61 protein-coding genes, 1 pseudogene and 1 other annotated feature (2 of these 63 running past the window's edge) are annotated in these 56,304 nt (G+C 41.9%); of the genes and pseudogenes, 3 read left to right on the top strand and 59 right to left on the bottom strand.

The window, feature by feature from the left end; genetic code table 11:
* From ftsW to ybeY, 17 genes are all read right to left on the bottom strand, one after another.
* A protein-coding gene (gene ftsW, locus ACIY19_RS01950) for a cell division peptidoglycan polymerase FtsW (protein WP_409002558.1) crosses the window boundary here: on the bottom strand, window positions 1-929 show its 5' portion. The gene continues 295 nt to the left of window position 1, outside the view; 929 of the gene's 1,224 nt are visible here — the first part of the coding sequence; it begins with the start codon at window positions 927-929; the stop codon falls past the left edge of the window.
* Between the two features lie 160 nt (window positions 930-1,089).
* Window positions 1,090-2,028, bottom strand: coding sequence for a peptidylprolyl isomerase PrsA (gene prsA, locus ACIY19_RS01945; protein ID WP_409002557.1), 939 nt, complete (start codon window positions 2,026-2,028; stop codon window positions 1,090-1,092).
* Window positions 2,029-2,095: 67 nt separating this feature from the next.
* Window positions 2,096-2,809 carry an O-methyltransferase gene (locus ACIY19_RS01940; RefSeq protein ID WP_083312825.1) on the bottom strand — a complete coding sequence of 238 codons (714 nt, stop codon included), beginning with the start codon at window positions 2,807-2,809 and terminating at the stop codon, window positions 2,096-2,098.
* Window position 2,810: 1 nt separating this feature from the next.
* Window positions 2,811-4,613 (bottom strand): oligoendopeptidase F, encoded by a 1,803-nt coding sequence (pepF, locus tag ACIY19_RS01935; RefSeq protein ID WP_409002556.1) that lies wholly within the window; start codon window positions 4,611-4,613, stop codon window positions 2,811-2,813.
* Between the two features lie 18 nt (window positions 4,614-4,631).
* Window positions 4,632-5,588 (bottom strand): competence protein CoiA, encoded by a 957-nt coding sequence (locus ACIY19_RS01930; protein WP_409002555.1) that lies wholly within the window; start codon window positions 5,586-5,588, stop codon window positions 4,632-4,634.
* A 74-nt stretch (window positions 5,589-5,662) separates the two neighbouring features.
* Window positions 5,663-6,811 carry a hypothetical protein gene (locus tag ACIY19_RS01925; protein WP_409002554.1) on the bottom strand — a complete coding sequence of 383 codons (1,149 nt, stop codon included), beginning with the start codon at window positions 6,809-6,811 and terminating at the stop codon, window positions 5,663-5,665.
* A gap of 177 nt (window positions 6,812-6,988) precedes the next feature.
* Complete coding sequence (tehB, locus tag ACIY19_RS01920) at window positions 6,989-7,849, bottom strand: SAM-dependent methyltransferase TehB (RefSeq protein ID WP_084878083.1); 861 nt, start codon at window positions 7,847-7,849, stop codon at window positions 6,989-6,991.
* 14 nt (window positions 7,850-7,863) lie between these two features.
* Window positions 7,864-8,331 carry an SsrA-binding protein SmpB gene (gene smpB / locus ACIY19_RS01915; RefSeq protein WP_409002553.1) on the bottom strand — a complete coding sequence of 156 codons (468 nt, stop codon included), beginning with the start codon at window positions 8,329-8,331 and terminating at the stop codon, window positions 7,864-7,866.
* Complete coding sequence (rnr, locus tag ACIY19_RS01910; protein WP_409002552.1) at window positions 8,294-10,648, bottom strand: ribonuclease R; 2,355 nt, start codon at window positions 10,646-10,648, stop codon at window positions 8,294-8,296. Before rnr ends, smpB begins: the two co-directional genes overlap by 38 nt.
* 249 nt (window positions 10,649-10,897) lie before the next feature.
* Window positions 10,898-11,131, bottom strand: coding sequence for a preprotein translocase subunit SecG (gene secG / locus ACIY19_RS01905; RefSeq protein WP_000282517.1), 234 nt, complete (start codon window positions 11,129-11,131; stop codon window positions 10,898-10,900).
* 39 nt (window positions 11,132-11,170) lie between these two features.
* Window positions 11,171-11,320: a 50S ribosomal protein L33 gene (gene rpmG / locus ACIY19_RS01900; protein WP_007519517.1), complete on the bottom strand. Its 150-nt coding sequence runs from the start codon at window positions 11,318-11,320 to the stop codon at window positions 11,171-11,173.
* Complete coding sequence (locus ACIY19_RS01895) at window positions 11,320-12,519, bottom strand: multidrug efflux MFS transporter (protein ID WP_409002551.1); 1,200 nt, start codon at window positions 12,517-12,519, stop codon at window positions 11,320-11,322. Before ACIY19_RS01895 ends, rpmG begins: the two co-directional genes overlap by 1 nt.
* Window positions 12,506-13,111 (bottom strand): dephospho-CoA kinase, encoded by a 606-nt coding sequence (gene coaE, locus ACIY19_RS01890; protein ID WP_409002550.1) that lies wholly within the window; start codon window positions 13,109-13,111, stop codon window positions 12,506-12,508. The genes ACIY19_RS01895 and coaE overlap by 14 nt, the downstream gene beginning before the upstream one ends.
* Window positions 13,111-13,935: a DNA-formamidopyrimidine glycosylase gene (mutM, locus tag ACIY19_RS01885; RefSeq protein ID WP_001114611.1), complete on the bottom strand. Its 825-nt coding sequence runs from the start codon at window positions 13,933-13,935 to the stop codon at window positions 13,111-13,113. The genes coaE and mutM overlap by 1 nt, the downstream gene beginning before the upstream one ends.
* 48 nt (window positions 13,936-13,983) lie before the next feature.
* On the bottom strand, window positions 13,984-14,883 hold the full coding sequence (gene era, locus ACIY19_RS01880; RefSeq protein WP_000143280.1) for a GTPase Era: 900 nt from the start codon (window positions 14,881-14,883) through the stop codon (window positions 13,984-13,986).
* A gap of 16 nt (window positions 14,884-14,899) precedes the next feature.
* Complete coding sequence (locus ACIY19_RS01875; RefSeq protein ID WP_000378187.1) at window positions 14,900-15,295, bottom strand: diacylglycerol kinase family protein; 396 nt, start codon at window positions 15,293-15,295, stop codon at window positions 14,900-14,902.
* The gene (ybeY, locus tag ACIY19_RS01870; RefSeq protein ID WP_000275169.1) at window positions 15,276-15,773 is read right to left on the bottom strand and encodes an rRNA maturation RNase YbeY; all 498 of its coding nucleotides are present in this window, start codon (window positions 15,771-15,773) and stop codon (window positions 15,276-15,278) included. Before ybeY ends, ACIY19_RS01875 begins: the two co-directional genes overlap by 20 nt.
* Before the next feature lie 104 nt (window positions 15,774-15,877).
* On the opposite strand from ybeY, the gene pavA reads away from it, so the two are divergent.
* Window positions 15,878-17,533, top strand: a complete 1,656-nt coding sequence (pavA, locus tag ACIY19_RS01865; RefSeq protein ID WP_409002549.1) for an Rqc2 family fibronectin-binding protein PavA — start codon at window positions 15,878-15,880, stop codon at window positions 17,531-17,533.
* 32 nt (window positions 17,534-17,565) lie between these two features.
* Here the strand turns inward: pavA and deoD are convergent, their stop codons facing one another.
* The 9 genes from deoD to ACIY19_RS01820 all read right to left on the bottom strand — a co-directional run bounded on the left by deoD (window position 17,566) and on the right by ACIY19_RS01820 (window position 25,394).
* Entirely contained in the window at window positions 17,566-18,276 is a 711-nt protein-coding gene (gene deoD, locus ACIY19_RS01860; protein WP_000022080.1) for a purine-nucleoside phosphorylase, read from the bottom strand.
* Window positions 18,277-18,480: 204 nt separating this feature from the next.
* Window positions 18,481-19,191, bottom strand: coding sequence for a type 1 glutamine amidotransferase (locus ACIY19_RS01855; protein ID WP_409002548.1), 711 nt, complete (start codon window positions 19,189-19,191; stop codon window positions 18,481-18,483).
* 4 nt (window positions 19,192-19,195) lie between these two features.
* The gene (locus ACIY19_RS01850; protein ID WP_125847259.1) at window positions 19,196-20,005 is read right to left on the bottom strand and encodes a purine-nucleoside phosphorylase; all 810 of its coding nucleotides are present in this window, start codon (window positions 20,003-20,005) and stop codon (window positions 19,196-19,198) included.
* The gene (locus tag ACIY19_RS01845; RefSeq protein WP_409002547.1) at window positions 20,002-20,562 is read right to left on the bottom strand and encodes a DUF1697 domain-containing protein; all 561 of its coding nucleotides are present in this window, start codon (window positions 20,560-20,562) and stop codon (window positions 20,002-20,004) included. Before ACIY19_RS01845 ends, ACIY19_RS01850 begins: the two co-directional genes overlap by 4 nt.
* Before the next feature lies 1 nt (window position 20,563).
* A complete protein-coding gene (locus ACIY19_RS01840) occupies window positions 20,564-21,775 on the bottom strand; it encodes a phosphopentomutase (RefSeq protein WP_000033119.1) in 1,212 nt (403 codons plus the stop codon).
* Between the two features lie 23 nt (window positions 21,776-21,798).
* Window positions 21,799-22,482 (bottom strand): ribose-5-phosphate isomerase RpiA, encoded by a 684-nt coding sequence (gene rpiA / locus ACIY19_RS01835; protein WP_268702496.1) that lies wholly within the window; start codon window positions 22,480-22,482, stop codon window positions 21,799-21,801.
* Window positions 22,483-22,587: 105 nt separating this feature from the next.
* Window positions 22,588-23,517: a peptidase U32 family protein gene (locus ACIY19_RS01830; protein WP_049518552.1), complete on the bottom strand. Its 930-nt coding sequence runs from the start codon at window positions 23,515-23,517 to the stop codon at window positions 22,588-22,590.
* 127 nt (window positions 23,518-23,644) lie between these two features.
* Window positions 23,645-24,325: an ABC transporter ATP-binding protein gene (locus ACIY19_RS01825; RefSeq protein ID WP_409002546.1), complete on the bottom strand. Its 681-nt coding sequence runs from the start codon at window positions 24,323-24,325 to the stop codon at window positions 23,645-23,647.
* Between the two features lie 13 nt (window positions 24,326-24,338).
* Entirely contained in the window at window positions 24,339-25,394 is a 1,056-nt protein-coding gene (locus ACIY19_RS01820; RefSeq protein WP_049479725.1) for an ABC transporter permease, read from the bottom strand.
* Window positions 25,395-25,780: 386 nt separating this feature from the next.
* Here ACIY19_RS01820 and ACIY19_RS01815 point away from each other — a divergent pair, with 386 nt between their 5' ends.
* Complete coding sequence (locus ACIY19_RS01815) at window positions 25,781-26,065, top strand: DUF3270 domain-containing protein (RefSeq protein WP_049479726.1); 285 nt, start codon at window positions 25,781-25,783, stop codon at window positions 26,063-26,065.
* 63 nt (window positions 26,066-26,128) lie between these two features.
* Here ACIY19_RS01815 and ACIY19_RS01810 read toward each other — a convergent pair whose 3' ends face one another.
* The 22 genes from ACIY19_RS01810 to ACIY19_RS01705 all read right to left on the bottom strand — a co-directional run bounded on the left by ACIY19_RS01810 (window position 26,129) and on the right by ACIY19_RS01705 (window position 46,665).
* Window positions 26,129-27,466, bottom strand: a complete 1,338-nt coding sequence (locus ACIY19_RS01810; protein ID WP_409002545.1) for a sensor histidine kinase — start codon at window positions 27,464-27,466, stop codon at window positions 26,129-26,131.
* Entirely contained in the window at window positions 27,456-28,130 is a 675-nt protein-coding gene (gene ciaR / locus ACIY19_RS01805; protein WP_000590630.1) for a two-component system response regulator CiaR, read from the bottom strand. Before ciaR ends, ACIY19_RS01810 begins: the two co-directional genes overlap by 11 nt.
* A gap of 108 nt (window positions 28,131-28,238) precedes the next feature.
* Window positions 28,239-30,785 (bottom strand): M1 family metallopeptidase, encoded by a 2,547-nt coding sequence (locus ACIY19_RS01800; protein WP_409002544.1) that lies wholly within the window; start codon window positions 30,783-30,785, stop codon window positions 28,239-28,241.
* Between the two features lie 120 nt (window positions 30,786-30,905).
* Entirely contained in the window at window positions 30,906-31,346 is a 441-nt protein-coding gene (locus ACIY19_RS01795; protein ID WP_409002543.1) for an ASCH domain-containing protein, read from the bottom strand.
* Window positions 31,343-32,191, bottom strand: a complete 849-nt coding sequence (locus tag ACIY19_RS01790) for a putative PEP-binding protein (protein ID WP_409002542.1) — start codon at window positions 32,189-32,191, stop codon at window positions 31,343-31,345. The genes ACIY19_RS01795 and ACIY19_RS01790 overlap by 4 nt, the downstream gene beginning before the upstream one ends.
* Window positions 32,169-32,669: an NUDIX hydrolase gene (locus ACIY19_RS01785; RefSeq protein WP_409002541.1), complete on the bottom strand. Its 501-nt coding sequence runs from the start codon at window positions 32,667-32,669 to the stop codon at window positions 32,169-32,171. Before ACIY19_RS01785 ends, ACIY19_RS01790 begins: the two co-directional genes overlap by 23 nt.
* A 9-nt stretch (window positions 32,670-32,678) precedes the next feature.
* Window positions 32,679-33,377 carry a 3-oxoacyl-ACP reductase gene (locus ACIY19_RS01780; protein WP_409002540.1) on the bottom strand — a complete coding sequence of 233 codons (699 nt, stop codon included), beginning with the start codon at window positions 33,375-33,377 and terminating at the stop codon, window positions 32,679-32,681.
* The gene (locus ACIY19_RS01775; RefSeq protein WP_000141913.1) at window positions 33,370-33,606 is read right to left on the bottom strand and encodes a DUF2829 domain-containing protein; all 237 of its coding nucleotides are present in this window, start codon (window positions 33,604-33,606) and stop codon (window positions 33,370-33,372) included. Before ACIY19_RS01775 ends, ACIY19_RS01780 begins: the two co-directional genes overlap by 8 nt.
* Window positions 33,607-33,719: 113 nt before the next feature.
* Window positions 33,720-34,535 carry a hypothetical protein gene (locus ACIY19_RS01770; protein ID WP_000749425.1) on the bottom strand — a complete coding sequence of 272 codons (816 nt, stop codon included), beginning with the start codon at window positions 34,533-34,535 and terminating at the stop codon, window positions 33,720-33,722.
* A 148-nt stretch (window positions 34,536-34,683) separates the two neighbouring features.
* Window positions 34,684-36,936, bottom strand: coding sequence for a glucosaminidase domain-containing protein (locus ACIY19_RS01765; protein ID WP_409002539.1), 2,253 nt, complete (start codon window positions 36,934-36,936; stop codon window positions 34,684-34,686).
* Between the two features lie 110 nt (window positions 36,937-37,046).
* Window positions 37,047-38,033: a dihydroorotate dehydrogenase gene (locus tag ACIY19_RS01760; protein ID WP_409002538.1), complete on the bottom strand. Its 987-nt coding sequence runs from the start codon at window positions 38,031-38,033 to the stop codon at window positions 37,047-37,049.
* Window positions 37,996-38,796, bottom strand: a complete 801-nt coding sequence (locus tag ACIY19_RS01755) for a dihydroorotate dehydrogenase electron transfer subunit (RefSeq protein WP_409002537.1) — start codon at window positions 38,794-38,796, stop codon at window positions 37,996-37,998. The genes ACIY19_RS01760 and ACIY19_RS01755 overlap by 38 nt, the downstream gene beginning before the upstream one ends.
* 246 nt (window positions 38,797-39,042) lie before the next feature.
* Window positions 39,043-39,423 carry a VOC family protein gene (locus ACIY19_RS01750; protein ID WP_409002536.1) on the bottom strand — a complete coding sequence of 127 codons (381 nt, stop codon included), beginning with the start codon at window positions 39,421-39,423 and terminating at the stop codon, window positions 39,043-39,045.
* 57 nt (window positions 39,424-39,480) lie between these two features.
* Window positions 39,481-39,840: a 50S ribosomal protein L20 gene (gene rplT / locus ACIY19_RS01745; RefSeq protein ID WP_000124834.1), complete on the bottom strand. Its 360-nt coding sequence runs from the start codon at window positions 39,838-39,840 to the stop codon at window positions 39,481-39,483.
* Window positions 39,841-39,891: 51 nt separating this feature from the next.
* On the bottom strand, window positions 39,892-40,092 hold the full coding sequence (rpmI, locus tag ACIY19_RS01740; protein WP_001125943.1) for a 50S ribosomal protein L35: 201 nt from the start codon (window positions 40,090-40,092) through the stop codon (window positions 39,892-39,894).
* A 32-nt stretch (window positions 40,093-40,124) separates the two neighbouring features.
* On the bottom strand, window positions 40,125-40,655 hold the full coding sequence (gene infC, locus ACIY19_RS01735; protein WP_000848180.1) for a translation initiation factor IF-3: 531 nt from the start codon (window positions 40,653-40,655) through the stop codon (window positions 40,125-40,127).
* A 15-nt stretch (window positions 40,656-40,670) separates the two neighbouring features.
* Window positions 40,671-40,802, bottom strand: a sequence feature (ribosomal protein L20 leader region).
* A gap of 160 nt (window positions 40,803-40,962) precedes the next feature.
* Window positions 40,963-42,144: a hypothetical protein gene (locus tag ACIY19_RS01730; protein WP_409002535.1), complete on the bottom strand. Its 1,182-nt coding sequence runs from the start codon at window positions 42,142-42,144 to the stop codon at window positions 40,963-40,965.
* A 3-nt stretch (window positions 42,145-42,147) separates the two neighbouring features.
* Window positions 42,148-42,735, bottom strand: coding sequence for an ABC transporter ATP-binding protein (locus ACIY19_RS01725; RefSeq protein ID WP_164226012.1), 588 nt, complete (start codon window positions 42,733-42,735; stop codon window positions 42,148-42,150).
* A 32-nt stretch (window positions 42,736-42,767) separates the two neighbouring features.
* Entirely contained in the window at window positions 42,768-43,031 is a 264-nt protein-coding gene (locus ACIY19_RS01720; RefSeq protein ID WP_409002534.1) for a hypothetical protein, read from the bottom strand.
* 123 nt (window positions 43,032-43,154) lie between these two features.
* Window positions 43,155-45,395, bottom strand: coding sequence for a DNA internalization-related competence protein ComEC/Rec2 (locus ACIY19_RS01715; protein WP_409002533.1), 2,241 nt, complete (start codon window positions 45,393-45,395; stop codon window positions 43,155-43,157).
* Window positions 45,379-46,029 (bottom strand): helix-hairpin-helix domain-containing protein, encoded by a 651-nt coding sequence (locus tag ACIY19_RS01710; protein ID WP_409002532.1) that lies wholly within the window; start codon window positions 46,027-46,029, stop codon window positions 45,379-45,381. Before ACIY19_RS01710 ends, ACIY19_RS01715 begins: the two co-directional genes overlap by 17 nt.
* Before the next feature lie 66 nt (window positions 46,030-46,095).
* Window positions 46,096-46,665, bottom strand: coding sequence for a GNAT family N-acetyltransferase (locus ACIY19_RS01705; RefSeq protein ID WP_409002531.1), 570 nt, complete (start codon window positions 46,663-46,665; stop codon window positions 46,096-46,098).
* 171 nt (window positions 46,666-46,836) lie between these two features.
* Between ACIY19_RS01705 and ald the strand changes: the two are divergent.
* Window positions 46,837-47,932 (top strand): annotated as a pseudogene (gene ald / locus ACIY19_RS01700) (alanine dehydrogenase).
* 56 nt (window positions 47,933-47,988) lie between these two features.
* Here the strand turns inward: ald and ACIY19_RS01695 are convergent.
* The 11 genes from ACIY19_RS01695 to tmk form a co-directional block, all read right to left on the bottom strand.
* On the bottom strand, window positions 47,989-48,984 hold the full coding sequence (locus ACIY19_RS01695; protein ID WP_409002530.1) for a PhoH family protein: 996 nt from the start codon (window positions 48,982-48,984) through the stop codon (window positions 47,989-47,991).
* A gap of 84 nt (window positions 48,985-49,068) precedes the next feature.
* On the bottom strand, window positions 49,069-49,284 hold the full coding sequence (locus ACIY19_RS01690) for a YozE family protein (protein WP_001232084.1): 216 nt from the start codon (window positions 49,282-49,284) through the stop codon (window positions 49,069-49,071).
* Between the two features lie 45 nt (window positions 49,285-49,329).
* Window positions 49,330-49,887: a GrpB family protein gene (locus ACIY19_RS01685; protein ID WP_125442782.1), complete on the bottom strand. Its 558-nt coding sequence runs from the start codon at window positions 49,885-49,887 to the stop codon at window positions 49,330-49,332.
* A gap of 11 nt (window positions 49,888-49,898) precedes the next feature.
* Window positions 49,899-50,753, bottom strand: coding sequence for an RNA-binding virulence regulatory protein CvfB (gene cvfB / locus ACIY19_RS01680; protein WP_033584032.1), 855 nt, complete (start codon window positions 50,751-50,753; stop codon window positions 49,899-49,901).
* A 59-nt stretch (window positions 50,754-50,812) separates the two neighbouring features.
* A complete protein-coding gene (gene frr, locus ACIY19_RS01675) occupies window positions 50,813-51,370 on the bottom strand; it encodes a ribosome recycling factor (protein WP_001262235.1) in 558 nt (185 codons plus the stop codon).
* A 7-nt stretch (window positions 51,371-51,377) separates the two neighbouring features.
* Window positions 51,378-52,115: a UMP kinase gene (gene pyrH, locus ACIY19_RS01670; RefSeq protein WP_000002996.1), complete on the bottom strand. Its 738-nt coding sequence runs from the start codon at window positions 52,113-52,115 to the stop codon at window positions 51,378-51,380.
* A gap of 83 nt (window positions 52,116-52,198) precedes the next feature.
* Entirely contained in the window at window positions 52,199-53,533 is a 1,335-nt protein-coding gene (trmFO, locus tag ACIY19_RS01665; protein WP_409002529.1) for a methylenetetrahydrofolate--tRNA-(uracil(54)-C(5))-methyltransferase (FADH(2)-oxidizing) TrmFO, read from the bottom strand.
* 133 nt (window positions 53,534-53,666) lie between these two features.
* Window positions 53,667-54,545, bottom strand: coding sequence for a 16S rRNA (cytidine(1402)-2'-O)-methyltransferase (gene rsmI, locus ACIY19_RS01660; protein ID WP_001166866.1), 879 nt, complete (start codon window positions 54,543-54,545; stop codon window positions 53,667-53,669).
* A 2-nt stretch (window positions 54,546-54,547) separates the two neighbouring features.
* Window positions 54,548-54,865, bottom strand: coding sequence for a DNA replication initiation control protein YabA (yabA, locus tag ACIY19_RS01655; protein WP_000358229.1), 318 nt, complete (start codon window positions 54,863-54,865; stop codon window positions 54,548-54,550).
* 145 nt (window positions 54,866-55,010) lie between these two features.
* A complete protein-coding gene (locus ACIY19_RS01650; protein ID WP_261051912.1) occupies window positions 55,011-55,901 on the bottom strand; it encodes a DNA polymerase III subunit delta' in 891 nt (296 codons plus the stop codon).
* Window positions 55,898-56,304 carry the 3' portion of a dTMP kinase gene (gene tmk / locus ACIY19_RS01645; RefSeq protein ID WP_409002528.1) on the bottom strand. The gene runs 232 nt beyond the window's last position, so 407 of the gene's 639 nt are visible here — the last part of the coding sequence; its start codon lies beyond the right edge, outside the window; it ends in the stop codon at window positions 55,898-55,900. The genes ACIY19_RS01650 and tmk overlap by 4 nt, the downstream gene beginning before the upstream one ends.

Genomic DNA, 56,304 nt, shown 5'->3' with positions numbered 1-56,304 from the left:
AGAGCCAAAATCATACTGGCTCCTACGAATCCAAACTCCTCAATGACAATCGAAAAGACGAAATCCGTATGGGCTTCTGGCAGATAACCACGCTTCTCGATAGAATTCCCCAGTCCCAGTCCGAACCAGCCACCATTTACCATTGCATAGTAGGAATTTGCGAGCTGGTGCCCTGCACCCGCCAAGTCATTAAAGGGATTAAAGAAGGCACTAAAACGTTTAGCAACGTAACCAAATACAGGAATTTGAGAGAACTTTTCAACCCCAACAAAGCGAATAACAGACAAGACTAACATTGAGCTCCCTGCCAAGAGAGCCAAAATGGTCGAGAACCAACGATAGGCGATCCCACTAACCGTATACATGATGAGCGCCACCAAGACCAAGATGGTCGCATTTCCCAAGTCTGGGAAAATTCCCAAGCTACCAATCAGAACCAGCAGAACAAAACGCCAATCATTAAAAGCTCGAGGAATCCATTGATTTTGAGTTAAAACTTGAAAATCGTAAATACCAATTTCATCCTGTTGTTTTGAAAAACGTTGGGCCAAGTACCAGACGATGATAATCTTCAAATACTCCGCTGGCTGAATGGTCAAAGGTCCTACTGAAATCCAACCATAGGCTCCATTGACTGGCGTACCAATTAAGCGAGCCAGAGCTAAGAGAATCAGCTCAACAAACATAACAATAAATAAAAGTCGTTCTTTTCTTAAAAAATTCAGTTTCAGCTTATATATCAAGACAATCAATATTAAACTAAATATCCAAAACATTCCCTGACTTCGAACCAATTGGAGGGCACTTTTACCTTCTTCGATAAGAATGGCACTGGTTGTAGAATAGACTACAATCAAACCCAAAATAGATAAAAGGAAGTAAGGAACTAGAATAGAATAGTTTAACAGGTGCCTCTTACTAATCTTCATAGTATCACCAATCTAATGAGAACAAAAGAAATTATTCCCAAATTCCGTTTATTTTCTAGTTTTGATTGCTATTATACCATTTTTTCCGAAAGAAAAAAACTCTTACCCTTAAGATAGAAGATTTTCTCATAAGAAAAAGAGCACTTGGCTCTTTTCTGTTTTATTCTTTTGAAGAACTGCTTGAGCTTGAATCTCCACCACCGATGTATTGGGTGAAGATATTTTGGAATGATTGGTCTTTAACCTTGATGTTTGCTGCTTGCAATTCTTTACCAATTACTCCTTGAACAAAGGCTGAATCATTTTGTTTTTGAGTCAAGATGATGGTCTTCAATTTTTCTTTGTAATCCTCTATATTAGAAGATTTTTCTGTTTTTTTCGTTACTTTGATGATGTAGAACTGACTACTGTAGGCTTGTGTTCCAGTAGCTGTAATCACATCAGAAACCCCGTTCACATCCAAGGCAAAGGCTGCTTTCTTGACTTGTTCTGGAAGTTCTGTAGAAGCAGAGTCAAAAGTGATTTCTCCACCATTTTCTTTTGTTTTATCGTCGTTAGAGTTGTCTTTTGCCAACTGAGCAAAATCCGCACCTTCTGCTTTAGCTTTCTCAAGTACTTCTTTTGCCTTGTCTTCATTATCCAAACGGATGATTTGAGCTGTTACATCTGGTGTGTAAGACTCAAAAGCTTTTTGGTAGGCTTCGTCTGTCAACTCGCTCTCTGCAGCCTTCTTAACCGCTAATTCAACCAATTTGCTGGTACGGATTTGAGCTTTACGAGTCTCAGGTGTCATACCTGCACGTTGAAGCACGCTGTTGTAGCTATCGCCGTATTTCTTTTGTTCTTCAGCAACGGCATCATCCACATCTTTATCCGTTACCTCCGACCCATATTGTTGTTCAAATACTTTTTGGATGGTCATATTGAGCAAGACTTGTTGTGCAGTTGGATTGTTCTTTACTTCTTCAAAGAATTGATGCTCTGTAATCACATCGCCCTTCATGCTGATCAAATCTTTTCCTTCAGAACTGTTTGAACAAGCTGCAAGTGTTGCTACTGATAAAAGTGTGATGGCTCCTGCCATAAGTTTTTTCTTCATGTTTACTCCTTTTACGGTAAGTGTTACCTTATCTATTTTACTATAATTTCTTAAATTTTTCTGAAAATCATTCACTCTCAGGAAGCTCTACTTCTGCTAGATTCTTTCGTAGCATGAGAATGCCGTCTCCAAGCGGAACTAGAGTTGCTGTTAGACCTGGATTGTCCAAAGTTGCATCGAAAAGTCTTTGCAAACCACGGTAAATGGTTCGTTGACCTCGGCGGACTTCCATGATGTCCTTGGCAACATCTCCTCCTTGAAAAATATCATCCAAGACCACTACTCCACCGACTTCCAAATGTTTAAGGATTTCAGGCAGAAAGACGATATACTTGGACTTGGCCGAATCCATAAAGACAAAGTCATAAGTTTCTGTCAGAGTAGATAAAACATCTACTGCATCTCCCTCTAAAAGAGTGATTTGCTTACGACTGTCAAACTTGGCAAAGTTCTCCTTGGCAAAACCGATCATCTCAGGATTACGGTCAATGGTTGTAATCTTTGCATCTGGCGCATGTTCTGCCATCAAGAGGGCAGAAAAGCCAATAGCTGTCCCAATTTCCAAAATGTTCTTGGGCTGTATGGTCTCCATGAGAAATCGAAAATACGCGACCGTTTCATGGGGAATGATGGGAATATTTTCCTTGCGAGCGAAGGTCTCCAATTCTTTCAAGGAACCTGTCACCTGCTTTTGACGCTGGCGCATGAGTTCTACGATTTCTTCCTTGACGACGGGACGTCGCATATTGTGATTGGCATTTTTACTGTAAGACTCTACCATCTTAAGCTAGTCCCAATTTTTCAACAAGGGCTTCAAACTCATTCAAACGGCGTTCAAAGACTGCAAAGGCATCGTTGAGGTAGTCTTCCTTCTCCATATCGACGCCCGCTTTTCTCATGACATTGAGCGGATAGTCTGACTTACCTGCTTTGAGATAGTCGATATAGCGGTCACGATCTTCTGGACTACCATGGACAATCTTTTCAGCCAAGGCTGAAGCAGCTGCAAAACCTGTTGAATACTGATAAACATAGTAGTTATAGTAGAAGTGTGGAATGCGCGCCCACTCGTATTGGATCTGAGGATTGTCTTCCTTGCTGAGTCCGTAGTACTCTTGGTTCAAGTCAGCGTAGAGTTTATTGAGGAAATCACTTGTCAAGACTTCTCCATTTTGGTCTGCTTGGTGGATAGCATGTTCAAACTCAGCGAATTGAGTTTGACGGAAAACTGTTCCACGGAAACCATCTAGGAAGTTATTGAGAATAGCAAAGCGAGTTGCATCGTCTTCCACTTCTTCCAACAATTTCTCTGTCAAGATATTTTCGTTAGTCGTTGAGGCAATCTCAGCCAAGAAGATAGAATAATCTCCGTAAACATAAGGTTGGGTTTCACGAGTATAGCTAGAGTGCATACTGTGACCTGTTTCATGGACAAGGGTAAAGAGATTATCTAGATTGTCCTGCCAGTTGAGAAGCATAAAGGCATTGGTATCGTAAGAACCACCAGAGTAGGCACCAGAACGCTTGCCTTGGTTTTCATAGACATCAATCCAACGCTCACTGAAGGCACGTTTAACACGGCTCAAGTAGTCGTCACCTAAAACCGCCAAAGCTTCTTCTGCCTTTTTCAAGGCTTCCTCATAAGTAAAGCTGTATTCTACTGAAGATAGCGGTGTGTAGACATCGTACATCTTGAGATCTGAAATCCCCAAGATTTTAGAACGAAGGTTAAGGTAACGATGCAAGAGTGGCAAATGCTTGCGAACTGCTGCTACTAGATTGTCATAGACACTTTCTGGAACAAAGTTTGCTGCGAGGGCTGCATGGCGAGCACTCTTATAGTTGCGAACTTTTGCTCGATAGTTTTGCACCTTAACATTTGTCTGCAAGGTCTTAGCATAAGTGTGTTGGAATTGCTCATATGTCGCATAAAGGGCTTCATAGGCACCACGACGCACTTCACGGTTTTTAGACTCCATCAAACGGATGTAAGTACCGTGTGAAAGTTGCACTTCCTTGCCTTCGTCATCAAGCACGTATGGGAAGCTAATATCCGCATTGTCCAAAATAGCGAAGGTTTCACTAGCAGAACCAAAGATTTCTCCTGCTCCAGCAAGCAATTCTTCCTCACGTTGCGAAAGAACATGGTCTTTCTTTTGCAAGAGCTTGTCAAAAAAGTGTTTGTAAACTTGGAGTTTTGGTTGAGCTTCTAGGAAGGCCGCATACTGCTCTTCGCTAATCTCCATAAACTCAGGTTCATAGAATGAAAAGGCTTGTTCTAACTGACTGTATAGGGTCATTGCCTTAGCATAGTACTCTTGATACTTGGATTCACGCGTGTCCTGGTCATTTTTCATATGTGCATAGACATAAAGCTTTTCAACTTGGCGTTCCAAATCAAGTGAAAATTCTGTGATCTCAAGCAAACTGTCTGCGCTGTCTAAGAGATGTCCCTCATACTGAGATGCTGTTTGTACTTTTTCAGTTAAATCTTTCAAGGTTTCTTCCCAAGCCTGGTCTGTTGGGTAGATTGTTGAAAGATCCCATGTATCTTTTTCACTTATTTCATGTCGTTGTAATACCATAAGATTCCTCCATCCTTTCTATTTTACCACATTTTTTGAGAAATATAAGTGATAAAAGGCTGGTGGATAGAGCTTTTGGCGATTATTTTTCGGATTTATTTGATAGTAAGCCTGAAAATTTCTATAATAGCTAGTCAAATCCGTTTCAATCTGCAAAAAATCACCTGATTCAATTGGTCTGACTTGGGGATACCAGTCGTCCAGTTGATGGTTTAATAGATTGTCTCCTTGATGATATGCTGCCTCCTGCTTCTTCATCCAGTAGGACGTTTGGTAGTACAACTGTTGGCGAATGTAGTGACAGATAGTTGAATCTTGAGAAACTGTAAGACTAGCTAGCTTTTGTTTCTGATAAGGAAATCGTAGAATTTCCAAGAGATTTCCTTGACCAAAGGGAAATTCCTTGACCTGAAAATGAAGCTTGCCACGTAGGTCCTGATGCAGAAGATATTTGAGTCTCAAAACTTGTTTTTTGAAATCTAGTTCCCAAACATAGAAACCCATATTTTGACTAAAATAGAGAAATCCCCTTTGCAGTTGTGTTAATCGCTCCTTTAACCAGAGTTTTTCTCCCAGTAGCCAAATAACTTTGTAGCCCTGACTACGGTAGCCTTGACTTCTGTCGCCTAAAAGCTTTTGAGACAAGGGACTGCACTGAACCTCCAGAGCTAGTTTCCCATTGACGAGAACATCCGCAATCTGCTGGATCTCAGGCAGACTATATTCTAAGGCAACCTGACAGTCTTTCTTGGCCCAGTGATAAAGGGCCTCTTTGTTGCCCAAGTGTTCTGGACTTTCATTCTCGAATATAGCGATGCAATCTCTTAACCTTTCATGGGCAAAGTGCGTCCGAATACTCTGTCCTTGGCGTAACCGTAGTCCGCCTCCACAGGCTGGACAAGTATAAGCTTGCTTGGTCACATCTTTTTCGAGGGCATTTACCAAATTCCCCTTGGCATCTCTGGCTACAAACATGGTCTACCTCCTTTTCTCATTTATTCGAAAAAGAACTAAAAAAGACTGGAATTCCAGCCTTTCATATTACTTTTCTACCTTTTAAACCTCTTAGAGTATTTTTTTAGCATGGGAATGAGATTGGGGATTTGTTCGCTCCTAATGACGAGCACACCGTATTCCTGGCAACGATTGGCATAAACGGGATTGATTTTTCCCGTACAAACAATCAACTTGAGGCAGCTCTCCCCAGCAAAATGATTGGCATAGACTTCTAGCTCATTGATGGCTTCAACTGATAAATCTGTCATCTTGCAGGAGATAAAGGTAATCGAGCGACCCTTTCTTAGAATGACATCAATCTCATTTTGAACATTGTCTGCCTCCGGAAAGATACCATTCCAATCAATCTCACCACCAATCATGCACTCATCAAACAGCTGAGATTCAAGCGCTAAGATATAGAGATATACCTCTAAAATATGCCCCTTGTTGCGGCAAAAAACTTGGGCTTCTTGACTTGGAAAGCTGTAGCTTACTCGCCACTTGTCCTCGCTTTCAATACGAAGCATGCCCGCTTCTACTAGTAAAGGGATAAGGGATTCTGGATAGAGGTAGTACTTGCCGTTGTTTTCCAGTATCTTTTCGGTTTCAGTATGCAGGTCATTGGTCTTAGCTAGAGAGAAAAATTGGGTTACTTGATACCAGTGGGCAGGATTGGCAATGGCAGAGCTGGCTAGTTTTTTAATAGCCGCAATTTGCTGAGCTGAGTGGATAGGGCGTTTTGATTTGAGCATTTTTCCACCACGCAAGGCTATCAACTGTTGGATGCTTAGGGTTGGAATGTCCAAATCTTCTTTTTCTAACTGACCAGCCACCCACTTGTATTGTTTTCCTCGTTCGACATCCATGGCAACAATCGGGAGGTCCCGATTCAAGCCATATTGATAGAGAGATAAGGCTAGTAGTGAATCCCCGCCAAAAACATCGAGAATAACTTGGTCATAGCCTGCAAGGCAATAATCTAACTGGTCTGTTAATTGTTCTAAAGATAGCTGACGAAAGGCCACTCGTTGGATATGGGGGACTTCTTCTAGGATAAACTGACGGAGAGAAACTTTCTCTTCATTGCTTATTTTCGTCAAAGAAAGGAAGAGAATCTCGTCACAATCACTGATAAAGGCTTGGTAGACATTCTTTTCCAATACATGCCGATCATACAATTCCACCAAAAGACTCGCCATTTGATCACCTCCATCATCTACACTTTCTTGCGCCGAGAGTGTCAGCAACACAGTTCTACTACTCTGATTTCCTACTTCTAGTATAGCATAAAATCCTGCTCGTCCCAATCAACCAACGCAAACAAAAACGAATAGAAACCTTGCAAAGTGGTTTCTATTCGCTGGGTTAAGTTTGATTTACTTGACTTTTTTGGCTAACATGGTCGCAAAGCGTAGTTGAATGCGATTGCCATTTTCATCACGACGGTGCAGATGTCCTGGATTTTCATTGTACTTGACCAATTCCCAATCCTTGTAGTAGTCCGCCAATTCCCCTTCTTTAAAGGTGAATGGGAAGTTGACTGAGCAAGGATAATCCTCCGTGTCCATGGCACAGACGATAAGATTATAGCCACCGACCGTGGTATGCTCCTGCATATTTTGGATGATAGCTGGAATGCGGTCCGCTTGTAGGAACATGAGAACAACTGTTGAAACGATGAAATCATAGTCTTGGCTAATGCTGGCTGAATTGATATCATAAAGTCCGACAGGCATGTCTAGATCCTCTTGCTCTACAATGCTTTGCAAGATTTCAAGGGACAATTCATTTTGATCCACAGCTGTCACATCAAAACCATTCTGTGCAAGAAAGAGAGAGTTACGTCCTTGACCACAACCCAAATCCAAGGCTCTTCCTGGTTTCACCGTCTGCATAGCCTCTAGGACCTCTGAATGGACTGGATTGGTATTGTATTTCTTAGGGAAATAATCCTCAGGTTTACAATAAAATTCCAAGTACCATTCTACATCATCAGTGGCAGCTTCCACTCGGTGCCAGGCTTGTGGTTGCGCCATGGGATTGTCAGCCCCTGCCTCAAAGAGGTGCTCAGCTAGAACCTCACCATCTTCAGTCAATTCAATAAACTTGAGTGCCCCCTTCAAGACAGTAATTTTTCCCCAAGTGCCGACCTTGGTATTGTGCTTTTGCTGAACTGCTTCAGGCATGGTCTGTTTATTCCACAAGGGCATCCGTTTATAGGCAATTAATTTTTCCATTTTACTTCCTCTTCTTAACGCTGGTTGACAGCTTTCATCACACGCGCGATGTCGCGGTTTTGTTCACGACGCTTGATCGACTCCCGTTTGTCATAGTCATGCTTCCCTTTAGCAAGTCCTAAAAGAAGCTTGGCATAGCCATCTTTGAGATAGACTTTGAGGGGAACAAGGGTCATTCCTGTCCCTTTGGTCTCTTGTTCCAATTTTTGAATTTGCTTCTTATGGAGCAGGAGTTTACGACGGCGTTCTGGTTCCTGGTTCCAGATATTACCCTCTTCGTAAGGAGCGATATGAACATTGCTCAGCCAGACTTCCCCATTTTTTACTTGGGCAAAGCCGTCCTTGAGATTGATTCGAGCAGCTCGAACGCTCTTAATTTCAGTTCCGGTCAGGACCATTCCTGTCTCTAGCGTATCTACGATTGTATAGTCGTGGTGCGCCTTTTTATTTTGTGCGACGACCTTTCCCTCGCCCTTTGCCATGCTTGGCTCCTTTCTTAGCTACTTCTTTGTAAAAAGGTTTCTTGCCTTTTTTCTTTTTATCTTTTTGTGAATGCTTGTGCTTATCATTTGAGCGCCCTGATTTTCTCTTGTCTTCCTTCTTATCTGAACGACGACTTGAGCCACGACCTCTATCTTTGCGCCCAGCTTGTTTCAAACCTTTTTCGATGACATCAAACTCACTTGGGATATAAGAGAAGTCAATTTCACCTGTCATCTTATCGGCTCTTTCAACTCGAATGCGAATCTGCTGACCTACACTGAAAGTTATGCCCGATTTCTCCCCACGGAGAGTCAAATCCCGTTCGTTGAAATGATAAAATTCAGGTAGATTGGTAATGTGAATCAAGCCTTCAACTGTATTTGGCAATTCGACAAAGAGACCGAACTTGACAATGCTGGATACAACTGCATCGTACTCTTCTCCCACGTATTCTTCCATGTACTCAGCCTTTTTCATGGCTTCGACTTCACGCTCCGCCTCGATGGCACGACGTTCACGGTTGGAAGACTGGGTTGCAATCTCTGGAATCACTTGCTCAAAATGCTCTGCTATTTCCTTAGAACGGCCGTAATCCCGAATCATACGGTGGACAAGGAGATCTGGATAACGGCGAATAGGACTGGTAAAGTGAGTGTAATAGTCGGCAGCAAGACCATAGTGACCGTGATTGTGCTCTGAATAGCGAGCTTGTTGCATGGATCGGAGAAGCATCATGGACAATACATCCGCATAGGGTTCTCCCTCAACAGCACGCATGATGTCTTGAAGCGCCTCCTGGCTAATCTCACTGGCAGTCCCATAAATCCGCAAACCAAAGCTTGAAGCATAGTCAATAAACTTCTGAACTTTTTCAGCTTTGGGCTCCTCGTGAATTCGATAGATGAAAGGTAGATCCAACTTGCTAAAGTGCTCGGCAACCGTTTCATTAGCAATTAACATGAAGGACTCAATCATCCGCTCAGCAATACCACGTTGGCGAAGAACGATATCCACAGGCTTACCTTTTTTATCCACTAGAATCTTTGCTTCGCTGGTATCAAAGTTAAGGTCGCCACGCTTCTCACGCATACTTTCTAGCCTTTCATGAAGCTTGGCCATGAGCTCGATACTAGGAACAATTTTCTTAAACTCTTGTCTTTTTTCCTCGTCACCTGCTAGGATATCATTAACAGCGCTATAGGTCATACGAAAACTAGTCTTGATGACTGTTTGGGTAATGGTGTAATGAACCACACGACCGTGTTTATCAATTTCCATAATGGCAGACTGGGTCAAGCGATCTACTTGAGGATTGAGAGAGCAGATACCATTTGACAGTCGTTCTGGGAGCATTGGAACTACACGGTCTGTCACATAAACAGAAGTCGCACGGTTAAGGGCTTCCTTGTCAAGTGCAGAACCCTCTGTCACATAGTAGGAAACATCCGCGATGTGAACTCCGAGTTCTAGATTGCCATTTTTCAAAGGCTTGATGTGTACTGCGTCGTCCAAGTCCTTGGCATCCGCACCGTCAATGGTAAAGGTAAGCTCATCTCTTAAATCAAGACGCCCTTCCATATCCTTTTGAGATGGAGCTTCTGGTACACTTTCTGCCTCCTTGAGAACAGCTTCTGGAAATTCTGAAACAATATCCATGGATTCCAAGACTTCAAGAACGTCAATCCCAGCATCAGTCGAGTGCCCCACCACGTCGAGCACACTAGCGACAAAGAAATCATGTTTCTTACTTGGGTATTTGTCTATGAAGACCTTAAGAACCTCTGTCCCTTCCAACTTGATAGCTGGTTTCTTCACATAAATCGGTTGGCTGATTTTCTGATTCTTTGAACGAATGTAGCCCGCATACTTGGGCTTTTCCTGATCCAGAACAATTTGTCCGACAACTGTCGTCAGGCTATGCTCTAGGATATCGATAATTTTGGCTTCTGCAGCAGTTCCCTTGTTACGGTCAGCGACTTTCTTGATGACCACCTCTACGGTATCACCATCAATGGCATAGTTGACATCGTTTTTTCCTACAAAAAGGTCGTCCTCTTCGCCTTCTAGACTGACAAAGCCAAAGCCATTCTTATGGGCATGAAAAATCCCTTTGAGGGTAATTTCATGTTTCTTCTTTTGGTCCAGACATAAACTACCATCATCTTCAAAACGGATCTGGTGCTTTCTTTCCATCAGAGACAGGGTTTTAATCAACTCACGGAAATCCTTGGACCCATCCTTTCCGAGAGACTGAGCCAGGTCATTTACCGTCACTCGCCCCTTCTCTTGCAAATATTCTTTAATTTTATCTTTCATGTTTTCTTTCTAGATTTTTTAATTTTCTTTTACTGTAAGACCTTCTCAAACATCATTTAATACTCAATAAAAATCAAAGAGCAAACTAGAAAGCTAGTCGCAGGTTGCTCAAAATACCGTTTTGAGGTTGTGGATAGAACTGACGAAGTCAGTAACACATATACGATAAGCCGACGCTGACGTGGTTTGAATTTGATTTTTGAAGAGTATAAAAATAAAAATAGGCAAAGACCTAGTCCTGCCCATTTCTTATCTACTTGATAATACCGTCAATGCTAAGGCAATGGCTAGCCAGAAAAAGACTAAAATACCTGTCAAACGTTGCATCACAGCTTCAAAACCACGCGCTTTACTACGTTCAAACAAATCACCTGAGCTGGCATCAAATACATTGCTGGATTGGTTCTTAGTTGGTTGCATGAAAATCGCAATCACAATCACAACAGATAATACTAATAAAATGGTTAATAATAGGTTATACATATCAAACTCCTTAAAATCCCTATTATTTTACCATAAATTCTACTTAGATTCAAGATGTAAAGTTACTTTTCTTTCCTTTGGACAATATTTTAACACCTCAATCTTGTCTGGATGGGTTTTGGAGTTCTTACTGGTTAGATAATTCATGCTGCCACAAGAGGAGCACTTGAGATTGATTTTTACTCGCACTAGATTTCCTTTACTTTTAATAATGATCTAAATTGCACTAAGTTACATAAACAACTGAAAGCTACACAGGCTGCTGTCGCATAAAAGACAGCATGGTAGCCCAAATATCCTGCAACTGCGGATCCCGCCATAGGTCCGATCACTCCACCAAGGTAAAAAAAGACTTGGTTGAAGGCGAAAATCCTTGAAATACCTGATTTTGGAGTCATTTTGCTGAGAAGGGCATTGACTCCTGGTATGAGAGCACCTGTTCCCAAACCAAAGAGAAAACGATACAAGCCAAGTTGAAGGGGGCTGGTTGCATGGGCACAAAGTAGGTAAATGATGACGGAATAAATCTGCGCTGCAACTAACAATCTATGATTCCCTACCTTATCGCCAAGTCTTCCTAGAATTCCAGCACTCATCATGCTAGAAAAGCCCATGCTGGATACGATTAATCCTGATACAAAGAGGAGATTCTCAGTCTGCCCTAAGTCCCGCACATAGAGAGCTAGAATGGGACCAATTGATTGAGCTGAAAATTGAATGACGAAGCTCGTCAAAAATAGATTCACTAAAAGCCTAGGATACTTGAAAGAAGAAAATACTTCTTTCGTTGGGATAGCCTTCTCCTTAGCCACTGGTTGAAAATCTTCCTTGATAAAGAAAATGGTTAGGATTGCAGCTAAAAATAAGAAAGCACCTACCAATAAAAAGACATTACGAATGCCAAAAATTTCAGCAATAAAGCCTCCAACAAAGGGGCCCGTCAGTGTTCCCGCAACTACACCTGTAGATAGAGTCCCCAGAGCCGCTCCAGACTTATCTTTCGGTACCTGACTAGCAATCAAGGCTGTTGCATTGGGGACAAAACCAGTAAATACACCATTGAGCAAGCGCAAAAAGAGTAGCCAATAGATATTTGGCACGAAGGCCAAACCTCCCATCGTAATGGTCATGGCAAGACCTGCTCGAATCATCATGGGTTTTCGACCGTACTTGTCAGCAAGAATACCCCAGATGGGAGAAACTAGAGCTGCTGAAACAGCCGAAACTGAGATGGCTAATCCAGCATAAAAAGCAACTTGGTCTCCTTCAATTCCCAACTGCTCCACAAAGATAGGCATGAAAGGAACGACCAAGGAAATGCTGGCGCCCGTTAGAAAACTACCGAACCAGGCGACACGAAGATTCTCTTTCCAACTAATCTCTTGCACAGCTATCGCCTCCTTCAAGTAACTTCACTACTTGAGCCACAAGCTGATCACGACTGCCATTATTATCTAGTATATGACTCGCTAATTTTTTCTTTTCTTCTAAAGACCATTGGGCGGCCAAACGGGACTCTGCTACTTCCTTAGAAAGATGATCCCGTTTCATGAAACGTTCTATTTGGATATCACGATCCACATAGACCAGCCACGTTTCATCAAACCAGTTGGCGTAGTCCTGTTCAAAAAGTAGGGGAATATCCATGAAAAAAACTGTTTCTGTCTGAGCTAACTGGTCTCTCAGTGCAGCCAATTCCTCACGAATAATCTCCCCTTGGGTTTGTTTAGACCATTCCCGCTCCTCAGGATTTGAGAAGATGAGACTAGCTAGGAGAGGGCGATTGAGTTCTCCATTTTCTAAGATAATTTCCTGCCCAAAGTGCTGAACTAAGAGCTGATAAAGACGACCACCAGGTTTTTGTAGCTGGTGGACGACTGCGTCAGCATCCACCACTTGAAAACCTTTCTCTCTTAGGAAATTTGTTACAGTTGACTTACCAGAGGCAATTCCTCCTGTGATTCCAATGATTTTTCCCATCAGTCCCTCCTTTGACACTGAGGACAAAAATGAGTTCCTCGTCCACCGAGCTGGAATTTCTCAATCACTGCCCCACAGCGGGAACACGCTTGTCCAGTCTTATCATAGACCTGATGGAAGTCCTGCATGGTTCCGTCTTCCCCAAAGGCATTGGTATAGGTACGAATGGTGGAGCCGCCTTTTTCAACAGCCTGCCCCAAAACAGCAATGGTCTGGTCATGAATAGCTGTCGCTTCTTCTGCTGTCAAAGTCTGGGAAGGTCTTGCTGGATGAACCTGAGCTCGCCAGAGAACCTCATCCACATAGATATTGCCAAGGCCAGCTACCAAGGTCTGGTCTAGGAGATGGGATTTGATAGGCTTTTTAGACTTGGATAGAGCAGCTTGAAAGACCTGCAAATCAAAGTCCTGCTCTCTTGGCTCAGGCCCTAGTTTTTTAGATACAAAGTAGGCATCCAAAAGGTCGGGTGCCAGCAGTTCCATAGTACCAAACTTGCGTACGTCCTCATATACAAGAGTGCCGCCATCCTCAAAATGGAAGAAAACATGGGCGTGTTTACGTTCTGGAACTTGGTCCGGATAGTAAAAATACTTTCCCTCCATCCGCAGATGGGAAATCAAGACCTTGTCTGTCAAGTAGAAAAGCAAATATTTTCCACGACGCCCCATGGACTCAATTACTTGACCAGGCACTTCCTTTTGAAACTCTTTCAAATCCGTCTTGATCATCTTGGGATAAGTAATCTCTATATTAGAAATCTTCTTTCCCAAGATCAATTTTTCTAAGCCACGACGAACCGTTTCAACCTCAGGTAATTCAGGCATAAATCCTCCTTCTGTAAAAACAAGAAGCAGGCATGAGCCCACCTCTACTTAGTATTCTTTTTCATTATAGCCAAAGTCAGCCAAATCTAGCTTTTTATCACGCCAGTTTTTCTTGACCTTGACCCAAGTTTCTAGGAAAACCTTGTCCCCTAGCATGAGTTCGATATCACGACGGGCCATGGTCCCTATTTTCTTGAGCATAGCGCCACCTTTTCCGATGATAATTCCTTTTTGGCTATCACGCTCGACCATGATAGTTGCACGAATGTGAACCTTGTCTGTCTCTTCATCCCGTTTCATAGAGTCAACCACTACGGCAACTGAGTGTGGAATCTCTTCACGTGTCAAATGAAGAACCTTCTCACGAATCATTTCTGAAACCAAGAAACGCTCAGGATGATCTGTGATTTGATCAGCTGGGAAATACTGGAACCCTTCCTCTAGATTTTCACTCAAAATATCGATTAGACGAGAAACGTTATTTCCCTGAAGAGCTGAGATAGGAACGATTTCCTTGAAGTCCATCTGGTTACGGAAGTCATCAATCTGAGACAAAAGCTGGTCTGGATGAACCTTGTCAATCTTATTCACCACCAGAATCACAGGAACCTTGGCAGCTTTCAGACGCTCGATAATCATGTCGTCGCCCTTACCACGTGGCTCATCAGCTGGCACCATGAATAGAACCGTATCCACTTCACGCAGAGTACTATATGCAGATTCCACCATGAAATCTCCAAGAGCCGTCTTAGGCTTGTGAATTCCTGGTGTGTCAATAAAGACGATTTGCTCCTTATCCGTTGTGTAAATCCCCATGATTTTATTGCGCGTTGTTTGCGCTTTGTCACTCATAATGGCAATCTTTTGCCCCATGACGTGATTCAAAAAGGTTGACTTCCCAACATTGGGACGTCCCAAAATAGCTACAAAGCCTGATTTAAATGTCATAATTTCCTCTTATTGTTTAAAATAATAAATCCCAAATGCGTGGGAGAAAGATAAGTGCACCAATCACTGCAGCAAGAAGGGAAACCACAAGTACGGCACCTGCTGCCATGTCCTTGGCTTTCTTTGCCAACATAGAAAAGTGATAGTGACTGGCTAGATCCACCACATTTTCAATAGCAGAGTTAATAATTTCAAAGGCTACTACCAAGAAAATGCTCATTAGGAGAAAGAGCCATTCAATGCGTGACACCTGAAAAACAAAACCTGCAAGGATGACTACTAGAGCCGTCACTGCATGTTTTCGCATATTGCGTTCTTCCTTGAAAGCAGTCAGAATTCCTGTAAGAGAAAATTCTAAACTGGATACCAGGTCACGATTTTTCCATTTTCGTTTATTGTCTTGTGAGTCCATAGGCTGTCAAAATTTCTTCTTGTAAACCGAACATCTCCGCTTCTTCTTCCGGAGTGTAGTGATCATAGCCGTTAATGTGTAAAAAGCCGTGTACTGCCAAGAAGCCCATCTCACGCTCAAAGCTGTGACCGTATTCCTCAGCCTGCTCATGCGCTTTATCGATAGAGATGAACAGTTCCCCAATATAAGCATCAAACTCAGACATCATCTCTGCCAATTCAGGATTTTCAAGCAAATCTTCTTCATCAAAGGCAATGTCCAACTCTGGTTTATACTCAAGGCTGATGACATCTGTCGGACGATCTGTATCACGGTACTCCAGATTGAGTTCGTGGCTACGCTCGTTGGTCACAAAAGTGACTGCCATCTCCTTGTCTTCTTTTCCTATTTTTTGGGCTGCAAATTCCAAAATTTCTTGGGTTTGTTGCAAGATTTCTTGTGAAACTTGACCAGTTTCATCTACCATTTCAATATACATGTACTTCTCGATTCTCTTTACTTGGCTTTATTATACCATATTTCCATGATTTTATTCTACCTTTTTGATATAATACTATGGAATACAATCACAAGGAGAGAACGATGTCATTTGACGGATTTTTTTTACACCACATGGTTGAGGAATTGAGAAGCGAGTTGGTCAATGGTCGCATCCAGAAAATCAATCAACCTTTTGAACAAGAGTTGGTCTTGCAAATCCGCAGCAATCGCCAAAGCCATCGCCTGCTCCTCTCTGCCCATCCTGTTTTTGGGCGCATCCAGCTAACCCAAACGACTTTTGAAAATCCAGCCCAACCTTCGACTTTTATCATGGTTTTGAGAAAGTATTTGCAGGGTGCCCTGATTGAGTCAATTGAGCAAATCGAAAATGACCGTATTGTGGAAATCACGGTTTCCAATAAAAACGAGATTGGAGACCATATTCAGGCGACTCTCATTATCGAAATCATGGGTAAACACAGCAATATTCTCCTCGTGGATAAAAGTAGCCATAAAATCCTCGAAGTCATCAAACACGTCGGCTTTTCACAAAATAGCTACCGCACCTTACTTCCAGGATCGACCTATATCGCTCCGCCAAGTACCGAGTCTCTCAATCCTTTTACTATCAAGGATGAAAAGCTCTTTGAAATCCTACAAACCCAAGAACTAACAGCAAAAAATCTTCAAAGCCTCTTTCAAGGTTTAGGACGCGATACAGCAAATGAATTGGAAAACATTCTTGTCAGTGATAAACTGTCTACTTTCCGTAACTTTTTCAATCAAAAAACCAAGCCATGCTTAACAGAGACTTCCTTCAGTCCAGTTCCTTTTGCGAATCGTGTAGGAGAGCCTTTTGCCAGTCTTTCGGATCTCTTAGATACCTATTATAAGGATAAAGCCGAGCGCGACCGCGTTAAACAGCAAGCCAGTGAACTCATTCGTCGTGTTGAAAATGAGCTTCAAAAAAATCGCCATAAGCTTAAAAAACAAGAAAAAGAGTTACTAGCGACAGACAATGCTGAAGAATTTCGCCAAAAAGGAGAATTGTTGACAACCTTCCTCCACCAAGTGCCTAATGACCAAGATCAGGTTACCTTGGACAACTACTACACCAATCAACCTATCACCATCGCGCTTGATAAGGCCTTGAGTCCCAGCCAAAATGCCCAACGCTATTTTAAACGTTACCAGAAACTCAAAGAAGCTGTCAAATACCTGACTGAGTTGATCGAAGAAACCAATGCGACCATTCTTTATCTGGAAAGTGTCGAGATTGTGCTCAACCAAGCTGGACTGGAAGAAATCGCTGAAATCCGTGAAGAACTGATCCAAACAGGCTTTATCCGTAGAAGACAGCGAGAGAAAATCCACAAGCGCAAAAAACCAGAACAGTATCTGGCTAGTGATGGCAAGACCATCATCTATGTTGGACGAAACAATCTGCAAAACGAGGAATTGACCTTTAAAATGGCCCGCAAGGAAGAACTCTGGTTCCATGCCAAGGACATCCCTGGAAGCCACGTCGTCATCTCAGGAAATCTCAATCCTTCTGACGAAGTCAAGACAGATGCGGCTGAATTAGCTGCCTACTTCTCCAAAGGTCGCTTGTCAAATCTCGTGCAAGTGGATATGATTGAAGTCAAGAAACTCAATAAACCAACTGGTGGCAAACCTGGCTTTGTAACCTACACAGGACAAAAGACCCTCCGCGTTACACCAGACCCAGAAAAAATCGCATCTATGAAAAAATCCTGATTTCAATTGAAATCAGGATTTTCTTTTACATTTTACTCTGCAATCAAGGTTTCCAAACCAACCTTCATCATATCGGTGAAGGTATTTTGGCGTTCTTCTGCAGTGGTGTCTTCATCTGGATTGACCAAACTATCAGAAATGGTCATGATAGCAAGTGCATCAACGTGATGTTGGGCTGCTAAGTAGTAAAGAGCTGCTGCTTCCATTTCCACAGCCTTGACTCCCCATTTACCAAGTTCGATGTTCTTTTCAAAGTAGTTTGAATAAAAGACATCTGATGACAAAACGTTTCCAACGTGGGTGGTCATACCAAGTTCTTTAGCGATATGGTAGGCCTTGTCAAGCAAATCAAAGCTAGCGATTTGTGGGAAATCATACTGTGGCCAGTCGTTACGGATGATGTTTGAGTTGGTTGCAGCTGCTTGCGCCAAAACCAATTCACGGACGTGGACATCTTCATTCAAAGAACCAGCAGTTCCCACACGGATTAATTTTTTCACACCGTAGTCTACAATCAACTCACGCGCATAAATCGAAATGGATGGCATTCCCATCCCAGTTCCCATGACCGATACACGGTGACCCTTGTACGTACCAGTGTAGCCAAACATGTTACGCACTTCGTTAAAACAAACAGCATCTTCAAGGAAATTCTCAGCGATAAATTTCGCACGAAGAGGATCCCCCGGAAGAAGAATTTTATCAGCAATTTCACCCTGCTTAGCAGCAATATGGATAGACATAATATAAGATACCAAACCCGTCAAAAAGCGAAGGGAAAATAGGAGTTGGGTGCAGTGAGCGATGCTCGCTAGACCAACTATCTTTTTCCCACCGCTTTTAGGGTGGGTTCAATTCCTTTCTTTCTTGATTTTAAATTTAAATATTTCACAGAACAATTAGCCCGAGTTTGACTATAACTCAGATACTCTGCCTTTCTGTAGTTCCTAGTTTACCAATGAATCTAAAAATGCATACAGTTTTGCATTCATTTCAGAATAATCGTTTCCACGTAATTCTTCTGGTGTTTGAACAAAAGGCAACTTTTCACTTTGCTCTCTTAATTTCTCCTCACCATCCGCAGCAATCAATAATTCTACTGCGTCTGGATCAAATTCCAAATGAGCCTGAAAGGCATAATGTTTTGGACTGAAGCGAATAATTTGGCGTGGACAACCTTGACTGGTCGCCAAGACGACAGCTTCATCTGTCAGCCCTGGCATATCACCGTGCCAGTGGCCGGTTTCTATGGTTTCTCCGAACAAGCTGACATGAGGATCTGTTAGACCTTGCATCGTCAATGTCACAGGATAAACGCCGATCTCGCGCTCAGGACTGTGCTCATACTCCGCACCATAGGCAACAGACAGGAGTTGCGCACCAAGACAGACACCAACAATATAAATATCTGCTGCAATCGCTTCTTTCATAAAAGCAAGCTCAGCCTTTGGATCATAGTATGGGAAGTTTTCTCTATCCTCATCAGGTGATTGAGGACCACCCATGACAATCAGAAAATCAATCCCGTCAATTGTTTCAGGAAGAGGTTCTTTTTCATAAACCTTTGTTGATGTAATTTGATGACCTCGTTCTATAGCCCATTTTAGATATGCGCCTGGAACCTCAAATGTCTCATGTAAAATAAAGTGAACTCTCATGACATTACAATTCAGCAAGAATCGCTTTAAGCAAGCCTTTGAAATCACCTTTGACACGTTCAGTCACTTCTACAACTTCCTCGTGGTTGAGTTCTTCTTGGAAACCAGCAGCATGGTTCGTAATACATGAAATACCGAGAACTTTCAAGCCTGAGTGGGCGGCCACAATAACTTCAGGAACAGTGGACATACCAACTGCATCTGCTCCCAATGTCTTATAGGCACGAATCTCTGCTGGGGTTTCATAAGTCGGACCTGTTACACCAATATAGACACCTTCATCAAGCTTGATACCGAGTTTTTTAGCCACTTCATGGGCAGTAGCACGGTATTCTGGAGTGTAGGCTTTAGACATATCTGGGAAACGTGGACCAAAATCATCCAAGTTTTCACCCATCAATGGGTTTTGCCCCGTCATATTAATATGGTCTGAGATAGCCATCAAGGTACCAGGACCAAATCCAATACCTCCAGCTGCATTGGTTACAATGACACCTTCACATCCGAGAACTTTCATCACACGTACTGGGAAAGTCACGACTTCCAGAGGATTTCCCTCGTAGAAATGGAAACGACCTTGAAGAGCCAAGACTTTTCGACCTGCAAGGTCACCATATACCAATTTACCAGCGTGACCAACTACTGTAGAGCGACCCCAGTTTGGAATCTCAGCATAGTCTACTACAACTGGATTTTCGATTTCTTCTGCCAATTCTCCAAGTCCTGATCCAAGGATTAGACCGAACTCAGGCGCTTGGATTCCCTTGTCTTTCAGGAAAGCAGCTGTTTCCTTGATCTTATCTAAAAATGTCATTCTGTGTCTCCTTTATTATTTTTTAGCATTTGACCGATTTTGTCAAAGGTTTTTGCATTGCGAATGGTGATGTTGCGATAAAAAGGCATCTTGAGCAAGTACTTGTGATAGGCAGTTGCATAGTAGGATTCTTCAGAAAATTTCCCCCAGAAAATCCCATGTTTTCCAAAATGAACCACTTCATCTTTCAGTTCCAAACTGTTCACTTTCTCGATGACTTGATCCACATCCAAGCTCTCCGTGTAGAAGAGGACATCTTTTCGAGCCAGGTCTTTGGTCCACCAATCTGGCAGATTCTCCAGCTCTGCTTCATAATCTTCCTGACTCAGCAAAGAAAAGCTCTGAATAAATGGATAATGGACTTCAAAGAAAGCCTCTAACTTTTCAACCAATCGGGCTTTGGGGTCTGTCGAAGTAAAGAAAATATTGCCACTGTTGATGTAGGTCTCAAGCTTTTCCAGTCCCAACTCTGTCAGTTCTTGACGAAGTTGCGCCATGACAACCTTATTTTTCCCACCGACATTAATGCCCCGAACAAGTAAAGCATATTGCGTCATCTTATACCAATTTATCTAAGAAACTTTCACCAATCATGGCAGTTTCAACACCAAAGTTATCCGCAACTGTTGCTGAGATATCTGCAAAATGTCCAACTGGAATGACACCATTTCCCTTAAAGCTAGGGCTGTAAGCTAAAAGTGGGATATATTCACGAGTATGGTCTGTTCCTGCATAAGTTGGGTCATTTCCATGGTCCGCAGTAATCAAGAGAAGGTCGTTCTCTCTCATGGCAGCGATAATTTCAGGCAAGCGCTCATCGAACTCATGCAAGCAATCACGGTAACCATGAGCATTGCGGCGGTGGCCGTAAAGGGCATCAAAGTCAACTAAGTTTGTGAAGGAGAATCCTTTTTCAAACTCAGCAAGTCCCATAGTCTTCAATAATGTATCAATTCCGTGGCTGTTTGACTTGTTGTGGCCCATGTCATGATTGATACCAGCACCGTTAAAGATATCGTTGATTTTACCAACAGCGTAAGTATCGATACCAGCTTCGTTCAATTTATCCAAAACAGTTGGAGCAAATGGAGAAACGGCCAAGTCACGACGATTTGCTGTACGAGTGAAGTTACCTGGCTCACCAACATATGGACGGGCAATGATACGACCTAAAAGGGCAGGACGCTCAAGGGTAATCGAACGAGCGTATTCACAGATACGGTACAATTCATCCAAAGGAATGATGTCTTCGTGGGCAGCAATTTGCAAAACAGGGTCAGCTGAAGTATAGATAATCAACTCTCCAGTTTCCATTTGACGTGGTCCGAAATCATCGATAACAGCCGTACCTGAGTAAGGTTTGTTGGCTTCACGAATGACCTTACGTCCTGAAAATTCTTCGATTTTTGTCAGGATTTCTTCTGGGAATCCGTTCCAGAAAGTATCGAAAGGCTCGGTAATGTTGAGTCCCATGATTTCCCAGTGACCAGTCATGGTATCTTTACCAAGGGAAACTTCTTCCAATTTTGTTGCATAACCTGTTGGATTGCTTTCAGCTGGTACAGTCTTTAGAGGAGTTTCACGAGGAATATTTCCTAGACCGATTTTAGCCATGTTTGGCACATTCAAACCAACTGTTTTAGAAATATGTCCCAGCGTGTCAGAAGCACCGTCTGGAACCCCTGCATTGACAAAGTTATTGGCATCTGGTGCAGCACCGATTCCCACAGAATCCAGTACCACCAAGTGAATCCGATTAAATTTTGACATAGTCTGTCTCCTTATTATGTTGATTAGTTTGCTTTTGTTGAAGTTAAAATCTGAACACCATCTCGTCCCGCTACGATGACCTTATCCACCATTTGGTTAAACAAGCCGTGCTCTACGACACCAACGACATGGTCCAATTCTTGTCCGAAAGTAATCGGATCTTCAATGACATCCAAGGCTAGGTCAATGATAAAGTTCTGCATATCGGTCACAAAACGTTGGCCGTCTTTTTCACGGAAACTTGGTTTGTAGCCAGCTCGCTTAAACCGACGAAAGACCTGTTCTGCACCATACTGAACCACTTCTACAGGCAATTTAAAAGCACCTAGTTTCTTGACCAGTTTGCTTTCATCGACCACCCAAATGTATTCTTTTGAGGGCGTTGCGACAACCTTCTCCATCAGAAGGGCACCACCACCGCCTTTGATTCCGTTAAACTGGCTATCTACTTCATCCGCCCCGTCAACTGTCACATCGACAAAGTCTACTTGATCAATCGACTTGAGCGGGATGTTTAGTCCTTCAGCCTGTTTACTGGTCACACTGGAAGTCGTTACAGCAGTAATCTGCAAACCTTCTTCCTTGATCCGACGACCTACTTCCTCTACGAAATAGTAGGCAGTTGATCCAGTACCGAGTCCAACAACCATACCATCCTTGACAAACTCAGCAGCCTTGATACCTGCCATCTTTTTCAGATTCTCCACTTAAACACCTCCATTAAAGAGCTATTTTTATTATAACATGTATCCGTTTTTATTTCATGGATACACTGGAAAAACCCGAACATTTTTATTTCGGGTTTTGGTGTCCTATTTAACCATATCAGGATCGTAATCATAGAATCCTGTGTCGAGGAAACGGTTTTTAGGGTGTAACTTGCGTACTTCCTCGTCTAACAAGAAGGCTTGGTCATGACTGAAATTCCCCTCTTGAATCAAGCTACGCGCTTGGATAAAGAGCTTAGCAATTTCTACAAAATTCTGACCAGGGGTGTAAAGTCCTTCAAGTTTCCAATGAGTAAAACCATGCTCCACCAATTCTGTCAATTTGGTCATCAAATCAAGGTCATTGTTGGCAAAGATGTGAGTCCCATGATTGTCTTCAAAGATAGAGTAATGGCTCTCAGGGTCACTCGGTTCTGCCAAGAAGAGGTCCCGCTTACGCGTCTTTTCATCATCGATATGCGTAAAGTTATAGTAGTTTTGTAAGAGCGGACGCTTAGAATGGTGAATGACACTAGCACCATAAACCAAGACTTCAGCAGGAATTTCCAAAATCTCTGGCATCTTGAAGAGTTCAGCAGATGGAATTTCTCGCGCCAAAACAGCTTCTGATGCTCCTGCCTTTTGACCCCAGAAGTTAATCTGACGACTGCTTGTCACCATAGTTGAAGCATCGTAAATGGTTTTAAAGGAATAGCCATCACGGTTGACCACATAAAAGACACCTGCATCCCCAACAGTAATATAGTCTGTCTTGATTTCTTCCAAGAAGTCTAGGAAGGGCTTGATACGGTCCATCATGTCTTGGTGCATGAGGGCGTTGACTGCAACGATCAATTCCTTACCCGCATCATGAACGAGCTTAGCGATGGTGCGCAACTCTTCATAACTAAAGGTCGTTGGCAGACGAAGTCCAAAATCTTTCTCACCAACGTAGATACGATCTACGCCGGCTTCGAGTAGTTGTTCAACTTGTTCAATACTTTCAGCAGTTGCTGTAATGATAATCTTTTCCATAAGAAAAATTATACCACATTTCTCAAAAATCAGCTATGGTTACTGAGAGTTTCAGAAAAAGTTAAACTTGTTTCTATCTTTCCCAATCAAAAAAGTGAACGCTAACCTGTACCGTCCACTCTCTTTATTATACTTGTGTTTTTTCAACTAGGTGGCCATCATTCATAACATAAATACGATCAACCTTATCAAGAAGACGAGTATCATGCGTAATCATAACAACTCCTCTACCTTGTTCGTGGGCAATGGCAGCCAACATCTCTGTTACTTGATAGGCACGCTCAGTGTCAAGACTGGCTGTCGGCTCATCTGCAAGCACGATGCTTGGATTGTTATAGAGCGCTCTAGCTATCGCCGCACGTTGACGTTCACCACCCGATAGAGCTTTGGGATAATGATTTTGAACTTTTTCCAAATCCAACAAGTCAAACAGCTCTTTTCGGTCACTTTTACTATTTTTTCCCTTATCTAGTCTGTCTATCAAATCCAGCTGTTCCTTGACCGTTAGAAAAGGAATTAAGTTTGAAGCCTGGAGAATGAAACCAAACTCTCTAAAACGGAGATCTGTTTTTTCCTTCTCCGTCAAACTGCCTGTTTCCTTCCCTTTGACTAGAATCTTTCCACTCGATGCTTCCTGAAGTTGTCCTAGAGTTGTTAGAAAGGTCGTCTTTCCAGAGCCAGAGGGCCCAACGATAGCTACGAACTCTCCCGCATTTAGCTGAAAATTCGTCTCATGCAGGGCTACGACTTTCATCTTTCCTTCCCCGTAAGTTTTTGTCACTTGATTCATTTCTATCAATGTTGTCATACTATTCTCCTTATCACTCTGCAATCGCAGTAATCGGGTCCACCTTTAGCAAGCGTGGAAGTGAAATGACACCACCTAGAAGGGCCATCAAGGAAATTACCAAACTTAGGACAGAATAGGCTATCCAACTTGGATAGAAAAAGAAGGTAGCTGGTAAGACTAAAATCACTCCTCCGATTGCCAGCAAGGCTAAAGCAATCCCCATACCAGCTAGGAGGAAGATTTGACAGAACAGAGACCATACAATGGTTTTGATCTGTATCCCTTGAGCTCGCATTATTCCATAAAGACCTAGTTTTTGGATGGTAATGATATAAACAAAAATCCCCACAATCAAGCCTGTGATAACAATCATAGCGAGAATCATTCCTGAAAATACATTAACCTGAGGTGTGTAACCAGGAATTTTCGAAATCATTTTTGGAATGGAAATCTGTTTCAGTCCGTCGCCAGTCACTTCTATGTCATTTTTCAATACCAAGGCAGAGATGGAACGATTGGCTTTCAAGGTTCCTTGTAAGGTCCAATAAGTTGTCAGGCTCGTAAAGACAACAGGCTCGGTGAAAAATTTATTTCCTTGAGTCAGGCCTACAATCTTGTAACTTGAATCGCTTCCATTGAGCTGAATGGCATCGCCTAGCTTCATCCCATAGTTCTCAAAAGACTGGTCCACGACAACCTCATCATCTCCTTCAGGATAACGACCTTCCGTCAAACTAGGAGAGATAAAAGCGTCCCAGTCTTGAGCAAAAATGGAAACATTGACCTTTTCACTACCATCGACTAGATTGGTTACAGCGAACATATAGCCCAGGGGAGCAGCCTCTTCAGAACTCTTATCCTTGTAGTCCTTTTCAGGAATAAAGGATGCTGTCAAATTATCATTTGCGTAGTCGGATAAAACGACACCCGTTGCTTGCCAATTATCAATAGCGGCCCGGTTGTTTCGCACAAGACCGAGAGCTAGACTGGTCATAAAAAAGACCATAAAAGCGATAAGAAAAATGGTAGTTAGAATCAAACTATATCGAAGTTTGTTTCGTAATATCTCTTTGATAGCAAGATACATGCTTATCTCCTTTAACATTTCCCAGAGGTAGCAAGAATGCCACCCAGTCCAATAGACAGAATCTCTGTCTTATCATCCATTCAAAACAACTCCTATCAATACTCTTCAAAAGTATTCAGGTAGCAACTTAACAAATCATCTTAGGAAAAAGCCTCAGCTTGCTATCAATTTATATAAGTTATCCTTACCTTTCTCAGTATATTTATAATATAGAAAGTTAGGTCATCTGTTTTTAAGTGTAACATCCATGCTATCATTTTCTCTAGTGGGTGTCAAGAAGAGCGACTTAGAGGATGATAAGAGACTTTAGTGTTTTTGTAACAATCCTGTAATAATTCTCTGCATAAAAAATGATAAAATAGTTATGTACTGTTAAGGAGAGAATCATGTCCGCAAGAAAACTAGAAGCTTATGAGTTTGAACAAGCTCCCGAATCGAAACAAACTCCGCTTTACCAAGATTACACACCAGAAGCCCCAGTCGGCCCTAACCTAAAAGAGATTTTATTTTTTGTAAATATCGCTTGTTTCTGTATTTTTATGGCACTTTTTAGTTTTATCTTTTTAGCCTTAAAATTGAACACAGCTTTATCATTTGTTGCTGCAATGGGTCTTAGTTTCGCCCTTTTACAACTTCAAAGAAAGATAATCAAACGAAAATTTTCAAAATAAAGGTTGGTACTACTACCAGCCTCTTTTCTAGTTATCAAAAAAGACAGTTATCTAACTGTCTTTTTATTTATTCTTACGTTTTGAAGGAGATTGGATAGCGATTTTAACTTCAAAAATTGTTCCTCTAGGTTTGTTATCTTTGACGCTAATCGTTCCTCGTAAGGCATCTACGATCTGCTTGGCCAAAGATAATCCAAGACCAAAGCCACCTTTCTGGCGGGTTCTCGCCTTGTCTACACGGTAAAATCGATCAAAGATTTTCTTCTTATCAGTAGCTGAGATTCCAATTCCATTATCCGTTACTGTTAGATAGAGGTGACGATCTGTAGCATGAACTACAAACTCAATTTTCCCATCTTCTTCAGTATACTTGATGGCATTGTCAAATAAGATGGTCATGAGCTGTTTTAGGAGTAACTGATCTGTCATGAAGGGACGATAAATCCGATTTTCATAGTCAAAAATACGATCATTTTCAGAAGCAATCAACTCATAGTTAGCAAAGGTCGTCTTAAAGAACTGTGGTGATACTTCTGCTATTTCTGGTTTAATTCCATCATCGCGACGTGCAAGGTTGAGAAGATTGGTCGTGAGGAAGCGCATGTTGCGAACTTCTTCAAGACTGGAAGCGATACTTTCGCTGGATTCCATAATCGTTGCCTCTGGTTTTCGAAAGAGATTTTCTAAACGATTTTGTAAAACAGCCAAAGGCGTTCTCAGTTCGTGACTGGCATTTTCAACAAAGGACTTCTGCTTTTGCATACTTTCCAGCAGCGGTTTGACACTGACACGTGCCAAGTAAACACTGGCAATTAAAGACAGGAGCCAGAAACTAGCCATCACTACAACAATTAAATGCTCGTGGTTTTGGCTGATTTGCTCGAGCTGACTAGTATTGATTAAAACCGTCGCATATTTGACATTGCTTGATACGGAGGAAGAATTGGTTTCCATCAAGATCATCCGATAGGTTTCTTCCTGACCGTAGCTATTGACAACTTGGATTTGGCGAATGTGATTCAACTCCTTTTTGTCCAGCTTGATCTTGTCCAAACCTAAAAAACGATTGCCCAGTAAGAGTTGGTTAAAATCCTTGTCAAAGAGCAAGACTTCCGTATTGGAGCTGACATTGGGCTTGATTTCAGCCTTGTTGGCATCCGCTGTTGCTGGTTGAATATCCTTGACCTCTTCAGTTGCCCGATTCAGGGCTAACTGGATAACAGCTTGGGGACTGCTACTAAGAGCTTGGAGTTTTTCATCTACAGAAGTGTAGAGACTCGAGTGCATGACCTGGAGGATAATCAAGGTCATAGCAGAGAAGATCAGTGTGAACACTCCAAAGTTTCGAATGAAATAGCTGAAATCATCTGCATACCATGTTTTTTTTAGTTTATTGAACATCTTTTAAAATATACCCGACACTACGCAAGGTTTGAAGATTTTCAGCAAAGGCTGTTCCCTTCAATTTCTTACGAACTTTTGAGACATAGACTTCTACAACGGAAATCGTCGTATCGCTATCAAATCCCCATAGACGGTCAAAAATTTGCGTCTTGGGAAGAATAACATTTTGATTTTGAAGGAAGTAAACCAATAACTCAAACTCTTTTCCGAGTAGTTCCACAGGCGTGTCTTCCACCTTCACTTCATTCGTTGAAAGGTTGACGACAATATCCCCATAGGTCAAGGTGTTTTCGTTAAACTTACCTGAACGTTTGAGAAGGGCTTGAATCCGCATTTTGAGTTCTTCTAGATAGAAAGGTTTGGTGAGGTAGTCATCCGCTCCCAACTCAAAACCATGACCCTTGTCATCCAAACTTTCCTTAGCGGTCATGATAAGGACAGGGGTTGTAATTCCTTTTTCACGCAATTCTTTCAAAACTTGGAAGCCATTTTTTTCAGGCAACATCAGGTCAAGCAGAATCAAGTCATAAACACCACTCTCTGCTTCGTAGAGCCCCTCTTCTCCATCAAAGACCTGCATGACATCTGCAAAATCATCTAAAAAGTCAAATACTGAGTTTGACAGACCTAGGTCATCTTCTACTAATAAGATTTTTATCATCAGAAACTCCTCCTTGTTATGATTATTATACCAAAATTGCCTTAAAAAAACTCAACTCTCTCTTCTTTTCAGATAGAAAGTTGAGTTTTTGTTTACATTTTGAACGAATTAAGCTTTGGCATATTGGGCTACAACAGTTTCGACTGCTGCTTTCTCACGCTTAATCAAGTCAACACGCGCTGCAATTTCCTTGATTCCCATACCGATATTACGGCTAAGAGCAAGGTCAGAAAGTTGCGGTTCAAAGAATTCCTTGTACTCTGCCAAGCGTTGCTGAGTCTTAAATACGTGAGCAGGAAGGATAACAAAGCTATCAAAGCTCATATCTCCACCAAGAGCTGCCTTAATCCAAGCCCAATTTTCACGAGCCCAAGACCATGCTGTTTCCTGAGTTGCCTGATGGCTTAAGAACTGGAAGTACCAAGCAGACAAGTCCTGTGGTTTAACCACAAATTTGTCCTTCCAAGAAGTAATCAAGTTTTGGATATTATCCGCATCTGTACTGTATGCAAGAGCTGCTGCCAACTGACGTTTGAAGACCGCATCCGTCGCATGAGTGTAGAGGTCCAGATAAGTTGCGACCAAGTCCTTGGTCTCATAGTGTTTCATTTCATTGATAAGAACTTGTGCACGGATGGCTGCTGGAAGTCCTGCAAGGTTCTCCTTGTGAGCTGCAAAGATTTGGCTAGCGACTTGACTAGCTTCTGCATCATTGGAGCGAATCATCATAGAAACGGCCAACTGACGAACCAATTCATCCTCATCTGATTCTCCGTCTTTGGCTTCAAAGCCAAGACGGTCATAGTTATGACGAGCCAATTTAGCAACCAGACTGTTAAAGGCTTTCTCAGCTTCTGTACCTTCATCGATAAAGCGCTCAAGGGCAGAAATCACTTGAGAAACAGCTGAAACCACCAGATAAGACTCTTCCTTAGCAAGTTTATCAAGGACTGGAAGCAAGTCTGCATAAGAAATGTGCCCTGCTTCAGCCAACAAACGACGTTCTTGAACGATTTGCAGTTTGCTTGTGTTATCAAGTGTCTCTAACTCAGCAAGAACAGCATCTAACAAGTCTCCTTGATAGTCTGTAATGTAGTGGGCAGTATTTTCAGTATTGAGGCGAAGTGCTCCTTTGTTTTCAGCAAGAAGAGCGGCATAGCCAGGGATTTCGATACTTTCAGTTTCAAGTGTGTCTGGCAAACCTTTCCAGTTGCTGTTGAGTGGCACTACCCAGAGGCGGTTCTTGTCTTCGTGCTCACCGATAAAGAATTGTTTTTGCGAAATCTTCAAGACGTCATTTTCAACTTTGACAGTGAGAACTGGATAACCAGGTTGTTCCAACCAAGAATCCATGAAGGCTGCGACATCACGTCCTGATGCTTGACCAAGAGCATCCCAAAGGTGACGACCAATGGTGTTGCTGTATTGGTGTTTTTCAAAGTAAGCGTGCAAACCCTTAGCAAAATCAGCATCACCTAGCCAACGGCGAAGCATGTGCATAAGACGGCTTCCTTTGGCATAAACGATAGCGCCATCAAAGAGCGTGTTGATTTCATCTGGGTGTTTGACTTCGACGTGGACAGACTGAACCCCATCAGTCGCATCACGTTTAAGCGCCGCTGGAACTCCACCTGTTTGGAAGTCTTCAAAGATGTTCCAACTTGGCTCGATGGCATCCACACAGACGTATTCCATCATGTTAGCGAAGCTTTCATTAAGCCAAAGGTCATCCCACCATTTCATAGTCACGAGGTTACCAAACCATTGGTGAGCCAACTCATGTGCCACAACAAGGGCAACTTGTTGACGGCTAGCAAAGGTTGAGTTCTCATCCACAACCAAGTAAACTTCACGGTAAGTCACAAGACCCCAGTTTTCCATTGCACCTGCTGAGAAGTCAGGAAGGGCGATGTGGAGCGATTGAGGAATTGGATACTTAACTCCGTAGTAATCTTCGTAAAACTCGATTGAGCGAACGGCGATGTCCAGTGAGAAATCAAGGTTTGATAGGGGGTGGGCTTTGGTTGAGTAGACACCAACGAGAGTACCATTCTTGGTTTTAGCGGTTACCCCTTGCAAATCACCAGCTACAAAGGCTAACAAGTAAGAAGACATGCGAGGTGTTGTCTCAAACTTCCAGACGCCTGTTTCCTTACGGTCTTCCACATCAATTTCTGGCATGTTTGACAGGGCCACTTCACCTTCCGCTTGGTCAAAACGTAGAGCGAGGTCAAAAGTTGCTTTGGCTTCAGGCTCGTCCACACATGGGAAGGCTTCACGCGCAAAATGGCTTTCAAACTGAGTAGACAGGACTTCCTTCTTGACACCATCAACTGTGTAATAAGAAGGGTAAATCCCTGTCATGTTGTCTGTAATTTTTCCTGAAAAAGCGATGACCATTTCAACTTGACCAGCCTCAGCCAGTTCGATATGAAGGGCTTCATTTTCATGATCAACTGTAAATGGACGAGCTTGACCCGCAACTTCTACAGAAGCGATTTCCAAATCTTTTTGGTGAAGGGAAATACGGTCACTCTGTGCTTGACCAGTAATAGTCACCTTTCCAGAAAAGGTCTTGGTCTCACGACTCAAGTCTAAAAATAAATCATAATGTTCAGGAACAAATTGCGTAATAAAATGTTCAACTGCTTGCATAGTTTTCTCCTATTCTAAGTTTAAGAGTTTTACTCTTCTTCAAACAAACTTATTATATCATGTTTTGCTTAAGAAAAAAGGATTGGACGGTGATTTCCAAAACTTTCTTTCTACTAAAGTTTACTGTGGATAAACCTTGCGAAATTCTTCCAAAACGACCTTGCTATCAGGTGTAAAAGTCAAGCCCGCTTCCTCCAGCCACTCTGTGAAGAATTCCTCATGAACCTGACGCCAATAGGCTAGGGATTTGTCACCTTCCCCTTCCTTATAGGCATGGTCAGCAGAAACTTGATGAAAAGGCTGAACGGAAACCTTGGTAATTTCGACAATGCAGACAGCCTGATCTTGACTGTCTAAAATAACATCGAAGGTCCCTTCTTGCGGAAGGGGTTCGTCCTCTATTGCGTAGAGATCGTAAGCTGATGCTGTTGCAGTCTTTTCGCCTTTTAAAACCAAATCTGCCAAGAGATCGGCATCTACTCCAAAAGCCCAGGCATCGATCTCATCGCCGATAGAGGGGTTGATTTGCTTGTATGCTTTCCACATTTCTTGAGGTGTCATGGGTTGCTCCTTTGTAATTTTTTACTTTCTTCTTTTACACGTTTGAGGTGGTCTGGATGATCAATCTCTAAATCAAAAATCTCTGGAATAGAACTGTAGTGGATAATACACTTGATACCCATCTGATTCATTTTTTGTATGAAAGAAGCATTCAGATAGCCTGCTACAGCAAAGTCAATCTTTTTTATCCTTGCTTTATCCTGCATATCTCTTAGCATATCTAACATTATTGGACTTTCCATATCATGCCATTGACTGTTTCTCACAGTCGCAAAAACAAAAGAAGTCAAATCATTCATTCCAACTACAATCTTTGAAATACCCGTTTCCAGTATCCTGTCCAGGTCAAAATAAGCTGACGGTAATTCAATCATTGTGCCGACTTTTCCAGTAAAACCATGTTGACGTAATACTGTAATAACTTGCTTTAACTGCTCAGCATCATTGACAAAAGGAAAGATAACAGACAGATTGGGATTTGTTTGATAAACTTCTGTAACGACATGTGCTTCAGCCTGAAATTCATCAGGACACGCCAGCAAGCGCCTAGTTCCTCTATAACCAAACAAGGGATGATTTTCATCAAAATGCTCTTTAGTCCCCTCTAAACAATTAGCTTCTGTATTTGTTAACTCTGAAAAACGATACCAAACCTCTTCATCTGAGTACAAGGAGCAAATGGTGTCTAGATAATCTTTTACAAATTGCTGACAACTTGATAAGAGAATATTTTGATTGAGCTCTCTCAGTAAGTATTCTCCACGAATTATGCCAACATGATGCAATAGTTGTGGGTAAACTTTTGCAACAATTTGTTCGCCACTAAGGGCAAGTTGGTTTCTCATTATTCACCTTCCAATTCATGTAGGAAGTCTTGTCCAGTTCCGGAAATCCTAATAATTCAGACTTAACCTTCAAGACTAATGGCGATGCATTTTCTTCTGTGATTTTTTGAATATCCATCCAAACATATCCAAGTGAATCATTCGCACCATCAGACACAGCTTCCGAAATCGTAACTTGAGCTTCCTTCTTGTTTATCTCAATATCATAAAATGCCATGATATGGTGAACAGTAAAATTTGTTAACTCTTCCCTGACGAAAACATCGTAGATTCGAGGATTGGAGTAACTTCTAACAGTAAATCCTGTCTCTTCCATAACTTCTCTAATAAGCGTTTCCGTCAGTCCTTCTCCAAATTGCTGACTACCACCAGGTAGATCATAACGATGTTGATAAGGGCCTCTCGTTTTTTCAATGCAGAGTAACTTCCCGTTTTCAAAGCAAACAGCATAGACTCCAAAGTGTTTTTTGATTTCCATCAGATCTTCCTACTTCAAAGTCCAGCCACCATCAATCGTCAGGATTTGTCCTTGCATGGCGCTCGCTTTTCCACTTGCTAAGAAAAGGCTAATTTCTGCTATTTCCTCTGGCTTAATCCAGCGTTTGATGGGTGTTTCACTAGCCACCCAGTCCGCTAAGCCACCGGGTTCAAAGTCGGCAGCAGTCATGCTCGTCTTGACAGCACCTGGAGCAATCCCAAAGACCTGTATTCCAGCTTCCGCATAGTCTAGAGCCAACTGCTTGGTAAATCCAGCCAAGGCATGCTTAGAGGAAGTATAGGCGTGTCCACCACCTCCTGCTAGGTTTGAAGCAATAGAACACATATTGATAATGATTCCCTTTTTACTTTCCAGCATTTGCGTCAAATAATGTCGTGTCATCTCAACAGGAGTCACATAGTTGATTTCAAAAATCTCTTGAATTTCCTGAGCTGATTGTTCCAAAAGCGGTTTGTAATCATCCAAGACTCCTGCAGTATTGCACAAAATATCCACCTGAGGGCACCAGTCAAAAACAGGTTTCAAGTCTAAGGTCAAATCTCTCTGTAAAAAGTGAAAATCACCCTCCAAGAGTGGATTTTCACCTTGGTCCACTCCATATACTTGATACCCCTTCTCTAAAAAGAATCGGGCTTGAGTCAGACCAATCCCTGAACTTACTCCCGTAATCAATACACGTCTAGTCATGCACTTCTACCCAATCCGTCGCCAAAACATCACAAGGTGTCGGGCTCCACATGGAAAAACCTTCCCCTTCTCCTGACACGTTGATGAGGAAATAAGGCGTCACTTCAAGTGCAACCCCGTTTTGCTCGATAGTGTCAAAGAGTTGGACATAGTTTTCAGCCCCTCCCCAACCAGTTCGTACATATTTTTTCTTAGCCTTTAACCCAGGCAGGATTTCTTCAAAAGTCATGATGTTCTCCTTCAATTCTAAATTCTTCATTTAATTATAACAAAAAACCGTTTTCCAACGGCTTTTTGACTGTATCTTAGTTCAATAAAACAAATAGCTATCCAATTCTTTAATTATTTCAGTTCAATTAATTTATTGTAGATTTTCTCAGTCAGTTCTTTCTGTTGTGCTCCTGTTAAATGGTGCGAAGTGCGAATTAATATGGTTCCATAAACATAGTGGGATCCCGGATTTAAAGCAGTTCCATCAAAAGCACTAATATAAGTATTGCGCTTTTCTGCATCTTCTTTTGTCTTATACACCTCTATATTTCCTCCAACATCATTGCCTTTATGAACAATATCCGAGCCTTCTACAGATTCAGTCACTTGCTTGTCAACAAAATATACAGACGCTGTATATCCTCCTTGTTTATTTAATTTTTTATTAGGGTCATTATCCTCCGTAACAGATTGTACTCCAGTAATTGATTCTATTTCTTTAAGTCTTTCTTCAATAAAAGAACTAGAAGGATTTGTAATTTGTTTTAATTGAAGAATGCTATTTTGATAGTGAGTCAATTTTTCAGACAAATTCTTTTTTGTTTCACTATAATCTAATGGTTGACTTAATTCTTCAATTTGCTTCTCAATCTTAGCAGTCGCTTTCTCCATTTCTGGTTCTTTACGAAGTGAATCTTTGCTATCCTTTATAGTTGATTTCAATTCTTCCAATGTCTTAGAATCAAGAGGTTCTTCATTATTCTCAATAACCTTTTCAGCCTCAGCTATTTGATCTTCAACTTCTTTATTCTTTTCATTTAAATCCTTTACTACATCTTCAAACTTAGTTACAGCAGCTTGATGAGGCGCATAGGATAAGAAATAGTATCCTGTTGCCAAACCTAAAGCAATAAAAGTAATAAGCCCAACAATCATTGATTTCTTCATTTTAAACTCCTCAATTTATAAATAATCTCCTCTATATTTTAATATATTGTTTTAAATATTTCAAGTGTAAAAAGCTATAGAATCAACTTATTGCCAGATATACAAAAACGATAACCACTTTTCAGTAGTTACCGTTGTTTTCTTTTGATTAGTCTTTCTCACCAAGTCTACTATTGATAGTCATCATGATGCTGGCTATTTTCTCACCCCAGTATGGATCGGAAGCATAGCGAACATTCATCCCGGTTGCTTTATTTCCAAGGTGGTCTCTGCCGTAGTCGATGTAATTCTCACGAATCCACTTGGCCGCTCCGAGAATTCCTTTGTCCACATTATCAAAGCTCTTGGCTGAGAGATATGGGCTAGTATCATAAGCAGCAATACCAAAGAAGTTGTTCTTATCTCTGGCAATTTGACTGCGTCCCCACGCACTTTCAAGAGCGCTATGCGCCATCAAGTAAAGGGCATTGACACCGTAGCGTTCCTCAGCTTCTTTGAAAGTCGCTCCTTTACCTGCAAGAGGACTATCCTGCAAGTTCATCATCGAATACAGTTTATCCAATTCAGCTGCACTATAATTACTTGGTTCTCTCAAGTTCTTATAAAGGAAAGGATTTTTAATGGTAAAGCCATCAAAGTGCTCTCCATCAGTTGAGTAGTACTTCTTACCAATAACCATAGCAGAAGTGTGTGGAGCTACTTTGATACTCGTATATGGAGAGAGTTCATGGTAGAGGAATTTCCCATCACTAGTATAATGAGGGATAAACTCGCTTCCTTCATCAACTGCTGTCAAATCACTTTGATTCATATAGCCAGACAAGCCAGAAATCGAAACTGCAAGTCGGCCACCTTTTCGCGTCGAACTATCCAGTGAAACAATGCTTCCTTGGTTAATGTAACTCAAGATTTCTCCAGATGCACTATAGACATAGGCTGTGATTGGTTTAACTTTGTAATATTTGGTTTTATCCGCAACATGCCATCTACCAGAAGCATCCAAGGTATGACCATCCACAGTCTCATTTTTTGCCATATAACCGCCGGATTTTAGGTAATACCATGATTGGTCGGAAGAATCGTAGATTAATTCTTTCTCAGCCATCTTTCCATTTGACTTGAGGTAGAACCAATTGTTCTTGTACCATACCCACTCACTCGCAGCCATATAACCACCAGATTTGAGATAGTAGTAACCATTATCCCAGAGCCATTCTTTATTGGCATAATTTCCATCAGAGTTGATATAGAACCAAGAGTTATAATTCTTGTCAAAGAGCCACCCTTTGCCAGCTTTTGCTCCACTGCTCGTCACATAACTGCGGTCAATCCAAGTTTCCGTAGAGAGGTGGCCGCCTGATTTGAAATGGTAATCCTTGCCTTTGATGGTTTGCCAACCTTTTTCAGCATAGGTTCCGTCAGCTTTCAAGTAAAACCAAGAGTTATAATTCTTGTCAAAGAGCCATTCCGATTTCAGTTTGGCTCCACTTTTAGCAACATAGAAGCGGTCAATCCAGCGCTCGGTAGAAAGATAGCCGCCTGATTTGAAATGGTAATCTTTTTCTTTAATCGTTTCCCAGCCTTTTTCGGCATAGGTTCCGTCAGCTTTCAAGTAAAACCAAGCATCATAATTCTTATCAAAGAGCCATTCCGATTTCAATTTAGCTCCACTCTTGGCAACGTAGAAGCGGTCAATCCAACGCTCAGTAGATAGATAACCGCCTGATTTAAAATGGTAGTCCTTCCCATCTATGGTTAACCAGCCATTTTCAGCATAGGTACCGTCTTGTTGAAGGTAGAACCAACTGCTATAGTTGCCATCATAAATCCAAGCTTGTTTAACCTTATGACCATTTTCTGATATATAGTTCTTACCAAGCCAAGCATTTTTCAGCATTTTACCTTGTGAATTGATGTAGTACTGGTTCTCCCCTTGAGTGATCCACTCATCTTTGGCCATTTTCCCGTCTGCTTTAAGGTAATATTTTTCCTGACCTTGTTGAATCCACTCATTTTGAGCTTTCTGACCATCAGACTTGAGATAATACCAGGATTCTTGTTCCTGATTAAATACCCACTGTTCCTTGGCTTTAGTACCACTTTCAGTCACATAGTACTGGCCAACCCACGTTTTTGTGGCTAATTTTCCGGTCTCGTTAAAATAGTAATCCTTACCACCAACAGTCAACCAGCCGTTCTCAGCACGATTTCCATCAGCTGTTAAATAAAACCAGGCCTGTTGCGTTTGGTCATAGATCCATTGGTTGGTTGCCGGTTTCCTGTCTGCTTTGAGGTAGGTCTTTCCTTGCCAAGTTCCCTCTTCTGCTTTTGCTGTCTCCACTACAGTAAAAAAACACCCCAATAAGCCAGCACTTACTAGGGCCACTTTCCATCGTTTCATTTAAATGCTCCAATAACGTTTTCTAATCCCTATTGTAACATAGTTAATAGACGGAAATATTACAAATTGATGAAGATTCTATGTCTTGTTGACGATAAGGAAGACCTAGCTTATCTCAGACTGGCTTTGACTTCTCGACGGAGTTCTTCCAAGCTGCTAATGCCATATTTGTCCATGACTTTTGGCAGATTTTCGATAATGTCAGGACAGGCGTAAGGATTGGTAAAGTTTGCTGTTCCAACTCCGATGGCAGAGGCACCAGCCAGATACATTTCTAGCGCTGCTTCAGCAGAATCCACTCCCCCCATTCCAATGATGGGAAGGTCTGTGGTTTGGGCTACTTGGCGAATGAGTTTGAGGGCGACCGGAAAAACTGCTGGGCCTGACATTCCACCTGTTCCATTGGCTAAGATTGGTTTTCTGGTTTTGAGGTCAAATCGCATACCGACTAGAGTATTGATCATGGTTAAGCCACTTGCTCCCGCATCTTCTGCGGCTTTGGCGATGGTGACAACATCCGTTACACTAGGGGTTAACTTAACATAAACTGGCACATCAGAGGCTTCCACAGCTGCTTTTACCACTTCGTAAGCTAGATCCGGATCTTGCCCAATCAAAAGTCCATGATTGCCGTGATCCACATTCGGACAAGAGATGTTGAGCTCGATCGCTTTTACATTTGCAGCCTTAGAAATTCCTCGAGAAACGGCAGCGTACTCTTGTTTTGAAAAGCCTGCAACATTTGCGATGATGGGAAGCGTAGGATACTCTCTTTCCAGCCAAGGCAACTTTTCAGCTAAAACAGCTTCTAAACCAGGATTTTGCAAGCCGATTGCATTGAGCATACCAGCAGGTGTCTCTGCAACCCTGGGAGTAGGATTGCCAAAACGGGGTTCAAGTGTCGTCGCCTTGATCATAATAGAGCCTAAAAGGTCCAAATCATAGTACTTGGCATACTCTTGGCCAAAACCAAAACAGCCTGATGCTGGAATAATCGGATTTTTCAAATCCAAACCAGGGAGAGAAACTTGTAAACGATTTCTAGTCATGATTTTCTCCTTATAATACAACTGTTCCTGTGCGGAAAACAGGGCCATCTTCACAGACACGTTGGCTGACGGTTTCACTATCTGGGACTTTTAGGACACAGGCATAGCAGGCCCCCATCCCACAAGCCATACGAGATTCTAGAGATAGGTAGGCTCTTGGGTGATTATAAAATTTTTGATTGATGTACTTCATCATTCCAGGAGCTCCACATGAGTAAACAGCATCAAATTGACTGTCTAAGTCATTGATGACGACTGACACATTTCCCTTAATGCCATAAGAACCATCATCTGTCGTAACAAAAACCTGACCATATTGGGTCAATTCTGTTTCGAGAATCACAGCATCCTTGTTGGCAAAACCGAGGACTGTCACTACTTTCACCCCACGCGCATGCAATTCCTTAGCCACCTCAAGCAAGGGCGGAACACCAATCCCACCACCAACGAGGAGAACTTTGCTCTGATCGTCAAGGTCAGACAAGTCAAAACCATTTCCCTGAGGTCCCATCACATCAAGTGTATCACCCTGACTTAATGTTGAAAAAATAGCGGTCCCAGCACCTTCAATCCGATAAATGAGGCGACACTGCTTGTTTGCCTTGTCAATAGATGAGATTGAAATAGGACGACGCAAGAGATGGGCATCGTCAGGCACGCGCAGATGGAGAAATTGGCCTGCTCGCATAGCTTCAACCATTTCCCCTTCTAGGACTAATTCAAAAATTGCTGGAGCGATTTCCTCTTGTGCTACCACCTTCATGGTTTCCAAACGAATCGCACCCATACGCTTCTTACATGTGGGATTCATGATTTTCCTCCTTAAATTTTAAGGGGACCAGATAAAGAAAAGACCTTGCTAATGCAAGGTCTCAGTCGAGATAGGACAGAACTCATGCGCACACTTAAAAAGTCTCCACAGAGAGTTCCCTATCCCTTTTATCTGACACCTTGTGAGTCTCTCTGGACTCCCCTTAAAGGTTAAATTTGTATTAGTATACTCTTTCAAAGTAAAAAAGTCAAGTAGAAAACGAACATTCTACTTGACTGTACAGGATTATTTTTCACGAATCACTTCGACCTTGTAACCATCAGGATCCTTGACAAAGTAATAGTTTGGTGGGTTACCTGGTAGGCCTTTGGGCTCTGTAACCTCATAGCCTTTGTTGCTGTGTTCTTGATGAAGTGCCTCGAGGTCAGGTGTACTGAGGGCGATATGAGCAAAGCCATCTCCTACCACATAAGGTCCGTGGTCATAGTTATAGGTCAATTCCAACTCGTAGTCATCACCCTCAAGTCCTAGATAGACAATGGTGAAGGCATAATCTGGAAAATCCTTACGACGCAACTCTTTAAAACCAAAAGCATCTTGATAAAATGCGATTGATTTTTCAAGGTTTTCTACTCGCAAGCAAGTGTGTAGCATTTTTGAAGCCATATGTTCTCCTTTATTTTTAAAAAGACTGGGACAATCCTGTTCCAGTCTTATCAATTATTATTTACCAAGTTTTGCTTTAGCTGCATCTGCAAGAGCTGTGAAAGCTGCTGCATCGTTAACAGCCAAGTCAGCAAGCATTTTACGGTTAACTTCGATTTCAGCCAATTTCAAACCATGCATCAATTGTGAGTATGAAAGTCCGTTCATACGAGCTGCCGCATTGATACGTGTGATCCACAATTTGCGGAAGTCACGTTTCTTTTGACGACGGTCACGGTATGCATAGTAGTAAGAGTTCATTACTTGTTCTTTTGCAGTACGGAACAAGATGTGTTTAGCTCCATAGTAACCTTTTGCTAATTTAAGAATACGTTTACGACGTTTGCGTGATACAACGCCACCTTTAACACGTGCCATGTTTTATTTCCTCCAAATATTTCCTAGAATTGTTTACTTACAGTCAAGCTATTATTTCAAGCGAGTAAGCATTGCTTTGATACGTTTGTAGTCTCCTGAATGCACCATAGATGCTTTACGAAGATGACGACGTTGTTTCTTAGTTTTTCCGTGGAAACGGTGAGAAGTGTAAGCACGGAAACGTTTAAGTCCACCAGAACCTGTACGTTTGAAACGTTTAGCTGATGCGCGGTGTGTTTTTTGTTTTGGCATGATTTTTTCTCCTTTATTTAACTTTCTGACAATTATTTTTTGTCAGTCGCTGGCGCCAATTGCATGAACATTTGACGTCCATCCATTTTAGCACGTTGTTCGATGATGGCAATATCTTGAGTTGCTTCAGCAAACTCGGCTAAAACTTTTGCACCAATCTCTTTATGGGTAATCATACGACCCTTAAAGCGAATAGATACCTTAACTTTATTTCCTTTTTCAAGGAATTTGCGTGCATTGCGAAGTTTTGTATCAAAGTCACCCTTGTCAATAGTTGGACTTAGACGAACTTCTTTCACAGTAACAACACTTTGTTTTTTACGTTGTTCTTTTTGCTTCTTCTGGTACTCAAATTTGAACTTACCGTAGTCCATAATTTTTGCAACAGGCGGTTTGGCTTGGGGTTGAATCAACACTAGGTCAACATTAGCATTATCAGCCAAAGCTTGCGCTTCACTGAGTGGCTTGATGCCTAGCTGTTCTCCTTCAAGACCAATCAAGCGAACTTCACGTACACGAATCTCATCATTGATGAATAAGTCTTGCTTTGCTATGGTTTTCACCTCTTTTGTTTTATTAGAGAAAAACAATAGCGGACTCGTAAATATACAAGCCCGCACGTTATGATAGCGTTTCTTAGAAACTTTTCATCCGTAGGGCCAGGCAACTTAATGTCACAAGGCGAGAAGCTCTCACTTCTGCTTTTCTCAACTTTTATATGATACCAAGTTTTCTAGCTCTTGTCAAGATAAAAAGTTATTTTTTTGAAAAGTTTCTGTTTGTATTTTGACTTGGTTTACGCATCAAAAAGAGAGAACCAAGTTGATTCCCTCTCTATGTTAGTTTTTACTTATTTTCCCTATAGGAAAACTAAGCCTTAAAAAATTCTTTTTTCTGTGAACTTCCCCATCTTTCGATAAATAGAATCCCCACTAACAAAAGGATAATCAGGCAAGGAAGTAAGAACATCCCCATACTCCAATTTAGATTGACATTATCAATTTGCTTAGGTAATCTTCCAGATAAAATCTCCACTGAACGCAAGTAAGTAAAGGGAATCAGATGTGCAATCTTTTGAAGAGGCTGAATGGTTTGGATACCAAACAATAAGCCAACAATCCCAATGAGTGAAAGAAAAAGGACAGGCATTTTTTGCTTGAAAAAGTAAGCAATCAAGTAGACGACTTCCACAATGACGATAAAAGCTAAGAAAGCTAGTAACAAGCTAGGAAATAACACATCTTGTATTTTCCCAATAGTTACTTCTTGATTTGTTAAGCTATATATCGGGTAGGGATAATCTAACTGTCCAAAACCACTTATCAGACTTCCCACTAGAAAAGAAAAGCTACAGATTCCGATAAACAGCACACTTACATAACCCACTCCAACTCCAAGAGAGGACATGGCAAATGTCACTTTTGAAAATGGAAATAACTGAGCTGTATCGAGATTATTTTGATATCTTTCTGCAAATAGTTGCGTTAGCATGAAAATAATAGCAATCACAAACAAGGTTGGGATGATAGCCTCTAAAATCCAGACAATCTGATCAATCCCGTGGGTCGGATAATCTAAATTGTGGGCTTTTATGTTTAAGAGATATAGGACTTGGTAAATCTTCCGTTCGCGGTCAACCGCCATTTTTAAGTCAGAGCTAGAAGTCGGGTTATTTGATACAAATTCATAATTCTTCTCTTCATCTTGCCACTGCAAATAGTAGGCTTCTTTCCAGCGCCCTTCTTTTAGTAAAGTTAGAATTTCTTTCTTTTGCGTCAAAAGATTTTTTTGCGAGTCTAAATTACTTTTAGCAATTTGGTATTCCTCCGAGCTGGTATCAGACATTTGAGCGAGTTTCTCTTCATTTTCATTGATAGCTCTCTCGTTGGCTGCAAGATGAGTTTCCAACCTAGTCTCCAAGCTGACTGAGTTTGCAGTCTGGCTATTGAAATAAAAGGTAACACCGAGTACAGATGCAAATAAAGCTAAGATAATCCAATTTAAGCGACTTTTGAAAACTTTTTTTAATAAAAATTGACTAACATCTTTCATAAACTAAGCCTCTTCTATCTGCCCCTGACGAATGGTTACCATGCTATCGCAAATCTCCACCAACTCTTCCTTATAGTGGGAACTTAAAAGAACCAGCTGCTCTTGCCTATTGATTTGTGCCAGCCTATTAAAAAATTTCTGCCGATAATACTCGTCTAAGCCATTTGTAATCTCATCCATGAGCCAGCATTTGGCCTGACTGAGGAAATACATGGCAATCACCAAACGTTGCTTCATGCCTAAGGAATACTTGCGAATGGGAAGGCTGATATAATCAGACATTTCCCAGTAATCAATTTCATCCCCCAAGTTCAGCCCTGACTTCCAGATGTTTTTTATAAGGCGAAGATAGTCCATCCCACTTAAGTTTCCATCCAGCCATTCAACGCTCTCATAATAAAATAAAGAAGGAGGAGCTGCGATATTTCCACTACTTATGGGAATTAAGTTGCTAATGGCGCGGAACAGTGTCGTCTTTCCAGAGCCATTGATAGCGAGAACACCATAAACCCTGCCTTTATTAAAGGTAAAATCCGCATCTTGTAAAATGACTTGTCGCGTTTTTAAGGTCACATGAGTAAGCTGCAACATAGCTAGTCCTCCTTTTTCTCACTCTTTAAGGATTAATAGCCTCCGCTGTAACGATTTACTACCTCATAACGATCGTAGTTCCAGCCTCCGCCAACTTTATACTCAGAATAGCCGTGATAATTAGACCACTCCGGAATGACATTATAATTATATGCATGGTAATTCATACGAGACCTATAGTAGGTATTCCAGTCATAGCGATAACTTTTAAGAACGGTCTTAGCAGATACACTGGACTGAAAAAGACCAATAGATAACAAACTAGCTAATAAAACGACTTTTGCTGATTTTCTCATGGTTTTCACCTCACTAATATATTTACTTTCGAAAGCGCTTTAATTATATCATTTTCTTATCTGTTATGCAATAGTTTTTTGGATTTATTTTAATAATATTTAACATTTTTTAATTTTTTCCTCCTATCGAACGCTTTCAATCTTCCAACTATTCCACCCTTTAAAGCTTATAGCTCCTTGCTGGTCAGTCCGATAAACTTTGCTATTGATACCTTCCAGTCGTGTCAAAGTTTCCTGATGAGGTAGTTTGGTTCGATTGTTCTTTCCAACTGAGATAAGAGTAAGCTCTGGTTTGAGCTGCTCTAGAAAGGCTGGACTTGATGATTTTTTATTGCCATGTTGGCTAGCTTTCAAAACATCCACCTCTAGGTCAGGATAGTGCTTCAGCAAGTCCTTCTCTCCTTTCTCCTCCAAATTTCCCGTGAAGAGAAAGTGCTTATCCAAGACTTTCCCATACAGAACCAGGAAATCTTCATGACCGCCATCTCCCATTTTCCTTGGAGATAGAACTTCTAACTGACTTCCAAAAATGGGTAAGTTCTCTCCCACTGACACACTACGCACCTTGGTTTGAGTCGCCTGTAGTTCTGCCACAAATTCCTTCTGTTTTAGACTGCCTTTGGACACTAAAATTTCGCCTACATGGAAAGCCTTGGTCACCTCCAACAAATCTCCAACATGTTCCTTGTCCGTATTTGTCAAAATCATCTGGTCAATCTTGGCTACTCCTCGACTTTTTAGATAGGGAATTAAGGTTCGCTGAGCATTACTGGTCGTCGTCTTTTCTTGCCATTTTTCAATTTTCTTATCAGATTCTGCCTTACCACCGACATCTATGAGAATGGTCTTACCAGTTACATCCTTTAGGAAAATACTTTCGCCTTGCCCCACATCCAGCATGGTAATTTCATTTTCCAGTGGATGCTTGATCAGGAAAAAGAGACCTGTAATCAATAAGCTCAATACCGTTAGCTTTTTAATGTTTTTTCTCAAATCATAGACTAAAGCCAAAGAAATTAATAGTAGTATCAACAGCCATGCATTGGGTTGTCCAAAGACCAGAGGTCTACTTGCCACCTGTGATACCAAGCGAATCATTCCCTCCAACCATTCAAAAATAAAATTCAGCTGAATAACTGGATAGAGAAAGGAAAGGGCAAATAAGATAGACAAGAGCGGTAAGAAGACCAAGTCAAATAGAAAGGAAAAGACAAAGGTCAAAAGAATGGACCAAGGTTGAAATTCCGCAAAATAGAAGGATAGAATGGGCAAGATGCCCAAAGAAATGACTAGACTTTCTCTGGCAACAGCCTTGAGCCCCTCCCCTTCTTTGCTGGTCATGGTCAAGATAAAAGCATATGCGCAGGACAAGACTCCTCCTGCAGTCAGGAAAAATTTGGGCATGATGATAAAGAGGACAAGCACCGTCAAGGCAAAATTATCCAAGCCCTTAACACCATGTTGAGCCAGTAACTTTTGCAAGAGACTGCGAATGACCGAAGCTGAAAACCCTGTCAGCCCTCCATAGATAAGGGAAAAGGGATAAGTCAGCCACTTCAACTTTTCTTGGGTCAAGCCCAATCGTAAGAGAAGTTTCTTAAATCCATCCATGAAAAAGCCTACCTGCATGCCCGACAAGGCAAATAGGTGGATAATTCCTAGACTGGAATAAAGCTCATTCATCTCCTCGAAGTCCGTATCCAGATGTCCTAGTAAGAGCCCTGTCATGTAATTACGCATAGGGTCTGGGAAATGCGTCTTAATCCAAACTACAGCCTTTCGACGTAAACTGGACAGATTTTCTCCTATATCCCAACTGCCAACTTTTTGAAGCGACTGGATTCTTTTGATATTGAGAGTCTGGTAAATTCCCTGAGTCTTCAGATAATCTTGGTAGTCAAAGCCACCAAAATTTCTTTGCCCTTCTGGTTCCGAAAGTTTTCCTTCTAGTTCTATCTCATGAAGAGCTGTTAAATCTTGAAAGGCTTCTTTCTCCTCCTCGGACTGGAGTTTATAATAGACTTGAAAAATGCGTCCATGAGACTTACCACGAAAGGACAAACTATCACCATTAACCTTAATAGTGTCAGGCAAAATCCGTACAATCTCAACAGAATCCGCCAAATGTTGACTCGCTCGACTCTGTTGCCAATTTTGAAACAGAAACCAGAAGGCAAAGATTCCGCAAAGCACTAGAACTTTGCTAGCAGATTTCCAAGGAAATTGGAAAAAAAGACAGATTAGCAGAAAAACGAAACCCAACAGCGCTAGATAGGATGCTGAGAAAATAGCGTAATAAAGCCATAGCAATAGAAAACTCAGGTAAATTAGGGGAATGGGGAAATTCTTAATCCACTGTAACATAATCTTTTAGCTTTTCTATGGTCTTGGCACCAATGCCAGAGACTTTCTTGAGTTCCTCAACCGACTTGAACTTGCCATTTGCCTCACGATGGTCGATAATGTCCTGAGCTCGTTTGCCACCTAATCCCTTGACCTGTTTAAGCTCTTCCAGACTAGCCTTGTTGAGATTGACCTTCTTTTCATTGTTTGTTGAAGAAGTAGTCCCCGAAGCAGTCTGCTGACTAGCTGCTTCTTCTCCCTTAGTTGGAACGTAAATCAGAGCCTCGTCGCTAACTTTCTGAGCTAGATTGAGCGACTTGCTATCTGCTTGCTCTGTCAAGCCACCTGCCTTCTGAACAGCATCATTGACTCGACTACCTACAGGCAAATCATAAATCCCTGGCGATTTAACAGCCCCCTTCACATCTACTGTGATTAGGTCTTGTTCAAGGGGTTCTTCCTTTTCTTCCTTCTTCACTTCCTTTTCGGTCGATGAATCCTTGGAAACAGCTGCAACTTCTGATTGCAAATTCGTTTCCTTGACAGGTGTGTGTGGAGCTGGCTTTAGCAGGAAAAATCCTCCTACAAGCAAGCCCAGACCAGTACAGATGACAATGATTTTATACTCTTTGATTTTCTCGATAATTGCTTCCATATTTTCTCCTCTCTTATATTATTCGTAAGAGGAAGAAAAAACAGTCGAAAATTTCTTTTCAACTGCTTATTTATTTGCAAAATAGTTTTCCTTGGTCAAGACATAGTGAACTCTTGTCACGATTCGGCTTTCTTCATGCTGGTCCATACAAGCATATGGTTCTGCATGTGAAAAACGCATGCCTGATTTCTCCATGACCTTTCCAGATGCGGGATTATCCTTATCATGAAGAGCGGTCAACTTATTCATCCCTATCTTCTCAAAAACTAGCTCAATCACAGCACGATTGGCTTCTGTCGTTAATCCTTGATTCCAATACTTTTTATTGATAATGTAGCCAATAGCTGCCTTCTTAAGAACAGGATCAATCTTTTGCAAGTCAATGGTTCCAATAAACTGACCATTGCTTTTTAGTTCTATTCCCCACCGTCCCAAGGAATTGGCCAAGTAGAACTGAGCAATGTTATTCTTGGTTTCTTCCAAGCTTTGATTGGTTGGAAAAGTGTAGCGCGTATTTTCTCTGTCCGAGGCATAGTCAAACATTGCTTCCGCATCATCCAAGGTTACAGGTCTAAGCAATAAGCGCTCCGTTTCTATAGACGGATACTGGGCTAGTTTTAAAAAGATTGATTCCATACGTTTCTACCATTCAAAAGTATTTTCTACCAGTCTAGCATAAAAAAGAAGTTACAACAAGTTTTTCTTGCTTTTTAAAGCGGTTTCATATAGAATAAAATCATCACCTTATTTTATAGATAATTGTGATAAATCATTTACAACCCGTCAATAGAAAGGGAGTTTTTCTCTATGTTAATCGGAATTCCAAAAGAAATTAAGAATAATGAAAACCGTGTTGCCCTCACACCTGCTGGTGTCCACAGCTTAGTCGGTCGTGGTCATCGCGTCCTTATCGAAACAAATGCTGGTCTCGGTTCAGGATTTACTGATGATGACTATCAAAAGCAAGGAGCTGAGATTGTCGCTACTTCTGGTGAAGCTTGGGCTGCAGAGTTAGTCGTGAAAGTAAAAGAACCATTAACTTCTGAATATGGTTACTTACGTGACGACCTGCTTCTCTTCACCTACTTGCGAATTAGCAGATGCTATGCTAGCAACAAAAACAACTGGGATTGCCTATGAAACTGTTCGTGATTCCCAAGGTCAGTTACCACTTCTCGTACCTATGAGTGAGGTTGCAGGCCGTATGGCAGTCCAAATCGGTGCTCATTTCCTAACTAAGCAAGCAGGAGGTTCTGGCGTTCTACTGGGTGGTGTACCGGGTGTACCTAAAGGGAAAGTAACCATCATCGGTGGTGGTGTCGTAGGGACCCATGCTGCCCGCATCGCTTTAGGATTGGGAGCGCAAGTGACCATCCTTGATATCAGTGCTAAACGTCTTTCAATCCTCGAAGAAGTCTTTGGTCATCAAATCCAAACCCTTATGTCCAATTCGCTCAACATCGAAGCCAGTGTGAGAGATGCGGATGTGGTGATCGGAGCGGTTCTCATCCCAGGTGCCAAAGCACCAAAATTGGTGACAGATGAGATGGTCAAGCAAATGCGTCCAGGGTCTGTCATCGTTGACGTTGCCGTTGACCAAGGTGGCGTTATCGAGACAGCTGACCGTGTGACAACACACGATGATCCTGTATATGAAAAACACGGTGTACTCCACTATGCCGTTGCCAATATCCCCGGTGCTGTAGCCCGTACTTCAACCATCGCTCTAACCAATGTCACTCTTCCTTATATCGAAGCTTTGGCTGGTAAAGGATTCTCACAAGCAATCGCTGAAGACGAGGGCTTGCGCCAAGGTGTTACCACTTATCAAGGTTACTTAACCAGTCTTCCAGTAGCCCAAGGTCTCGATAAAAAACATACTCCAATTGATGAACTAGTATAAAAAATCTAATTATCAGATAAAAGAAAGAGCAATTCCACCTGAACTGCTCTTTTTTGCTATTCTATTTCTTCTTGGACTTCTTCACTCTCTTCATTTTTAACTGGAGCTGGTTCATAAGCTCGGATAATCTGAGCGACAACAGGATGGCGAACCACATCCTTGGCTGAAAAATGAACAAAGTCAATCTGATGGATGTTCTTGAGTTTTTCTTGGGCATCAATCAGACCAGACTTGACGTTACGCGGAAGGTCAATCTGACTGATATCTCCATTGACAATCATCTTAGAATTAAAGCCTAAACGAGTCAAAAACATCTTCATCTGCATGATGGTCGTATTTTGCGCCTCATCGAGAATGACAAAGGCATCATCCAAAGTCCGTCCACGCATATAGGCAAGGGGAGCAATCTCGATAATTTCACGCTCCATGAGACGAGTAGTCTGGTCTTTCCCCAGAATCTGATACAAGGCATCATAAACAGGTCGAAGGTAAGGATCTACCTTCTCTTTAAGATCACCCGGAAGAAAACCTAGACTCTCTCCTGCTTCCACCGCTGGGCGTGTCAGGATAATTCGTTTGACTTGCCCACGTTTAAGGGCAGTCACTGCCAAGGTCACTGCAAGGAAGGTCTTCCCTGTCCCTGCTGGCCCAATTCCAAAGGTCACATCGTGCTGTTTGACACTATCCACATAAAGCTTTTGATCTAGAGTTTTGACACGAATAGGCTTCCCTGTATTATCCTTGATGATTTCTTCTTCGTAAAGGGCGACAAACTTGTCAATTTCATCGTTTTTGACCATACTAATTGCAGTCACCACATCTGGCGTGCCAACTGTCATCCCACGATTTACCAAGACCATCAAAGCCTGAATAACCTGACGGGCTTCCTCACAGGCAGTCTCTTCTCCCAAAACCTGCACAATCTCCGTACGAGCATGAATCACCACATCAAGCTCTTCTTCCATCAAACGAAGATGGCGTTCATTGGAACCAAAAAGATGAAACAAGTCATCTGGATGACTCAGTTGAATGTCTATTGAATGTTCCTTCAAATAAAGAACCTCTCTAATCCTTTTATTTCTTTTTATTATAGCAAAGGGGTGGAGAAATTACTAGCCCAAACCCAATGAATCATGCTAGTGTTCTAAGTATTCTTGCCAGATAGCGTCAAAGTCTCCTAGGTTGAAAGAGAAACTGGCATGTTCTTCCAAAAAGCGACTCACCTCATCAAAATCATCTGTGTGTTTTGGGAAGGCTGACTCTTCAAAAGCGAGGTCTGCCAAGATTGCTTTGGGACTGTTACTTTTAGGATTGCGCTCGGTCATGAGCCAAGTGTAAAATGATTTTCTCAATTCTTTCTCCTATCAAGACTTTTTTTGATGAAACTTTTCTGATTTTTAAAAATTACTGGACTTAGCCTCTGAAACGTAGTGGTTTATAAAATCCGTTTTCGCATCAGTATAGGCGTCTCGATTGTGTTCAAATTTTTTCCACAAACTGAGTTTTAATTCCTGATACGCTTGGGCAATATCTGAATGCTGGCAGAGATAATCTCTAAAATAAATCTCGTCATGATCTCCCGTCATTCGCAAATGTAAATGAAAAACTTTCTCAGCAAATCCCTGCTCTGTATATCCTTTATTTAGCGAAATCCTATTAGGACTCTCCGACATCACTAACCAACCATTCTTCACCAATAAATCCCTAACTCTTGCTAAATCCTCTATTCTACCTACTTCTAGCAGAATATCAACGATATTTTTGGCCCAAATATTAGGGATAGCAGTGCTACCGATATGTTCTATTCTTTTAATAACATTTGCACCCAATATTTTTTTAAGACTTGTTTTCTCCAATTCATACCAGTCTTTCCACTCTGACTTGTGCTCTACTAGAAAAATAGGAAAAAGTTGCCAGAGTTCCTCTAAACTCATTTCTTCAAGTTTCTTTTTCATGTCTATAAGGCCTAGATCAACTCTGTCCCAAACTGGTCTTGCTTGATTTTACCAGCCTTCATCAAGCCACCAAGTGCTTTCTTGAACTGACCTTTAGAAATACCAAAGGTTGCCTTGATATCCTCAGGGGATGACTTATCATTCAAGGTCATAAAACCGCCATTGCTTTCCAAATAGGTCAAAATCATCTGAGCATCATTTTCCAACATTTCAAAGGAACGTGGTTTGAGGGATAGGTTCAAGGTACGGTCCACTTCACGGAAACCGATAACACGCGCATCTAGCACTTGGCCTAAACGTGGCTCTGCATAGCGCTCACTTGGGTGAATGAAACCAAGCATGTTATTCTCTGGTAGGTATACAAAAGTTCCTGATAGCTTGAGGCGGTAAACAATGGCTGGCCAGTTTTGGTTCTGCATGTTGTTGTAAGCAGGACGCGCCAGACGTTGGAAGTCTTCCTGATACGCCAAGAGTCCCCAGATTCGGTCTTTCTTGTCCACTTCAAGGCGGATGTAAAGTTTATCACCCTTCTTAGGCCAGAGTTCCTTGAGCTCAGGGAGGATATCGAGTGACACAACGATTTCCTTATCAGGTAGACCGGTATCGACAAAGACGCCCAAGTCCTTACGAACTTCTGTTACGGTTCCCCAACCAAATTGGTCCTGAGTGGCAGTGACTTCTAGAGTAGTCAAGCGGAGTTTTTGCTTCATATCTGTGTAAGCAAAACCTTTGACTGTATCACCTACCGTATGCTGACCTTCTTCCTTGGCAAGAGCATAGGTCTGACCATCCTTTTGCACAAAGTAAAAACGGTCATTTTCATCGATGATGAGTCCAACGATAAAATTTGCAAGATTTGTGTTCATATTTCCTTCTTTCGAATAAAACTCAGCCAGCAATGCCAACTGAGTTTTTCTGTTTATTTTTAGACTTCCAAGATTTCTTTTTCTTTATTGGCAGTCATGTCGTCGATGTGTTTCACAGCGTCGTCTGTTACTTTTTGAATATCTTTTTCAAGAGTCTTCAATTCATCTTCAGTAATTTCTTTTGCTTTTTCTTGTTTCTTAGCTTCGTCCATAGCATCACGGCGGATATTGCGGACAGCCACTTTAGCATTTTCACCAACCTTCTTCACTTCTTTAGCAAGGTCACGACGAGTCTCTTCTGTAAGAGCTGGGATAACCAAGCGGATCACAGAGCCGTCATTAGCTGGTGTGATACCAAGGTCAGAAGCGTTCAAGGCGCGTTCGATGTCTTTCAATGAAGACTTGTCAAATGGTGTTACCAACAAGACACGCGCTTCTGGAATGGTAATTGAAGCGATTTGGTTAAGAGGAGTTTCGACTCCGTAGTATTCTACGTGGATACGGTCTAGCAAGCTTGCGTTGGCACGACCGGCACGGATACCACCAAATTCACGAGCAAGTGATTGGTGAGACTGGGTCATTCTCTCTTTAGCTTTTTCTACAATTGCGTTAGCCATAATTTTCTTATTCCTTTTCTTCGATATTGTTTGAAACTGTTGTTCCGATATTTTCACCAAATACGACACGTTTGATGTTGCCTGGTTGGTTCATGTTAAAGACAACCAAGTCAATGTCGTTGTCCATAGAGAGGGTTGAAGCTGTTGAGTCCATGATACGAAGACCTTTATTGATAACATCACGGTGGGTCAATTCTTCAAACTTAACAGCTGTCTTGTCTTTCTTAGGATCGGCATTATAAACACCGTCTACGCCATTTTTAGCCATAAGAATGGCATCCGCTTCGATTTCAGCTGCACGAAGGGCTGCTGTTGTATCTGTTGAAAAGTAAGGTGAACCAATACCAGCACCAAAGATAACGATGCGGCCTTTTTCAAGGTGGCGAAGAGCACGTCCACGTACATAAGGTTCTGCCACTTGTTGCATAGCAATGGCTGTTTGCACACGCGTATCGACACCAACTTGTTGCAATGAATCTGCCATCACAAGAGCATTCATCACGGTCCCAAGCATTCCAGTGTAATCGGCCTGAACACGGTCCATTCCTGCTTCTGCAGCAGGTTCCCCACGCCAGAGATTTCCTCCACCAATAACAAGGGCAATTTCGATACCTAAGCTATGAACTTCTTGAATCTCTTTTGCGATTGTTTGAACTGTCTGGATATCAATCCCTACGCCACGTTCACCGGCAAGGGCTTCACCTGATAACTTGATTAAAATACGTTTATACTTGGGATTCGCCATTTTTACTCTCCTTTTTTTATCCTACCTATTTTATCACAATTTCTAAGATTTTTATAGTATCATGAGCAATTCTTTCAAAAAAATTAAACCGTTAAAAATTCCTCTAAGTCGGTAAGAGCACGCTCTGCAATTTTTTCATAACGAGCTTTTTTATCACGGATACGCTCGCCTTCCAATTCCTTGATAATCCCAAAATTGACATTCATTGGTTGGAAATGTTTGCTATCAGCGTGAGTGATGTAATGAGCTAGACTTCCGATCGCTGTGGTCTCTGGGAAGATAGCTTCACTTTCACCCTTGAAGAGTCGAGCCGCGTTAATACCTGCAACTAATCCTGAAGCTGCTGACTCAACATAGCCTTCCACACCCGTCATTTGACCAGCAAAGAAGAGGTTGGGCTGTTTCTTAGAACGATAGGTTTGCTCGAGAAGATTTGGTGAATCCATGTAAGAATTGCGGTGCATGACCCCATAACGAACAAACTTCGCATTTTCAAGACCTGGATTCATTTGGAAGACACGCTTTTGTTCTCCCCATTTGAGGTGGGTCTGGAAACCGACGATATTGTAGAGGCTACCAGCCGCATTGTCCTGACGAAGCTGGACAACTGCATAAGGGGTTTTAAATTCGCCATCACGAGGTCCTGTGTAGTCTTCTGGATACTCCAAACCGACTGGCTTCATCGGACCATAAAGCATGGTTTTAATGCCACGCTTAGCCATGACTTCGATAGGCATACAACCTTCAAAGTACTTTTCTTTTTCAAACGAATTGAGCGGTGCTTCTTCCGCATTGACCAAGGCTTCATGGAAATCCATAAACTCTTGTTTGGTCATTGGAGCGTTGAGGTAGGCCGCTTCTCCCTTGTCATAACGAGACTTGAGATAGACCTTGCTCATATCGATGGTGTTGACATCGATAATCGGCGCTGCAGCGTCGTAGAAATAGAAACCATCACCGTCATTGAGGGCATGAATCTTTTCAGCTAGGGCGTCGCTGGTCAAAGGACCAGTAGCGACAACTGTAATAACATCAGTCGGCAATTCTGTAATTTCATCACGAACCACTTCAATCAAGGGATGATTAGCCACTTTTTCAGTCACCATTTGAGAGAAACCATCACGGTCCACCGCAAGGGCTCCACCAGCAGGAACACGTGTAGCTTCAGCAGATTCCAAGATAACAGAACCCAAGCGACGCATTTCTTCCTTGAGAAGCCCAACTGCATTGGTCAAAGCATCCCCACGTAAGGAATTGGAACAAACCAATTCAGCAAAATTGTCTGTTTTGTGCTGAGGTGTTGACTTGACCCCACGCATTTCATAGAGTTTAACTGGAATACCGCGTTCTGCGATTTGGTAAGCTGCTTCAGAACCTGCCAAACCAGCACCGATAACATTGATATAAGATTGAGACACGACACTAATACCTCTTTGGGTGGAACCTAAGTTCATATCAAAACAAGCTACTAGACTGTTTGACACCCACAAATCTTTCTAATTTTTCTTCTACTAGTATAACAAAAAAAGGGAAGATGGCAAACTTCCCTGTTTAGTCATTTTCTTGATTTTCTTCCCATTCGTGGTAGGCAGCGTAGAGTTGGCTTTTATTCCACTGGTAGAGTTTCGCAACTTCCTTAATGGCTTGATTTTTCTTCATGCCTTGCTGGATACGAGATTGGATTTCTGAAAACAAGTCCTCCTCGTCCTTTTCCTCCACATCCTGACTTGCGCCTTTAACGATGAGAAGGCATTCACCCTTGAGTGGCGTTTCAGCAATACTTTCTAGTAGCTCTGAAATCTTTCCTCGTTGGTATTCTTCATAGATTTTGGTCAATTCCCTGACCAAGACTACCGAGCGGTCACCGTAGACTTCTAGCATATTTTCCAATGTATCTGATACACGGTGGGGCGATTCGTAGAAAATCTGAGTTTCTGGGTAATCTTTTTTTAAGTCGAAAAATTGCTTTTGCTGGCCTGATTTTCTCGGTAAGAAACCGTAAAAGATATGTGGTTGTGGAGCTAAACCACTGGCAATCAAAGCAGAAATCCCTGCAGAGGCACCCGGAACTGTCACTACTGCAATTTCTTCCTCAATAGCTGCCTTAACCAAATCATGACCAGGGTCCGAGATACTAGGCAGACCCGCATCGGATACCTGAGCGATACTTTGTCCTGCTTTCAAGAAACCAATCAAATCAGGAATTTTTTCCTTGGCATTGTGCTCGTGAAAACTAATCTGCTTGGTGGAAATGTCAAAATGCTTGAGCAAAAGTCCTGTATTGCGCGTGTCCTCAGCTGCAATCCAGTCCACTTCTTTCAAGGTCTGAATGGCACGAAAGGTCATGTCATCTAGATTGCCAATCGGTGTTGCCACTAGATAAAGTTTGCCATATGGAGATTGTCCCTTAAAACTTTTTTGAATCTGCATGCCTACTCCCTGTACAACAACTCGTCACAGAACATACATTCCTCGTCCTGCTCTCGGCGTTGTCCATAAAAATCATTACATACGTGAAAACCGTCTTTATAGATCCGACGGACGCTTTCACGAACATGCTTGGCCTTGACGGGAGTATCTGCTTCCACCTCGCCCAAGCGTTCGCGCAACTTACTATTTTCCAATCGAAGAGCTGTATTTTCCTCTACCAGGCTCTTGAGATTTTTCTTGATGGCTTCCACATCGGCCAAGGTCACCAGTAACTGTTGGGAAAAATCGTCCAGCGCGTCAAATAATTCTTTTTTGTCCATAAACCAGCCCTTTCCTTTCTATATCGTTCATTTTTAATACTCAATGAAAATCAAAGAGCAAACTAGGAAACTAGCCGCAGGCTGTACTTGAGTACGGCAAGGCGACGTTGACGTGGTTTGAATTTGATTTTCGAAGAGTATGAGTTTATATTTCTTTCAAGACCAGATATTCCATGGCATTTTGAAAGCTGACATTGGCTTGCCACATTTTTCTAGCTTCTAGCAAATCTTGTAAAATCTGTCGAATCCTTGCTTGCAAGAGATCCTGCCCACAGAGGACTTCAAGGATTCGCAAGACCTGATCTTGTTTTTCCTTGTCATCTGCCAGACTAGCTAATTTAGCCACCTGCAAATAACTCTCTTTTTTCTTAGCTAATAACCAGGTCAGCAGTCGTTCGCTCTCATCCACCAAAGTCCAAAAACTAGCCTGATTGACCAACTTTTCAGCTTCAGCTCGTGATTGACAAAACTGGGCTAAGAGAGTCGCTTTTTTCTTGACCAGACCTGCTTGTTCTAATTGATGGATGAGCTTTTCTTCTTGCTTTTTAAAATGGAAAATCTGGGTCCGACTACGGATTGTCGGCAAGATTTTTTCCTCATCACTAGTTAAGAAGAAAATGTAAACTTCACTCTGAGGTTCTTCGATGACCTTGAGCAGAGAGTTGGCTGCGTTGGGATGCATTTTTTCCGCCTGCTCGATAATAAAAACCTGTTGCTGGCTTTCAATCCCTGCTTGGGAAAACTGACCCACCAATTCTCGAATACGTTCTGTCTTGATGACCTGATTGACTGGTTTAATCAAGGTAACATCGGGAAATTCTTCCTGTTCAATCAGCTTGCAGTTTCGGCATTTCTCACATGGTAGAACGCCTACTTTATCCGTACAAAAGAGGCTCTTAGCCAAAAACTGCGCCATTTCCAAGCTTCCAAAGAAACCTGAAAAGAGATAGGCGTGATTGAGCTGATCTTGTTCTAGGATACGGACAAAGCGGTCAAACTGGTCTGGCTGCCAAGCTTTTAGTTGTTCTTGTTTCATTTAGCCAAGCCCATTCTGTCAAATAAGACAGCCTTGGTCGTTTCCACAACTTGCTCCAAAGGAAGACTGGCATCAATCTTGACAATACGATTTCCTTCTTTTTCTAGAAGAGAAAGGTAACCTTGACGAACTTTTTTGTGCAAGTCCAAACCTTCCAAGTCCAAACGATTGACCTCGCGGTCACAATTAGCTGCTATGCGAGCCAATCCTTCTTCCACCTCGATGTCAAAATAAAGTGTCAAATCAGGTTTGAGGCCATCTGTCGCAAAGTGATTGAGCCAATCAATGGCATCAATATTCAAGCCACGACCAAATCCCTGATAAGCAACGGAACTATCGATGAAGCGGTCCATAATGATCAACTTGCCAGCTTCAAGGGCTGGGAGAACTTTTTCCACCAAGT

This window comes from Streptococcus sp. ST14 (assembly GCF_046098195.1).
GTDB lineage: Bacteria > Bacillota > Bacilli > Lactobacillales > Streptococcaceae > Streptococcus.
The sequence above is the reverse complement of the archived record's forward strand: the minus strand, read 5'-3'. Positions and strand labels throughout refer to the sequence as shown.

What these genes read in the sequence shown, in the direction of transcription:
- prsA (WP_409002557.1), bottom strand. Translation starts at nt 2,028, where the DNA reads ATGAAGAAAAAACTTATGGCAGGAGCCATCACACTTTTATCAGTAGCA.
- ACIY19_RS01940 (WP_083312825.1), bottom strand. Translation starts at nt 2,809, where the DNA reads ATGGTAGAGTCTTACAGTAAAAATGCCAATCACAATATGCGACGTCCC.
- pepF (WP_409002556.1), bottom strand. Translation starts at nt 4,613, where the DNA reads ATGGTATTACAACGACATGAAATAAGTGAAAAAGATACATGGGATCTT.
- ACIY19_RS01930 (WP_409002555.1), bottom strand. Translation starts at nt 5,588, where the DNA reads ATGTTTGTAGCCAGAGATGCCAAGGGGAATTTGGTAAATGCCCTCGAA.
- ACIY19_RS01925 (WP_409002554.1), bottom strand. Translation starts at nt 6,811, where the DNA reads ATGGCGAGTCTTTTGGTGGAATTGTATGATCGGCATGTATTGGAAAAG.
- tehB (WP_084878083.1), bottom strand. Translation starts at nt 7,849, where the DNA reads ATGGAAAAATTAATTGCCTATAAACGGATGCCCTTGTGGAATAAACAG.
- smpB (WP_409002553.1), bottom strand. Translation starts at nt 8,331, where the DNA reads ATGGCAAAGGGCGAGGGAAAGGTCGTCGCACAAAATAAAAAGGCGCAC.
- rnr (WP_409002552.1), bottom strand. Translation starts at nt 10,648, where the DNA reads ATGAAAGATAAAATTAAAGAATATTTGCAAGAGAAGGGGCGAGTGACG.
- secG (WP_000282517.1), bottom strand. Translation starts at nt 11,131, where the DNA reads ATGTATAACCTATTATTAACCATTTTATTAGTATTATCTGTTGTGATT.
- coaE (WP_409002550.1), bottom strand. Translation starts at nt 13,111, where the DNA reads ATGGGAAAAATCATTGGAATCACAGGAGGAATTGCCTCTGGTAAGTCA.
- mutM (WP_001114611.1), bottom strand. Translation starts at nt 13,935, where the DNA reads ATGCCTGAATTACCTGAGGTTGAAACGGTTCGTCGTGGCTTAGAAAAA.
- era (WP_000143280.1), bottom strand. Translation starts at nt 14,883, where the DNA reads ATGACATTTAAATCAGGCTTTGTAGCTATTTTGGGACGTCCCAATGTT.
- ACIY19_RS01875 (WP_000378187.1), bottom strand. Translation starts at nt 15,295, where the DNA reads ATGGACTCACAAGACAATAAACGAAAATGGAAAAATCGTGACCTGGTA.
- ybeY (WP_000275169.1), bottom strand. Translation starts at nt 15,773, where the DNA reads ATGTATATTGAAATGGTAGATGAAACTGGTCAAGTTTCACAAGAAATC.
- pavA (WP_409002549.1), top strand. Translation starts at nt 15,878, where the DNA reads ATGTCATTTGACGGATTTTTTTTACACCACATGGTTGAGGAATTGAGA.
- deoD (WP_000022080.1), bottom strand. Translation starts at nt 18,276, where the DNA reads ATGTCTATCCATATTGCTGCTAAGCAGGGTGAAATTGCTGATAAAATT.
- ACIY19_RS01855 (WP_409002548.1), bottom strand. Translation starts at nt 19,191, where the DNA reads ATGAGAGTTCACTTTATTTTACATGAGACATTTGAGGTTCCAGGCGCA.
- ACIY19_RS01850 (WP_125847259.1), bottom strand. Translation starts at nt 20,005, where the DNA reads ATGACATTTTTAGATAAGATCAAGGAAACAGCTGCTTTCCTGAAAGAC.
- ACIY19_RS01845 (WP_409002547.1), bottom strand. Translation starts at nt 20,562, where the DNA reads ATGACGCAATATGCTTTACTTGTTCGGGGCATTAATGTCGGTGGGAAA.
- ACIY19_RS01840 (WP_000033119.1), bottom strand. Translation starts at nt 21,775, where the DNA reads ATGTCAAAATTTAATCGGATTCACTTGGTGGTACTGGATTCTGTGGGA.
- ACIY19_RS01830 (WP_049518552.1), bottom strand. Translation starts at nt 23,517, where the DNA reads ATGGAAAAGATTATCATTACAGCAACTGCTGAAAGTATTGAACAAGTT.
- ACIY19_RS01825 (WP_409002546.1), bottom strand. Translation starts at nt 24,325, where the DNA reads ATGACAACATTGATAGAAATGAATCAAGTGACAAAAACTTACGGGGAA.
- ACIY19_RS01820 (WP_049479725.1), bottom strand. Translation starts at nt 25,394, where the DNA reads ATGTATCTTGCTATCAAAGAGATATTACGAAACAAACTTCGATATAGT.
- ACIY19_RS01815 (WP_049479726.1), top strand. Translation starts at nt 25,781, where the DNA reads ATGTCCGCAAGAAAACTAGAAGCTTATGAGTTTGAACAAGCTCCCGAA.
- ACIY19_RS01810 (WP_409002545.1), bottom strand. Translation starts at nt 27,466, where the DNA reads ATGTTCAATAAACTAAAAAAAACATGGTATGCAGATGATTTCAGCTAT.
- ciaR (WP_000590630.1), bottom strand. Translation starts at nt 28,130, where the DNA reads ATGATAAAAATCTTATTAGTAGAAGATGACCTAGGTCTGTCAAACTCA.
- ACIY19_RS01800 (WP_409002544.1), bottom strand. Translation starts at nt 30,785, where the DNA reads ATGCAAGCAGTTGAACATTTTATTACGCAATTTGTTCCTGAACATTAT.
- ACIY19_RS01795 (WP_409002543.1), bottom strand. Translation starts at nt 31,346, where the DNA reads ATGACACCTCAAGAAATGTGGAAAGCATACAAGCAAATCAACCCCTCT.
- ACIY19_RS01790 (WP_409002542.1), bottom strand. Translation starts at nt 32,191, where the DNA reads ATGAGAAACCAACTTGCCCTTAGTGGCGAACAAATTGTTGCAAAAGTT.
- ACIY19_RS01785 (WP_409002541.1), bottom strand. Translation starts at nt 32,669, where the DNA reads ATGGAAATCAAAAAACACTTTGGAGTCTATGCTGTTTGCTTTGAAAAC.
- ACIY19_RS01780 (WP_409002540.1), bottom strand. Translation starts at nt 33,377, where the DNA reads ATGACTAGACGTGTATTGATTACGGGAGTAAGTTCAGGGATTGGTCTG.
- ACIY19_RS01775 (WP_000141913.1), bottom strand. Translation starts at nt 33,606, where the DNA reads ATGACTTTTGAAGAAATCCTGCCTGGGTTAAAGGCTAAGAAAAAATAT.
- ACIY19_RS01770 (WP_000749425.1), bottom strand. Translation starts at nt 34,535, where the DNA reads ATGAAGAAATCAATGATTGTTGGGCTTATTACTTTTATTGCTTTAGGT.
- ACIY19_RS01765 (WP_409002539.1), bottom strand. Translation starts at nt 36,936, where the DNA reads ATGAAACGATGGAAAGTGGCCCTAGTAAGTGCTGGCTTATTGGGGTGT.
- ACIY19_RS01760 (WP_409002538.1), bottom strand. Translation starts at nt 38,033, where the DNA reads ATGGCCCTGTTTTCCGCACAGGAACAGTTGTATTATAAGGAGAAAATC.
- ACIY19_RS01755 (WP_409002537.1), bottom strand. Translation starts at nt 38,796, where the DNA reads ATGAATCCCACATGTAAGAAGCGTATGGGTGCGATTCGTTTGGAAACC.
- ACIY19_RS01750 (WP_409002536.1), bottom strand. Translation starts at nt 39,423, where the DNA reads ATGGCTTCAAAAATGCTACACACTTGCTTGCGAGTAGAAAACCTTGAA.
- rplT (WP_000124834.1), bottom strand. Translation starts at nt 39,840, where the DNA reads ATGGCACGTGTTAAAGGTGGCGTTGTATCACGCAAACGTCGTAAACGT.
- rpmI (WP_001125943.1), bottom strand. Translation starts at nt 40,092, where the DNA reads ATGCCAAAACAAAAAACACACCGCGCATCAGCTAAACGTTTCAAACGT.
- ACIY19_RS01730 (WP_409002535.1), bottom strand. Translation starts at nt 42,144, where the DNA reads ATGAAAGATGTTAGTCAATTTTTATTAAAAAAAGTTTTCAAAAGTCGC.
- ACIY19_RS01725 (WP_164226012.1), bottom strand. Translation starts at nt 42,735, where the DNA reads ATGTTGCAGCTTACTCATGTGACCTTAAAAACGCGACAAGTCATTTTA.
- ACIY19_RS01720 (WP_409002534.1), bottom strand. Translation starts at nt 43,031, where the DNA reads ATGAGAAAATCAGCAAAAGTCGTTTTATTAGCTAGTTTGTTATCTATT.
- ACIY19_RS01715 (WP_409002533.1), bottom strand. Translation starts at nt 45,395, where the DNA reads ATGTTACAGTGGATTAAGAATTTCCCCATTCCCCTAATTTACCTGAGT.
- ACIY19_RS01710 (WP_409002532.1), bottom strand. Translation starts at nt 46,029, where the DNA reads ATGGAAGCAATTATCGAGAAAATCAAAGAGTATAAAATCATTGTCATC.
- ACIY19_RS01705 (WP_409002531.1), bottom strand. Translation starts at nt 46,665, where the DNA reads ATGGAATCAATCTTTTTAAAACTAGCCCAGTATCCGTCTATAGAAACG.
- ACIY19_RS01685 (WP_125442782.1), bottom strand. Translation starts at nt 49,887, where the DNA reads ATGAAAAAGAAACTTGAAGAAATGAGTTTAGAGGAACTCTGGCAACTT.
- cvfB (WP_033584032.1), bottom strand. Translation starts at nt 50,753, where the DNA reads ATGAACACAAATCTTGCAAATTTTATCGTTGGACTCATCATCGATGAA.
- frr (WP_001262235.1), bottom strand. Translation starts at nt 51,370, where the DNA reads ATGGCTAACGCAATTGTAGAAAAAGCTAAAGAGAGAATGACCCAGTCT.
- pyrH (WP_000002996.1), bottom strand. Translation starts at nt 52,115, where the DNA reads ATGGCGAATCCCAAGTATAAACGTATTTTAATCAAGTTATCAGGTGAA.
- rsmI (WP_001166866.1), bottom strand. Translation starts at nt 54,545, where the DNA reads ATGCAGATTCAAAAAAGTTTTAAGGGACAATCTCCATATGGCAAACTT.
- yabA (WP_000358229.1), bottom strand. Translation starts at nt 54,865, where the DNA reads ATGGACAAAAAAGAATTATTTGACGCGCTGGACGATTTTTCCCAACAG.
- ACIY19_RS01650 (WP_261051912.1), bottom strand. Translation starts at nt 55,901, where the DNA reads ATGAAACAAGAACAACTAAAAGCTTGGCAGCCAGACCAGTTTGACCGC.